This window comes from Streptomyces sp. NPDC003635, from assembly GCF_053587635.1.
In genome coordinates, this window is sequence record NZ_JBSFOK010000030.1 from 56,512 (window position 1) to 106,488 (window position 49,977).

Here is a 49,977-nt window from a genome sequence, read left to right on the forward strand (position 1 = left end):
GGCCGCATCGCAGTCGGCGATGTCGAGCAACTGACCCGCTTCGTGCATCGAGTGGGCGACCGCGGCGAGTTCAACGTGCGCGTCGCAGTGGACTCGCCGGGGCCAGACGCCGGCGCCATCGACATCGCTGTCACCCGCCCCAGCAAGTGATCTGCGGAGACGGCCACCTCAGCGTCTATAGGCCTCTCACAGCGGTCCCATTCGCGAGCAAGATCATGATCTACAGCTGAAGTATTAGCCTTCCCCTTCCTCGATCAGGCCGCAGGCGAAGGGTAACGACTGCAAGAACTCCCGTCGCGCAGGATGGGGCTCTGCTTCAGCCAGGTCGGTGAGCACCTGCAAGAGACGGTCGCGCTGGTCCAGAGGCAGCCGCAGCAGTTCTCCGCCCACGCTTTCCATCATCTTCACCGCGGAGTCGGGATTGACCTCGGGTCATGTCCCGCGGGGTGGTGTAGTCAGGGCAGCTGTTTCGGTTCCGGTTGTGGGGTGACCTGCGGTTCGGGTTCGGGTTCGGTTGGCTTGGTGGTGGAGAGCTCGGCCATGGAGGCTTCCGACAGGTAGCGGCGGTCAAAGACCTGCCACTCGTCGTGGAGTTCGGCCAGCACCGCGGCGGCGAGCCGGTCCAGGGCGGCCGGGTTGGGAAAGACCTGGACGACGTCGGCCCGTCGTTTGATCTCCCGGTTCAGCCGCTCCAGCGGGTTGGTCGACCAGATCTTCTTCCAGTGCGCCGGCGGGAAGTCGGCGAACGCCGTGATGTCCGTCGCCGCCTCCAGCAGCATCTTCTTGACCTGCGGGAACTGCCGTCCGAGCATGTCGGCGACCACGTTCAGCTGGACGCGGACGGCCTCGCCGGTGGTCTGCGCGAAGATAGTGCGGATGGTGGCAGCGACCATCTCCCCGGAGCCCCTCTCGATCACCGAGAACACGTCCCGGACGAAGTGAACCCGGCACCTTTGCCAAGCCGCGCCGAGGAAAACGGTGCGGATCGCGGCCACCAGACCGCTGTGGCTGTCGGAGATGACCAGCTGGACGTTCTCCAGGCCACGGGCCCGCAGCGAGCGCAGGAACTTCGTCCAGAACGGCTTCGACTCACTGTCGCCGACCATCAGCCCGAGGATCTCCCGGTGACCGGTGGCGGAGATCCCGGTCGCGATGACCACGGCCTGCGAGGCGATCCGGTGATTCACCCGCGCCTTGCAGTAGGTGGCGTCCAGGAAGACGTAGGGGAAGACGGTGTGATCCAGCGGCCGTTCCTTGAACGCGGTCAGTTCCTCGTCCAGTTCGCCGCAGATGCGGGAGACCTCGGACTTGGAGATCCCGCTGTCCGCACCGAGTGCTTTGACCAGGTCATCGACCGAGCGGGTCGAGACCCCGTGCACGTATGCCTCCATCACCACGGCGAACAGTGCCCGGTCGATCCGCCGCCGACGTTCCAGCAGCGAGGGGAAGAACGACCCGCTCCGCACCTTCGGGATCTTCAGATCCAGGTCACCGGCCTGCGTGGTCAGCAGCCTCTCTCGGTGGCCGTTGCGCCAGGTCGTGCGCGTCTCGGTGTGCTCGCGCGGCGCGGCACCGATCACCTCGGCGGCTTCGGCCTCGATCAGCTCCTGCAGGATGCGCTCGCACACCACCCTGATTGCTTCAACTCCATCGGCCCGACGTAGTGACTCCAGCAGCCGCATCAGCTCAGACTGGGACAAGGCCATCGCGTGCTCCTCCGGTTGAACTGCCCGTTCACCAGGGAGACTTGCGCGATGGCCTGCCCTTGTTCAGGGAGCACGCACCGTCAGCGGATGCACGCCCCGGGCAGACACCCGCGCGTTCCGGGACCCTGCCCGACTACACCACTTCATGGGACGCGATCTGACCTCGTCGTCACCGCAGCTGTCGAGGAACCAGAGCGCGTCGGCAACCAGCCCGGCAAGAGCCGGCACGAGCGGATCCATCGCAGTCATCCCCGCAACCTAGCCGACCCCTACGACAGCAAGGGCGCCGCCCCCCAAGGTACGAGGATGCATCGAGCGTCCCAGCTGGTGCTTGTCCATCTGCGTGCCAACGTGTCGACGTCACGGCCCTGACCGCCAGACACGGACTCGGTCGGCACGAACTCACCGATTCATGGCAGGACTGGTTAATAGCCCCACTGTCGTGAGAGGTCGAACTGCTGTGGACCGTCTCAGTTTCCGTCTCATTCATCGGCGTTGGTTCCCGATTCAGCACGGGCGTAAGAGGGGAAGTACAGCGCACGAGACTGAGCGTCGCTGACGTGGAGGCGGAGCGGTGGAAGATGGTACGGAAGGCTGCTTGCCTGGTGCCGAAGACCGAGTGATCCAGCTGCTCCTGGAGGAATACAGGGCGCTACGCGCGGAGGTCACGCAGCGAGTAGCTGAGCGTTGGCAGATCGCCGCCATCGTGGGCGTTGTTGCGGCGATCATGACCGCCGCTGACGGCCTCTCCTTCAGCAAGCCCCTGCCGTACGCCGCCTTACTCGTGGCAGTTGCGGCACTGGGGTGGTGGCGCCAGGGGAACCTCGCTATGCGTTCGCTAGGCGATCAGCTACACAGCCTTGAGTGTCGGATAAATGAGCTCGCTGCTCGGGCATATGGAACGCCGGCTGTGCTTACCTGGGGACACCAGCTGGCTCAGGTGCGAACACACAGGACGAGAAGCTGGCGGTGGCGGTACCAGAGGCCAGACCCCTACAGACCTGTCAGCGCCGGCCCTTTACAGCAATGCAGTTCAGCAAGCTCACCATCCGCCCATGAGCCATCTGAATCCTGAAGAACGGCGGAGCCGCAGGTTGTGCCTATGGAGTCCAGCGCGGCCGCATTACAAGTGCACCGGATTTTGCGGGACCAATGGGGAATCGCGGTGAATTCAGGCGGGCACGGGCAGGCCGCCCCGAGCCGTTCACCCAGGTCAGCGTCCAAGCGGCCCTCAAGTGCCCGCGGCTTCCCAAGCAAGGGTCCGGAGGTCAGAAGCTCGTGCGGGCAGGCGTGTGTCTGTTTCGCGTGCCCACCTGAACCCAGCGGATCGCAGGACACATACCGGGATACGCTCGCAGCCTTGGTTTGAGCACCGAACCGCCGGCACTGTCTCGGTCTCCGTCTCGCTGCCTGCCTGTTGACGCCGCGCACGCTTTCCAGGCCACTTGGTGGCGGGTGCCGTCGACCAGGATGCTCCAGCTTCGATGGTGGTCGGGTCGGGCGTCCGCCTGGGCGAAGACATCGGCAATGACCTTCTCGGGTGGGTGAACGAGGCATGCAGTGCGTTCGCTTTCGCGTCGCCGTGGGTCCCCGGCGGACCTGGCGGCGGGTTCTGCGGCCGCCGGGCGAGTAGCTCACGCCGTGCGGGCGCCGGGGTGCCGCGGGGGCGGGGAGGCGGAGAGGCGGAGAGGCATCGAAGTCGCAGGCCACAGTGGCCATTCGCCTCCCGTTCGGTTTCTCGCCCGGGGCGAGTCTGCTGCGATGCCCCCTCTGCGGTGTCAGGAGGCCGGTGCAGCCGTACGGGCGGTACATGTGCCCGAGCACAGGCAGCAGGACTTCAAGGCCGCTGAACTTCTTCAAAGCTGACGGTCATTCACCTCTGGACGGGCATCCCTGCCCGGCACTTCGTCCCGCCAGAACCGCTCTTTGTACTGCATGTGTACAAAGATATGGACGCCGCAGAAGAAGTCTCCTAACGTGTCCCGCGCGCCACGGCATTCGCTCCACCCCCGCTGCCCCCGACACCCGCAGCCCGGCTCCGTACGCGGTACGAGCCGTGAGGAGAACGCATGAGCACACGGCCCCGGCGAAGACGCGGTCTGCGCCGTACCCTGACAGCCACCCTGGTCTGCTGCACCGCAGCGCTGGGCCTGACCACCGGACCGGCGAGCGCGGATCCGGGGCAGGTCGCCGCCGAACTCCCCCCGCAGGAACCAGGGGTCACCCTGCGCGTCTTCGACGTGCAGGTCCCGCTCGACGAACTCTGCACGCTCAAACCGGGCCAGACCCCGAACGTCGACAAGCTGAAGCCGACCATCGATTTCTCCACGGCCGAGGACTTCGGCTTCGAGTCCAACTTCGTCAGCCAGGTGACCGCCAACATCAACGTGCCGCAGGACGGCACGTACACCTTCCGGCTCACCAGCGACGACGGCTCACAACTGCTGATCGACGACCGGCTCGTCATCGACCACGACGGGCTGCACGGCGCGGAGCCCAAGGACGGGACGGTCGAGTTGACCACCGGCTACCACTCGCTGCGCATCGACCACTTCGAGCGCGGCGGCGGGCAGCAGGTCACCCTGGCCTGGCAGCCGCCCGGTGCCTCCGACTTCGCCCTGGTGCCCAACTCGGTGCTCAGCACGGAGGCGGACGTGGTACGGGTGACGGCGCCCGGCCGCAAGGAGTGCGAGGGCGCCTTCGACACCCCGGGGGACGGTCTGCCCCTGACCGAGGTCCACCCCGACTACGACCTGACAAACCTGCGCCCAGCGGGCTTCGAGCCGCAGGTCACCGCGATGGACTGGCTGCCCGACCAGCGCCTCGCGGTGACCACGTGGGGCGGCTCGCAGACCACGGCGGGCGAGGTGTACCTGCTGGACAACGTCACCGGCACCACCGGCCCCGACAAGGTGACCGCGAAGAAGATCGCCTCCGGGCTCAAGGAACCCATGGGGATCAAGTACGTCGGCGGTAAGCTCTACGTCTCGCAGAAGCACGAGTTGACCGAGCTGACGGACACCGACGGCGACGACGTCATCGACGACACGCGCACGGTGGCCACCTGGCCGTACGGCGGCAACTTCCACGAGTTCGCGTTCGGACTGCTCTACAGGGACGGCTTCTTCTACCTCAACCTGTCCGTGGCCATCAACTACGGCGGCGCCACCACCGATCCGCAGCCGGCGGCCAACCGGGGCACCACCATCAAGGTCAACCGCAAGACCGGCAAGGTCTCCTACATCGCCGGCGGTCTGCGCACCCCCAACGGCATCGGCTTCGGCCCCGGGGGCGACCTCTTCGCCACCGACAACCAGGGCGGCTGGCTGCCGGCCTCCAAGCTGGTGCACATCAAGCAGGACCGCTTCTTCAACCACTACACCAACCCTGACGGCCCGTTCGACGCGAACCCCGTCACCCAGCCCGTCCTGTGGCTTCCGCAGAACGAGATCGCCAACTCCCCCAGCACCCCGCTCTACGTCACCAAGGGCCGCTACGCGGGCCAGATGCTCTTCGGCGACGTCACCTACGGCGGACTCCAGCGGGCGTATCTGGAGAAGGTCAAGGGCCAGTACCAAGGTGCCGTGTTCCGCCACACCCAGGGCCTGGAGGCCGGCGTCACCCGCATCAGCCGCGGACCGGACGGCGCCATCTACGCCGGTGGTCTCGGCGCGGGCGGCAACTGGGGGCAGGAGGGCAAGCTGACGTACGGCCTGCAGAAGCTCACACCCAACGACGGGAAGGCGTTCGACATCCTGTCCATGCGGGCCGTCGAGGGCGGATTCGAGCTGGAGTACACCCAGCCGCTGTCCCAGGAGACCGCCGACAAACTGGCGGAACGCTACCGGGTCAAGCAGTGGCGCTACGTCCCCACCCCGGCCTACGGCGGACCCAAGGTGGACGAGGAGCCCCTGACGGTCCGCTCCGCTTCACTCTCCCGCAACGGTAAGAAGGTGCGGCTCGCCCTCGCCGGCCTCAAGCCCGGACACGTCGTTCATGTCCGCTCGCCGCGCCCCTTCAGCTCGGCCTCGGGCGAGTCGCTGTGGAGCACCGAGGCCTGGTACACCCTCAACAACCTCACCAGCGCCCACCCACCGAAGACGCTGTACGAGGCGGAGGAGGCCGCGCTCAGCGGCGGGGCAGGCACCAACACCGACCACGGCGGCTTCTCGGGCGCGTCGTTCGTCGACGGCTACGGCACGCAAGGCGCGACGACGAACTTCACCGTCAAGGTCCCCAGGAGCGGCTCGTACGACGTGGGCCTGCGCTACTCCAACGGCCCCAACCCCTTCGCCGGAACCAAGGCGATCAGCGTCGCGGTCAACGGCGAGAAGGTGAAACAGACCCGACTGCTCAGCACGGGCGACTGTGAGACCTGGTCCACCCAGACGGAGAAGCTCACCCTGCGAGCCGGGACCAACACCATCGCCTACCGCCACGACCCCGGCGACGACGGGCACGTCAACCTGGACCTCATCACGGTCCACAAGTCCGGTGAGCGCGTCACCCTGTTCGACGGCGAGGACCGCTCGCTGTGGCAGCACACCTCGGGCCGGGCGGCCCAGTGGCCGCTGCTGGCGGACGGCGGCATGGAGGTCTGCTGCGGCGATCTGCGCACCAAGACCGCCTACCGCGACTTCCGGCTGCACGTGGAGTTCCGGCTGCCGAACCTGCCGCCGGACGTGACGGGCCAGGACCGCGCCAACAGTGGCGTCTACCTCCAGGACCGCTATGAGATCCAGATCCTGGACTCGTACGGCGTCACGAACCTGGCGAACAACGAGGCCGCGTCGATCTACAGCCGCAAGGCGGCGGACGTCAACGCGGCGCTGCCACCGGAGACCTGGCAGTCGTACGACATCGTCTTCCGCGCGGCCCGCTACGACGAGGCGGGCGACAAGACCGCCGACGCCCGGGTCAGCCTGGTGTGGAACGGCAAGACCGTGCACGACGATGTCGCCATCACCTCCCCCACGGGCGGCGGCGCGCCGGAGACGGCGACGACGGGGGCGATCCGCCTGCAGGACCACGGCAGCAAGGTCCGCTACCGCAACATCTGGATCCAACCGCTGGATTGACCGGACCCGAACGCCACCCGCTGCCCCCGCGGTGCACACCGCGGGGGCAGTTTCCAACTCCCGCTCCTGCTCGCTGAGGTGGGGCAGGTCAGACCGGTTGCGGCTCGGCGGGCCGGGCGTCCTCGTGCTCCGGGTCGCGCAGGGGCGGGATGAACAGGGACAGCAGCAGGGCCGCCACGGTGACCAGGGCTCCGAGCCAGAAGATCCAGGTGTAGCCGGTGTCGAGGTAGAAGGCGGTGCCGTCGACGATCGTGCTGTCCGCGGCGAGGATGGCGTAGGCGCCGGCGGTGACGAGCGCTCCGAACAGGCTGATGAGCATGTTGAGCATGCCGCTGCCCAGACCCTGCTCGTCGCGGGAGACCACGCCGACCACGAGTGCCGGGGCTCCGGCGACGACGATGCCCGCGCCGACGTTGGCGATGCAGGAGGTCACCATGAGCTGGAGTTCGTTGCCGTGGAAGGCGCCGACAAGGCCGTAGCCGACGGCCATCACCGTCAGGCCGACGCACCAGATTCTGCGCACGTCGAACCGGCGCAGGAAGCGGCTGATGAGTAGGCCGGTGCCGAACATCACGAGGTTCCAGCTGACGCTGACGACGGCGTTGTGGTGTGCCGTCCAGCCCAGGCCGGCCGAGACGCCGGGGATGTGGGGATACAGGGCGAGCAGGATGGCCAGACCGGGCATCGTGAAAGCGACGGTCTGGGCGAGGCCGCCCGCGGTGAGGGCGAGGGCGACCGGGCGACGACGCAGCACGGCGAGGTCGAGGATGGGATGGTCGCTGGCGCGCTCCACGAAGAAGAAGGCGGTCAGGGCGATCGCGCCGGCCAGGAGCCAGCCGAGGGTCCGCAGGTCCGTCCAGCCCCAGCTCTGCGCCTGGCCGACGGCGTACACCACGGAGGTCAGGCCGCCGCCGAGGACGAGACCGCCCAGCCAGTCGAAGCCGGAGCCGGCGGCGTACCGCGGTGTCTCCGGGACCAGGAACGCGATGAGGGCGAAGGCGAGTGCGGTGGCGGCGGCGAGGAACCACAGCACGCCGCGGTAGCCCCAGTGGTCGACGAGCCAGCCTGCGAGGAAGGGTGAGAAGAGGGCGACCAGTCCCACGCTGCTGCCCATGATGCCGCTGGCCGGCTTGACCAGCCGGGGCGGGAAGACGTCGCGTATCGCCGCGAACGACAGGGCGCCGAACGGTCCGTAGCACCCGGCCACGGCCCGGCCCGCGAGCACGAGCCAGAAGCTGCCGGCGAGGGCCGCGAGGGCTTCGCCGAGTGCGCCCAGGGCGGTCATGGCGAGCATGACGCGCTTCTTGCCGTAGAGGTCTCCCAGCTTGATCACGAAGGGGGTGAGCAGGGTGGACACCAGCGTGAGGGTCAGTCCGAACCAAACCACCTGGGTGGTGTGGAAGGCCTGGGCGACGCCGGCGGTGGCGTTGGCGCCGAGGATGCCGCCTGCGGCCAGCAACTGGGTCGGCCAGGCGAGTGCGATCAGCAGCAGCACGAGGCGGGGAGTCCACCGCCCGTCCACGGGGGCCTTGGCTGCGCGGTCGACTGAGGGGCTTGATGACAGCGGCGTCATGCCAGCCCTCCTTTCACGGAGGTGCCGAGGGAGGAGAGAGAAGCGCGGGGGGTGTACGCGGGAGGGGGTTTTTCGTCACACGCATCTCATGTGGAGGTGACCGCGCGGCAACCCGTCGTCGCGTGACGTCGATGATGACCCGAACACCTAGCGCTCGCTAGGTATCCGGGTAGTGACCCACGTCACACAGCACAACCACGGGCAGTCCGCGGACGACCACCGCCACGCCCGCCACCGGTACTGTTCTGGCATGGCGACACCCAGGGGGCCGCGCGGCCACTACACGGCGGGCCGGGCGCGGCGGACGCAGATCCTGGAGGCGGCCCTGCTCCGCTTCGGCCAGGACGGCTACCGGAAGACCTCGCTGGCCCGCATCGCGCGCGACGCCGGTGTCACCGACGCCGGGCTCCTGCACTACTTCCGCGACAAGCAGCAGCTGCTGCTCGCGGTGGTCGAGTTCTGGCACGAGCGCATGGACATCAGGTGGGAGCGCGTCTCGGACTCGGTACGGGACGCCTTCCGCTGCCACCTGGAGGACACCACCGAGACGCTGACCATGCCCGGCATGGTCGAACTCGCCGTCGTCCTCACCGCCGAGGCCACCGCGCCCGACCACCCGGCCCACGCGCACTTCTCCACCTGGCAGGAGAAGGGCGTGGCGGAGCTCGCCGACCGGCTGCGGACCGGCAGCCGCAGCGGCGAGCTACTGCCGGAGCTGGACCACGAGAGCATCGCCCGGGAGTGCGCCGCCCTGGATGCCGGGCTGATGCAGCAGTGGCTGGCCGGGGGGCGTTCCTTCGACCTGGTCGCCGTCATGCGCGGCCACCTCGACCGCCTCCTGCGGGCCATTTCCACGGACGGGCAGGGACTGTAGTCAGAATCTTCGCCGGGACTTCCGGTGAGCAGCGGAAACATTCTTGTCATGCTCGCGCCATACATCGCAAAGGCTGTGGCGCGGGTCACATGCTCTAATGCCTAGTAATCACTAAGCATTCGCCGCATGATCGTGCCTGCTCACCTCCGGCGCTGAGAAAGGCCGCCATGCATCACCACTGGACCGCGCACGTCGTCAGCCCCCGCCTCGACACCCCCGCCGAAGGACCCCGCCCGGCCGCGCTGCTGCGCGGGGAATTCACGGCTCGGGCTCCCGTGCGGTCGGCCCGGCTCCTGGTCACCGCGCTCGGCGTCTACGAACTGGAGCTCAACGGCACCCTCGTCGGCGACCACGTCCTGGCCCCCGGCTGGACGAGTTACCGCCACCGCCACCGCTACCAGTCCTTCGACGTCACCCCCCTGATCCGCGAGGGCGCCAACGCCTGGGGCGCCCACCTGGCCGACGGCTGGTACCGGGGGCTGCTCGGATTCAACGGCGGCACCCGGGACATCTACGGCGATCGCACCGGGCTGCTTGCCGAACTGCGCATCGTGTACGCCGACGGCACCGCCGAGACCGCGACCACGGGGGACGGCTGGCGCTGGAGCCCGGGCCCGATCCTCGCCACCGGCCTGTACGAGGGCGAGGAGTACGACGCCCGCCTCGAACAGCCAGGCTTCAGCGAGGCCGGCTTCGACGACTCGGCCTGGCAGCCGGTCGACATCCTCGCCTTCGACACCGCCGCCCTCTTCCCGGCGGACAGCCCGCCGGTACGCCGCGCCGAACGCGTCACACCTCTCGCCGTGACCACCTCCCCCACCGGCCGCACGATCCTCGACTTCGGCCAGAACCTCGTCGGACGGCTGCGCATCCGGGTCCGCGGCGCGGCCGGCCGTACCGTCACCCTGCGCCACGCCGAGGTTCTCCAGGACGGCGACCTCTGCACGCGTCCCCTGCGGCACGCCACCGCCACCGACCGCTACGTCCTGCGCGGCGATCCGGCGGGCGAACAGTGGGAGCCCCGCTTCACCTTCCACGGTTTTCGCTACGCCGACATCGAGGGCTGGCCCGGCGACCTCGATCCCGCCGATGTCACCGCCGAGGTCCTCCACAGCGACCTGCGGCGCACCGGCTGGTTCTCCTGCTCCGACACCTCCTTGAACCGCCTGCACGAGAACGTGGTGTGGGGCATGCGCGGCAACTTCGTCGACGTGCCCACCGACTGCCCGCAACGCGACGAACGGCTCGGCTGGACCGGCGATGTCCAGGTCTTCGCCCCCACCGCGGCCTTCCTCCACGACGTCCGCGACTTCCTGCGCTCCTGGCTGCGCGACCTCGCCGCCGACCAGCAGGCGGACGAGTGTGGCGTCCCGCCGGTGTTCAGCCCCGACATCCCGGTCATCACCCCGGTGCCACTGCCACCCGGCAACCCGCCGATGGCCGGCTGGTGCGACGCGGCCGTCATCGTTCCCTGGGTGCTGTACGAGCGCTACGGCGACACCGAGGTGCTGCGCGCCCAGTACCCCTCCATGCGGGCCTGGGTGGACGCCGTCGAGCGCCTCGCCGGACCGGCGCGGATCTGGGGCGAGGGCTTCCAGTTCGGTGACTGGCTGGACCCGGCCGCCCCGGCGGACGCCCCCGGGCGCGCGATGACCTCGTCCGCCCTGGTCGCCACCGCGTACTTCGCGCACACCGCCCGGCTGCTGGCCCGCACCGCCGAGGTCCTGGACGACGAGAGCGAGGCCGTGCGCCGCCACGCCCTGGCCGACGCCGTCCGCGACGCCTTCCGCGCCCGCTTCCACTGCGGCGGTGGACGCCTGACGGAGAACACGCAGACCGCCTACGCCCTGGCCCTGTGCTTCCGGCTCCTGGAGGACGACGCGGAGCGCGCGGCGGCCGGACGCCGGCTGGCGGACCTGGTGGCCGAGGGCGGGCATCGCATCGGCACGGGTTTCCTCGGCACTCCTGTGGTGTGCGACGCGCTGACCGAGACCGGACACGTGGGCACCGCCTACCGCCTGCTCACCCAGCGGTCCTGCCCGTCGTGGCTCTACCAGGTCGACATGGGCGCCACCACCGTGTGGGAACGCTGGGACAGCATGCTGGCCGACGGCAGCGTCAACCCCGGCGAGATGACTTCCTTCAACCACTACGCCCTCGGCGCGATCGCCGACTGGATCCACCGCACCGTCGCCGGGCTGGCACCCGCCGAGCCCGGCTACCGCCGCCTCCTCGTCCGCCCCCGCCCCGGCGGCGGCCTCAGCTGGGCCAAGGCCCAGCACGACACCCCCCACGGCCGGGCCGAGACAGCCTGGCGCATCGTCGGGAACACGCTCCACGTCGACCTCCTCGTGCCGCCCCACGTCACCGCCCTGGTCGACCTGCCGGGTGCGGAGCACGTGGAAGTCGGCCCCGGCCGTCACGCCTTCCACACCCCGTTGCCCGCAGCCACCGGACAACACCCGCCCGGCTCGGCGGCACACCCCCTGCACCGCACACCTGTTCAGCGCAAGGAACACGTATGACACACATCGACCTGCCCGACACCTTCCTGTGGGGCGTCGCCACCGCGGGACACCAGAACGAGGGCGACAACCGCGCCAGTGACACCTGGTTCCTGGAGCACACCGTCCCCTCCCTGTTCCGCGAGCCGAGCGGAGAGGCCTGCCGCGGCTACGAGAACTGGGCCGGCGACCTCGACCTGGCCGCCGGGCTCGGTCTCAACGCCTTCCGGTTCTCGGTCGAATGGGCCCGCGTCGAACCCGAGCGCGGCCTCGTCGACCAGGACGCCCTCGACCACTACGAACGCCGGGTCGACGGCTGCCTCGAACGCGGTCTCGCGCCCATCGTGACGTTCAACCACTTCACCGCACCGCACTGGTTCGCCGCCGACGGCTCCTGGACCGCGGCCGATGCCCCGGCCCGCTTCGCCGACCAGTGCGACCGCGTCATGGCGCGCTTCGGCGACCGCATCGCGTACGGCGTCACCCTCAACGAACCCAACCTCGAGCAGCTGCTCCAGGCCGGTGCGAAGCTTCCGGCCGCGGCCGAGGCGCTCAAGAACGAGATGCTGGCCGCCGCCGCACGCGCCGCCGGCAGCGACACCTACGCCAGCGCGAACGTCATCCCGGCCGACCTCCAAGGCGACTTCCAGGCGGCGTTCACCCGTGCCCACCGCGCGGCCCGTGAGGCGATCAAGGCGCGCCGCGCCGATCTTCCCGTCGGCGTCTCGATCGCCATCTCCGACGAAGTGGCCCTGCCCGGCGGCGAGGACCGTCGGGACGCCAGGCGTGCCGCCGTGTACGACCACTGGCTGCGCGAGGCACGCCAGGACGACTTCATCGGCGTGCAGAACTACGAGCGGATCGTCCACGGTCCCGACGGCGAGGTAGCCGTCGACGGACCGCGCAACGGCATGGGCACCGTCATCGCGCCCGGCTCGCTCGCCGGCGCGGTGCGCTACGCCCACGAGGTCTCCCGGGTGCCGGTCCTCGTCACCGAGCACGGCATCCAGACACCGGACGACACCCAGCGGGCCGACTTCATCCCCGCCGCCGTCCGGGAACTCTCGCGCGAGGTGAGCGCGGGCACGCCCGTCCTGGGCTACTGCCACTGGACACTCATGGACAACTTCGAGTGGATCTTCGGGTACGGCGCCCAGCTCGGCCTGCACACGGTCGACCGCGTGACCTTCCAGCGCCGACCGAAGCCGAGCGCGAAGGCGTACGCGGCACTGGTCCGCAGCCACCGAGAGGCGATGGCAGGGCGCGGGAACTGAGCCGCCCGGGCAAGACCGCCGCCTCCCGACTCGGTGGCGGGTGCGTCCGAACCGGGCCGGCGCCGCCCGAGAGGAGCAGCGGTGCGTGTCAGGCAGGAGGCGTCGCTGTGGTCTGGGCGATGAGGAGGGCGACGTCGTCGTGGTCGTCCGGATGCCGCAGGGCGCGCAGCAGCCACTGGCAGGTGGTCTCCAGGGGGTGGCGTTCTTGGCCGAGGGTGCGCAGCAGGGTGTCCAGGCGCTCGTCGATGGGGTGATGGCGGGTTTCGACGAGCCCGTCGGTGTAGAGGAGGAGCCGGTCGCCCGGGTAGAGGGTGAAGGAGGTGGTGCGGAAGGTGACGCCGCCGACGCCGAGGGGGGCGCCGGTAGGCAGGTCGAGCAGTTCGGCGGGCCGTCCGGTGGGGTCGAGGACGGGCGGGAGGTGTCCGGCGTTGGCTATGTGGCACTGGCGCCGGTGGGGGTCGTAGACCGCGTAGAGGCAGGTGGCGATGTAGTGCTCGAGCCCCTGTGTGATCTTGTCGAGGTGGAGGAGGACCTCCTCAGGGGGGAGGTTGAGGTCGGCGTAGGCGCAGGTGGCGGTGCGCAGGCGCCCCATGGTGGCGGCGGCGTCGATGCCGTTGCCCATGACGTCACCGACGACGAGGGCGGTCTTGTCGTCCCCGAGGGGGATGACGTCGTACCAGTCGCCGCCGATCTCCTGCGAGGCCTGGGCGGGCTGGTAGTACGACGCGACCTCAAGCCCGATGAGGTCGGGCGGGCGGCCTGGCAGGAGACTGCGTTGCAGGGTCTCGGCGGTGTTGCGCACGCTCTGGTGCCAGCGGGCGTTGTCGATGGCCACGGCAGCGCGGGCGGCCAGTTCGACGGCGAGGACGACGTCGTGGTCGTCGAAGGGAAGCGGGTTGCCCGCGCGCATCAGGTCGAATGCGCCGAGAACCTCGTTGCGGGCGATCAGCGGCACCGCGAGATAGGAGTGCACGCCGGCTCGGGCGAAGGCCGCGGCGGACTCGGGGTTGCGGGCGACGCGCTGTAGATCGTCCTGTCCGGCGTGGGCCACGACGACGGGCCGCCCCGTGTGAACGCACTGGGTGATCAGCCGGTCCCCCGCGTACATGGCGAGGTCGCCGACCTTGTCAGCGGCGGAGAGTGCCTCCCCGGTGGAGTCGGCGGAGGCGACGGCCATGGCACGGAACAGTTCCGGGCCCTCATGGGAGTCACCGGCGCGGCGGAAGGCGAGCACCGCGTCGAGGACGTCGACGGTGGCCATGTCCGCAAGGACGGGCACGGACACCTCGACCAGTTCCTTGGCCGTCTGCTCGACCTCCAGGGTGGTGCCGATCCGGGCGGACGCGTCCGCTATCAGCGCGACACGGCGACGGGCACGATCGGCTTCGAGCGCTGCCTCGTGGCGTTCGGTGACATCGATGACCGTGATGGCCGCGCCGATCACCCGTCCGCTGGGGCTTTCGAGCCGGTAGCACGACACCGACCAGGCGTGGTCGTGGTCCGGGTCGGCCGGGGTGCGGCCGACGGTGTACTGATCGATCAGCGGGGTGCCGGTGAGAAGCACCTGCCGAAGGGCGGACTCGATGGTGTCCATGTCGATGTGCGGCAGGATGTCGCGGGGGTGGCGGCCGAGGTGATCGGCGGCGGGCAGACCGTTGATGTGTTCCAGGGCGGCGTTGATCAGGAGGTAGCGCAGGCTGGTGTCCAGCAGAGCGATGCCGATGGGCGCCTGGGACACCAGCCGCTCGGACAGGGCCACGTCCGTCTCGACTCGCTGCAGCCTGGACTGGTCGGCGGCGATACCGAGGGCGTAGACGTCGCCGAGGTCGTCCAGGAGCCGCATGTTGCGGAACTCCACCAGGCGCGTGCTGCCGTCCTTGTGCCGGATCGGGAAGGCCCCGGCCCAGCTTGCCCCGCTTTCCATCACCTCGGCGAACAGCCTGATCACCAGATCGCGGTGCTCTTCGTGCACCATCAGCCGCCCGGCGTACTGGCCCAGCGCCTCCTGCGCGCTGTAGCCGAACACCTCGTCGGCCTGCGGGCTCCAGAAGACGATCCGCCCGCGGGTGTCCACCACCACCGCGGCCACTCCGAGCAGGTCGAGCAGCCCGCCGGGCGGCAGCACCCTTGCCGGGCGATCCGCGTCCGGGATCGGTTTGTCCGCACCCATGCCGAAGCTCCCTTCCCAGCACGCCCGTGGGACGCCTGTTGGGGGCCGTCTCTTCCATGCTGCGCGCAAACCGACCACGGCACGAATCCCGGGGCCGGCGCCTCCCCCGGCTCTCCGCACTCAGCCCCGGCGGCGGCCCGGTCGGTGGAAGGGGTCCGGCGGCCTCCATGGCCCGCCCGGAACGGACACGCGCCCGAAATCGATGCAGTGCGGCAGCTCCCGTGCCAGGCGTGCCGCAGCCACCCGACCGCCCCGTTCGAGCAGCTCAGCGCGGCGCAGATCACGGCGGCAGTGCCTGTTCGATCATCGGACGAATTTTCCCGTCCTACTGGTGCCAGGCCCCCGTCAGCTGCTCAGAGGCCGCCGCTGTCGGTCAGGATCGAGCGGGCGATGCGGTCGGCGTGGGTGCGGACGGCTTCGACCAGGTCCAGGGTGCCGCCGGAGATGACCCATTGGAGCTGCAGGCCGTCGCTGACGGCGATGCACTCGCGGGCGACGGCCTGGCGGTCGGTGTCTTCCCGCAGTGTGCCGTTGTCCACGGCGCGGTCCAGCAGCTGGGAGAGTTCGTCGACGGCGCGCTGGTAGCGCTCGGCGAAGAGGGCGTGTGCAGCGCTGGAGGGGTCGGCGGCCTCGGCCGAGGTGAGAACGAACAGCTCGATGAGGCCGGGCTCGGCTAGGTGGCGTTCGGTGGCAGCGACCATGGCCCGGAGGATGTCCCGGCCGCCCGCGTCGGCGGGCAGAGCCTCCCACCACTCCGCCTCGGCGGTGAACCGGTGCTCCATGACGGCCAGCAGCAGATGCTTCTTGCTGCGGAAGTGATGCAGCAGCCCGCCCTCGGTGATGCCCACGTCCTCCGCGACGCGGGTGAGCGCGGTGCGGTGGTAGCCCTCCTGCGCGAACCGTTGGGCGGCCGCCTCCACGATCTTCTGCCGTCGGGCGATGCCGACCGAGTAGCTGCCACGGCGGCCTCGGGTGCTGCTGGTCATACGGCTCACCGTAACCACCGGACCCGGACGGGGAGGTGGCGGGGACCGGCACACCCAGGGCTTTGTGGCGTGGATCACTTTCCAAAAACCTAGCGCACTAGGTTTTTGGCTCGCATCATCGGTCGAAACCTCGGCGTAACGACGCGCCGACCTCTCCCCGGAGCGACCATGAACCCTCCGCTCAACCCGGCGCGGCTGCCCGCCCCCGGCTCCGCCCCCGCGGCCGGCCCCCCGCGTGCCGCCGCCGGCACGACCCGTTGGAGCGCCGCGGAACTGGGCCGGCTGGCAGCCCTCGTCTGGCCCGGTCAGCTGCTCGTCGTGGCCGGCATCATCGCCGCGAACGCCCAGCCGCAGATCGCGCAGCACTTCCACACCACGCAGATCGCCTGGTTCAGCGTGTCGTTCACCCTGGCCACGATCGTGGCCACGCCGTTCGCGGTGCGGCTCGGTGAGATGTACGGCAAGCGGCGGGTGATGCTCGTCCTGGCCGCGGCGGGACTGGTGGGCGACCTGATCACCGTGGTGGCGCCCACGTATCCGGTGATGGTCCTCGGACGGGTCGTCGGCGGCCTATACGGCCCGGTCGCGGTGCTGGTCCTGGCGGCGGTCCGTGACCTGTTCCCGCCGCGCAAGGTCGCCATGGCCCTTGGCACCGTCGCCGGATCGGTCGGCGTCCTCAGCCTGCTGGCGCCCCTGCTGTCGGGCTGGCTGCTGGACGTCTTCGGCTGGCGCGGCGCTCTGTGGTTCCTGGTCGTCTCCACTGTCCTCGCCCTCGGGGCGCTACTGGCCGTCCCCGAGACCCCGCGGCGTGCCGCCTCCGGGCGCCTGGACTGGGCAGGTGCCCTGTTGCTCGGCGGTGGACTGGCCCTGGTGGTCTTCGGCATCGGCCAGGGCGGCGACTGGGGATGGGGTTCACCGGAGGTCCTCGCCGCCTGCCTCGCCGGTACGGCCGCTCTGGCCGCGTTCGTCGCCGTCGAACTGCGGGTCGCCGAACCGGTTCTGGACCTGCGCATGCTGCGGCGCCGCTCTCTTGCCACGGTGCTGCTCGGCTCTTCCGTGCCGCAGGCGGCCTTCTTCGCCTCGCAGGCGATCCTGATCTTCCTCGCGCTGTTCCCGCCCATCCCGCATGTCTCCGACGGACTGGGCTGGTCCACCACGCACACCGCCGTCGTCGGCATCCCTGCCGGACTGGTCACCTTCGCCGCCGGGATCGGCGTGGGCCGCGCCGTACGAACCGTGAGTCCACGCGCTGTCTGGTACGTCGGCCTCACCGTCCTCGCCGCGGGGCTCGTCCTCGCCGCCTACTACCACCGGGACGCCGCGCAGATCATCATCACCGGCGTCGTCATGGGACTCGGCGGCGGCATCCTCATGGCCGGACAGCAAGCCATGATCGTGTCGGTGGTCTCCGCCGAGGAGCAGGCGGCCGCCAACGGCATGTCCGCGCTGCTCACCCAGGTCTTCCTCGCCCTCACCAACCAGATGCTCTACACGGTCCTGGCGGCGGACTCCACCGTGCTCGACGGCACCGCCTTCTATCACGACCGGGCCTTCACCCACGCCTATCTGGTCATGGCCGCGATCGTCGCCGTGGGGCTGCTGATCTCCTTCGCCATTCCGCGGCTGCCCCGCCCCGCCGACGCCACGGCAGGCAACGTTCGCCCCACCAACTCCCCCGCACTCACAACTGACTGAGCGCCCCGACGCCCACCGACGGTCCCAGCCCCGAGAGGAAACCCGTTGCCCAGCGCCCGCCCCCACCACCTCCGTGTCGAACACCTCGACCGGCCCCTGGGCATCGACGTCGCCCGACCCCGCCTGTCCTGGAAACCGCCGCACGCGTCCCGCACCCAGCTCGCGTACCGGATCCAGGCCGGTGACTGGGACACCGGCCGGCTGGACTCCACGGCCAACACCTACATCCGCTACGCCGGTCCCCCACCGGCGTCGGCCACCCGCGTCGCATGGCGGGTCAAGGTGTGGACCGACCTCGGCGAGAGCGACTGGTCGGAGCCCTCCTGGTGGGAGACCGGCCTGCTGGAGCCGCGCGATTGGCAGGCCCGCTGGATCGAACCGGCCGAGGCGGACCGCGCCCCGGCCGGTCAGCGCCCCGCCCACTTGCTGCGCCACGGCTTCACCTTGGACAAGGCCGTCCGCACGGCACGCCTGTACGTCACCGCCCACGGCGTCTACGAAGCATTCCTCAACGGCCACCGCGTCGGGGACGCCGAACTCACTCCCGGCTTCACCGCCTACCGCTCCCGCCTGCAGGTGCAGACCTACGACGTCACCGACCTGCTGGTCCGAGGCGACAACGCCATAGCTGCCGTACTCTCCGACGGCTGGTTCCGCGGGCGCCACGGTTTCGCGCGCGAGGCGGACGGCTTCGGCGTGCGGACCGCCCTCCTCGCCCAGCTCGCCGTCACCCACGAGGACGGCACCCTCAGCGTGCTGGCCACCGGTCCCGGCTGGCGCAGCACTCCCGGTGCCATCCGGGCGGCGGACCTGATGGACGGCCAGCACACCGAGCTGGGTGCCCATGACCCACGCTGGTCGACGGCACGCTTCGACGACGCGCTCTGGGAGAGGGCTCGTGTCGCCTCCGGCGGCCTCTACGACGACTTCACCCGGCTGACCGGCCCGCTGGCCCCGCCCGTGCGCCGCGTCGCGGAGATCCGCCCGGTCTCGGTGACCTTGCTGGAGTCCGGGCGCCATCTGGTGGACCTCGGACAGAACATCAACGGTTGGCTCCGACTGAGCAATACAGGCCCGGCCGGCACCCGGCTCACCCTGGTCCACGGCGAGGCCCTCGACGTTCGCGGCGACGTCACCACCGACAACATCCGGGCCTTCGACTGGGCCACGCACGAGCCCCTGCCTGCGGGCCAGATCGACACGGTCACCTCCGCGGGCCGCCCCGCCGAGGCGTTCGAGCCGCGCCACACCACCCACGGTTTCCGCTACGTGCGGGTTGAGGGCCATCCCGGTCCGCTGACCACCGACGACGTCACCGGCATCGTCGTCCATACGGATCTCCCCCGCACCGGATGGTTCACCAGCAGCGACGACCGGCTCAACCGCCTTCACGAGGCGGCCCTGTGGAGCCTGCGCGGCAACGTGTGCGACGTACCCACCGACTGCCCCCAGCGGGAGCGAGCGGCGTGGACCGGCGACTGGCAGGTCTTCGCCCCGACCGCCGCCTTCCTCTACGACGTCTCCGGCTTCACCGCCAAGTGGCTGCGCGACCTGGCCGCCGACCAGTGGGCCGACGGCCGGGTGCCCAACTTCGTGCCTGATCCCGCCGACGAGGCCACCCGCCGGGCGTCGGCGGAGGGCGGCATGATCGGCTCAGCGGGCTGGGGTGACGCCGCCGTGATCGTCCCCTGGGAAATGTGGCGCGCCTACGGTGACCTGGACCTGCTGCGCGATCAGTTCCCGTCCATGTGCGCCTGGGTCGACTTCGCCGCACGCCAGGCCCGCACCCGCCGCCACCCGGACCGCGCCGCCGCCCGCCCCACCGCCGCACCGCACGAGGAGTTCTTGTGGGACACCGGCTTCCACTTCGGCGAGTGGCTCGAACCCGGCGTCGCCCCCGACCTCGCCCCCGGCCGGGACCGCGGTGACGTCGCCACCGCCTACCTGCACCGTTCGGCCGACCTGCTCGCCCGGACCGCGGCTCTCCTCGAGCGGCGCGAGGACGCGTTGCGCTACCGCCGCATCGCCGACGGCGCCCGTACGGCATGGCAGACCGAGTACCTCCTCGCCGGGCAGCACGCCGACGCGGCCGTCAGCGTCCCCGACACCCAGGCCACGCTCGTCCGCGCCCTCGCCTTCGGACTCGTCCCGGACGACATGCGCGCCCGCGCCGCGGACCGGCTCGCCTCCCTCGTACGCGCGGCCGGGACGCACCTGAGCACCGGCTTCCTGAGCACCGGCCTTCTGCTCCCCGTGCTGGCCGACCACGGTCACCACGACCTCGCCGACGCCCTGCTCCGGCAGTCCACCCCGCCCTCCTGGCTCGGCATGATCGACCGGGGCGCGACGACCATCTGGGAGGACTGGCAGGGTGTTGACGACCGGGGTCGTCCCAAGATGTCGTACAACCACTACAGCAAGGGCGCGGTCGTCTCCTTCCTCCACCAGTACATCGCCGGGATCCGCCTCCCCGCGGCACCGGGCCCGGCGGAGGCCGGATACCGGCGCTTCGTCATCGCTCCGCATCCCGGCGGCCTGACCTCCGCGTCGGCGCGCCATGACTCACCCCATGGGCTGATCAGCAGCGAGTGGCACATTCACGGCACCGTCTTCTCCCTGACGGTCGAGATCCCACCGGGCACGGAGGCCGACATTCACCTGCCCGGAGCGGACTCCACACGTGTGGGTGCGGGGACTCACACCTACAGCGTTCCCTGGCCGGCGCAGAACCGGTGAGCGGCCGCGGGAGGCGGTGCGGTTCGGCGCAGGCCCCGCCCGTCAGGGAGCCTCCACCAACGGGGGCTCCCCCCACGGCTCGGTCAGGGCCTCCCGCAGCGCTGTGACGGCGGCCCTGCCGAGGCGTTCGGCCAGGACTTGCTCGATCACGGCGAGCGCCGCCTGGGCGCGTCGGTGGACGCGTGCGCCTTCAGCGGTGGGGCGGATCAGGCGACTGCGGGCGGAAGCGGGATCGGGGAACTGTTCCAGCAGCCCCATGCCGATGAGGCCGTGGACGGCCTGGTGGACGGTCTGCCGGGTGACGCCGATCCGGCGGGCGAGTTCGGAGATCGTGGTGCCCTGCTCGTCCAGGGTGGCGAAGACGGCTGCCTGCGCGACCGTCACCGGCTGCTCTCCCGCAGCCTCCATGCTGGCGAACAACGCGTCGTCGAACCACCGCTTGGCCTCGGTGAGCAGCTGGGGCAGGTTCGGCGCGGGCGTGGTCATGGCTCCTCGGTGGGACGGGATGCCGAGCATAGCGACAGCCAGCCCACGACCCCGATCCCGGCGGCCCTGCTCCATCTCGGAAAGCCCCACCAACCCTGAACGTCAGGTAGCCTGACATTCACGTTTATCGTCGTGCCGGAGGTTTCCCATGACCATGGAGTTCGCCACCCGCTACCGGTCCCGCTCACGCATCCCCGCCGAGCCGGGCAAGCCGTACTTCATCGAGAAGGGCATGGGCGACCGCGCCCACCTGTTCACCGACCTGGTCACCGTCTACGCCGGCGGCGAGCAGACCGAGAACGCCTTCAACTTCTTCACCGTCGAAGGCCCCCAGGGCGACCTCATCCCCGCCCACTCCCACGCCGACACCCACGAGGTCTTCTACGTCACCGACGGCGCCGTCCGCCTCTTCGTCGAGGACCTCCAGGGCGAGCAGTACGAAAAGCTGCTCACCGCGGGCGACTTCGGATTCGTACCCAAGAACTGCCCGCACGCCTACCGCATCGAGCGCCACCACAGCCGGATCGTCGGTGTCGCCGCGGGCCCGGGCGGGACCTTCGAGCGGTTCTTCGAGAACCTCGGCACCCCCACCGAGGAACTCGGCCTGCCGGCCCGGCCGTACGTGCCCGAGCCGCACAAGTTCGGCACCGTCCCGCAGCAGTACGACGTACGCTTCCTGCCCGATCACCAGTGGCGCACCGAAGGCTGACCAGGGTGGCGTACGTGCAAGCGCTGGTGGCCGGAACCCTGGCCGGCGTCCTGTACGCGGCGCTGCGGGTCAAAGCCCCGGCTCCCCCGCCCGTCGCGCTGGCCGGCCTGCTCGGCCTGCTGCTCGGGCAGAACCTTCTGGAGATGCTGTGACGGCCGCACACCGGGCGCGGTCGGCCGCGTACGGCCGCCGCCTCGTGATCTCCCTCGCCGCAGGGCTGGCGATGGGCACCCTCTACCGGGCCTTCGGCATCACCGCCCCCGCTCCGGCCCTGCTCGGGCTGACCGGCTTGCTGGGCATCGGCCTCGGGGAACGAGCGGCCACCGCACTCGGCGCACGGATGGCCCGCCGACGCGCCCGGCCGACCGCTCCCCAACCCCCGCACGCGGCCGCCCCGGAGCACGCACCCCGCTGCACCTGCCTGCCGCCAGCACCCCATTGACCCGCACCCCGGCACCGACCGCACCTCACCTTGCGGTGGGCCCTCACCTCCGCCCGTCTCGTTCGGAAAGAACCTCCATGCCGCTGCCGCCCGAGCTCGCCGCCCTGCTCGCCTCCCCCGCCCCCGCCCAACTGCCGCTGCCGCCCGCCGCGCACCCCGCCCCGGGAGTACGCCTGCTGCGCGGCGCCGTCTACTCCGCCCCGGCCGGCGGCATCCGCCCGCTGGAACTCGACCTGTGGCTGCCCGACGAGCGGCACGGCCCGTTGCCGGTCATCGTCTACCTTCACGGCGGCGGCTGGCGCACGGGCACCCGTACCGAGATGGGACCGCGCTTCCGGCACTGGAGTCCCAGCCCGTTCGCCCGCCTGGCCCGGGCCGGGTTCGCCGTCGCCAGCCTCGACTACCGGCTCACCGGCGAAGCCGTCCACCCCGCTCAGCTGGAGGACGTCACGGCCGCCCTGGCCTGGCTGAACGCCCGCGCCGACGAACTCGGCCTGGACCCCGCCAGGACTGTGACCTGGGGCGAGTCCGCCGGAGCCCACCTGGCCGCCCTGCTGGCCCTGACCACTCCGGTGAGCGGCTGCGTCGCCTGGTACGGGCCCACCGACCTGACCACACTGCCCGACCAGTCCCGCCCCGGCGCCTACGATCCCGCCGACCCCACCACCCGCGAGGCCCTGCTGATCGGCGCGGCCATCGCCACGGCCCCCGAGCGAGCCCGTGCGGCCAGCCCGGTCAGCCATGTCACCGCCGACGCGCCGCCGTTCCTCATCCTCCACGGCACCGACGACGTCCTCATCCCCCTCGCCCAGGGCGAGCAGCTCGCCGCGGCCCTGCGCGAGGCGGGCGCGCACGTCGACTTCCGTCCCGTCCCCGGCGCCGACCACGTCTGGGCGGGCCTGCCGGACGAAGATGTCGAGCACTGCTTCACCACCTCCGTGGACTTCGCCCGCGCGTGCCTGAGTTGATCGCGTCTCCGGCGGGCCTGGACGTGCGAGGGACCAGCGTCTGCCGTGAAGGCAGGCGCTGGTCCCGGTGGTGGTGTGTCAGCAGGGGTTGATGTTGAGCTTGAAGGTGGTGGTGGTGTTGCGGATGTTCTCGTCGTTGTCGCTCATCCGCAGGCAGTTGATGGTCGCCTCGCCGACGGCCGGGCCCTGACCCGGTTCGGGCATCTCGTTGGCCCAGATGCCCATGCCGGACTTGGCGTCCCAGGCGTCACCGCTGCGCTTGGCACCGGTGATGGAGATGTCGGAGAGGATCGTGTCCTTGACGGGGTTCTCCGGCTGGCTGCCGTTGTACTTCGTCTGGAACATGATGCCGCTGTACGTGGGCGAGACGATGTCCACGTTGTTGATGCGGATTCCCTGGAAGACCTTCGATGCCGAGAACAGCCAGATGCCGGGGAAGGTCTGGTTGCCCCAGAAGTGGCCGCCCGCCCGGACGATCGAGATGTTCTCGAAGGTCGTGGGGTCGGTGCCGAAGCCGTTCATCGGGTAGCCGAAGTCCAGCGACGAGATGGTGATCCCGGAGTAGACGAGCGTGTCGGCGATGTGGATGTTGCGGAAGGTGTTGTGGTAGCCGCCGTACACGGCGATGCCCGCGGCCCGCCAGGTCAGCGTGGTGGTCAGGTTCTCGTAGACGTTGTTCTTCATGTCCGCGCCGCCCGCGTCGATCGCCGAGAACAGCGCGAAGCTGTCGTCTCCGGTGGCCCGGGCGTCGTTGTTGGCGACCAGGTTGTCCGTGGAGCCGTTGGTCATGTTGACGCCGTCGGCGAACATGTTCCGGATCCGGGAGTTGCGGATCGTCATCCGGTCGGTGTTGGCGCCCCAGTACAGGCACACCATGTGTTCGTTCCAGATGTCGTCGATGACGATGTCGGACACGTTGGAGAAGTCGAACACCTTGCCCGGCCCGTCGATGCGCGAGGTGTAGTTGCCGAAGTAGGCGAAGCCCTTGAACAGGGAGCCCTTGGCGCTCGCCTCGGCACGGAAGCCCACGTCGGTGTTGTCCTGCGTGGAGGGGGCGTGGAACGTGGTGTACCAGGGCCCGGCGCCGACGACCTTGACGGCCTTGCCGTACACCTGGAACTTGCTCGACGTCTGGTAGTCGCCGGGCGGCAGGTAGACGCCGACGAGCCGGCCGGTGGTGTCCATCCGGACCCGGTCGAGCGCGTTCTGCACGTCCTGGTGGGTGAAGCCCGCCGGGACCGCGTAGGCCGCGGGATCCGGGTTGGCGACCGGGGCGACCTTCTCCAGGTCGATGAAGTCGAAGGCGTAGTGGGCGGCGCCGTTGGTGGCGTCCTTCTGCAGGCGGATCTTGCTGCCGGCCGGGACGGTCTCGCCCAGCAACAGGTGCGCCTCGTCGTAGATGTGCCGGGGCGCGCCCGAGCCGGGGTCGTTGCCGGGAGAGGCCTCCGCACCGTACAGCCAGGCGTACTTCGACGTCAGCGGGAGGGCCTTCTTGAAGACGCCGTCGACGTAGACGTTGATGGTGGAGTTGATGCCGCCGCCGCCCGCAGCGTCCGGGATGGAGAAGCGGGTGACGAGGGTGTTCGTCTCGGCGCGGGTGGTGAACTCGACGTACTCTCCGGTCGCGTCGAGGGTCACGGCCTTGCGGCCGGAGGCCTCACCGGCGATGTCGCCGATGGTCCGGTTGGGGCCGACCACCTTCGCGCCGCCGCCGACGGTGGCGTCCTCCGCCTCGTAGGTGGTGTAGGGCATGTTGGCGCCGCGGCCGACGAAGAGCGACTGGGTGGAGGTGTTGTTCTCCCGCTTGACGGGGACTTCGTTGGCGTCGTCGGCGATGACGGTCTTCACCGTGTAGGAGCCGTTGGCCGCGGTCCAGGGGCCGAGGCTCACCTCGGCGGTGGCACCGGCGGCGATGGTGCCGGTGTGGGCGCCCGTCAGGGTCTTGACCGTGGCCCCGCTGTCGTCGGTGAGGGTGAGGGTGACGGCGTGGCTGCCGGAGGCGCTGGCCTCGGTCCCCTGGTTCTTCACCGGCACCTTGAAGGTGACGGTGTCGCCGGCGCTGGGGCTGGAGGGGTTGGTGGTCACGGTGCCGGCAACCAGGTCCGAGCTGGCGACCGGCTTGACCACCAGTGCGGTGGGCCTGGTGTAGGTGTTGTTGGTCTCGTTCTGCTCGATGACGTCGTTCGGCTCGTCCGCGACCGCGCTGAGCTCGTAGGAGCCCGCGTCCCGGGCGCCGATGGAGGCCTGGACCGTGCTCTGGGCACCGGGTGCGAGGGTGCCGACCTCGGCGGTGGCGACCTTGGTGCCGCCCAGGCGCACCGCGACCTTGCTGGCGGGAGCGGTCGCCGGGCCGTCGTTGCGGACGGTGGCGGCCACCGTGATGGAGTCCGACTCCACGGGTGCGGCCGGTGACGTGGTCAGTCCCGTGACGACGAGGTCCGGGTTGGGGGCGGGCACGCCGACGACCTGGAACTCGGCGAGCTGGCCTGCGGGTGCGCCGGTGTTGGCGGTGAACTTCAGCCGTACGTCGGCCACCCGGTCCGTGACGGGAATGGTGACGGTGTTGGCGCTGCCGGGGCTGAAGTCGTAGTTCTTCGCGGCCACCAGGGTGGTGAAGGCGGTGGCCTTCTGTTCCCGGCCGAGGACCTCGATCGTCTGGGATCGGGCGGACCAGGCGGTGTCCGGGTTCAGCTTGAGCACGAGCCGTTCCAGGTCGGCGTTGGCGCCCAGCTTGACGGTGAGGGTCTGGGGGTAGCTGCCGCCGGCGCCCTCCCAGTAGGTGGAGGTGCTGTTGTCGTTGGCGTTGGCGGCGACGAAGGTGTGCACCGTGGAGGACGCCTCGATCGGCTTGCCCACGGCGAGGTTGGAGCCGGTGCCGCCGCTGCCGGTGCGGGTCACGCTGTTGCTGTCACCGGACTTGTTGCCGGCCGCGTCCTTGGCCCGCACGACATAGGTGACGGTGCTGGTCGTCGGCTGGGTGTCGGTGTACGTGGTGACGTTGCCGGCCACGCTCTCGCGCAGGACGTTGTTGGCGTAGATGTCGTAGCCGCTCACACCGACGTTGTCGGTCGAGGCGGTCCAGGTCAGCTTGACCCTGCCCGGCTCGGCCTCGGTGAACGCGAGGTTCGACGGGGCGGTCGGGGCCTGGCTGTCACCGGCGTCGCCGACCCGGGTGACGGTGTTGGAGTCGCCGGACTGGTTGCCGGCCGCGTCCCTGGCTCGTACGCGGTAGGACACGGTCTGGTTGGCCGGGCGGTTGTCGGTGAAGACGGTGACGTTTCCGGCGACGCTGGTCAGCAGGTCGCCGTTGGCGTAGATGTCGTACGCGGTGACGCCCGTGTTGTCGCTGGCGGCCTTCCAGGTCAGGCGGATCTGGCCGGTGGTGGGCTGGGTGTAGGCCAGTTCCGAGGGCGCGGTGGGGGCTTCGGTGTCGCCGGTCGCCGGGCCGTAGATCTCCAGCTCGGATATCTGGGCGGCGGGCTGGACGGTGTTGGCGGTGACCAGGACGCGGACGTAGCGGGTCGTGGCCGCGTCGAGGGTGAGGGTGGCGGTGTTGTCGTTGGCGGCGTTGAAGGCATGGGCCTGCGAGGACGTCAGGTCGGTGAAGGTGGTGCCGTTGGTGCTGCCCTGGATCTTCAGGGTCTGGCTGCGGCTCCCCCACCCGGCCGGGATTTTCAGCACGACGCGGTTGACGGCCCGGGAGCTGCCGAGGTCGGCCTGGAGCCACTGCGGGAACGCGTTGTTGGCGCTCTCCCAGTAGCTGGCCCGGTTTCCGTCGTTGGCGTTGCCCACCGCGTACACCTCGGTGTGGCTGCTGGCGGTCAGGGTGCGTCCGGCGGCGAGGTTGGCGGAGCCGCCGTCGGCCGCGTGCACCTCGAGTTCGGAGAGCTGGGCCGCCTGCCAGCCGGTGTTGGCGGTGATGTCGACGCGGACGAACCGCGTCTGGGTGGCCGGGAAGGACACGGTGACGGTGTTGGCCGACCCGGGGCTGAAGGTGTAGGTGGCGGAGCTCTTGAGGGTGCTGAAACTGGTGCCGTCGGCGCTGCCCTGGACGGAGAGGGTCTGGTTGCGGCTCTCCCAGCCCGCGGGCAGCTTGAGGACGACCTCGTCCACACGGGTGGCGGTACCGAGGTCGGCCTGCACCCACTGGGGCAGGTTCGATCCGGAACTCTGCCAGTACGTCCCCTGGTTGCCGTCGGTGATGTTGGCGGCGCCGTACTCGGCGTGGGAGCTGCTCGCCGACGCGGTGTCGCCGAGCGCGATGTTCGGTCCGCCGGCGGCCTGGGCGGACATCACAGGTCCGCCCAGCGCCAGCAGGCTGGTCACGATCACGGCGCTCAGGCACCGGGATCTTCTGGTGGGGGTCTTCATCGGTTCTCTCTCTTCCGTCGCGTGCCGCGCGGCGCGCGAGGCGACTCGGGGAAGGGTGCGGATCCGTCGCTTGCCGGTCGCTGCGGTGGTGCGGCGGCCCGGGAGAGCGGGCCGCCGCACCGGTTCCGGTCGGGTGGGTCAGGTGCGGTTGATGACGAACTGCGAGCCGGGCTCGACGCAGACGTCGTCCTCGGCCGAGTTGGTGATGGTGACGTCGGTGAGGGTGGCGCTGCCGCGGGCGCCGCTCATGGCCAGGACGCCGCAGCCGTTGACCGACTTGTCGATGCGGACGTTGCTGACCTTCACGTCCGGCATCGCGCCGCCACCCGTCTTGAACTGGATGCCGTCATAGGTCGAGTCGTGGATGTCGGTGTCGCGGATGGTGACCCCGGGGATGTTGGGTCCCTGCGCGAAGAGCGTGATCGCGCCGAACTCCTGGTCCTCGTTCCAGAACGCCCCGCCCGTGCGGTACAGGCCGTTGTTGGCGATGAGGGTCTGTCCGGAGAAGGGCAGTGGATCGTGGTCGGTGGCGAGCATGATCCCCGGGTAGTTCATGGTGTCGGAGACCAGGTTGTTCTCGATGGTGTTGCCGTAACCGCCGTACACGGCGATGCCGTTGGCGCGCCAGGGCAGCTGGATGGTGTTGTTACGGAAGTGGTTGTCGTGGCCGATGTCGACCGAGGTGTCCTTGACGTACTTGCTGGCCCATACGGCCAGGGCGTCGTCGCCGGTGTTGCGGAACGAGGAGTTGTAGACGGTGGAGTTGCGGGTGCCGTTAGCGAAGTTGACGCCGTCGGCGTAGGTGTTGCGGATGCGGACGCCGCTGAACTCGACCCGGTCTCCGGGCCCCCACAGCTCGGGGATGTTGGAGTAGTCACGGCCGACCCAGGCACCCACGTTGGCGTGCTCGATCCACACGTTCGTGATCTTGGTGTCCTTGCCGAAGCGGCCGTTGAGCGCGACACCGCCCTCCGCTCCCCCGTCGCCCCCGCGGATGGTGCCGGAGCCGAAGATGGCGATGTCGGAGATCTTGGTGTTGTCGTCGATGTCGAAGCCGAAGTTGCCCTCGTGCGGGTGGTTGATGCCGCCGGCCTGGTGCGGCGGGGTCAGCGAGTACAGCTGCGAGTGCCACATGCCGGCGCCGCGGACGGTGACGTCCCGGATGCCGACCTGGTTGTACTGGCCCCGGTTCTGCGGGTCGTCGGTCAGGATCTTCTTCTCCTGCCGCCACTGGCCTGCCGGGATCCAGACGCAGTCGATCTCGCCCTTCTGGTCGGCGGTGACGGCACGCTGGATGGCGTCGGCGTCGTCGATGCCGTCGTTGGGCACGGCCCCGTACTCGGTGATGGAGGTGCACGAGGCGGGCTTGGGGGCCGGGGCGGCGACCTGCTCCAGGTCGATCAGGTCGACGATGTAGAAGGCGGCGGAGTCGCCCGCGTCCCGCTGCAGACGGAACTTCGTGCCCGCCGGGTAGGTCTCGGTCAGCAGCGCGTGGGACTCGTCGAAGAGCCTGCGTGCGTCACCACCCGGGTTGTTGGTCAGGCCCTCGGGGTCGTCGGTGCTGCCGTACAGCCAGCTGTGCTTGGACGAGAGCGTCAGCTTGCGGACGAACTCGCCGTCGGCGTACAGGCTGAGCGTGGCCTCGCGTCCGCCGCCGCCGGCCGCGTCCGGGATCGAGTTGCGCACGACGATGGAGTTGGCGGCGCTGGTGGAGGTGAACTCCACGTGGTCGCCGGTGGAGTCAAGCCGTACCGACTTGCGGCCGGAGGACTCGGTGGCGAAGTTGGTGTGCCCGAAGGTGCGCTGCTTGTCGGCACTGAGGAGGGTTCCGTCGTAGGTGCCGTCCTCGGCCTCGTACGCGGTGTAGGGGACGGCGGCGCCGCGTCCTACGACGAGGGAGCGGGCGAAGACGTTGTTGTTCTCGTCGGTCTCGGTGACCGTCTGGGTGGCGTCGGCCGTGGCGGTCAGGGTGGCGCCGCCGCTGGTGGCCTTCCAGGTGCCGTCGAGGGTGACGGTGACCGTGTCGCCGGCGGCGATGGTGCCGGCCGTGCCCTGGAGGGTGGTGTCGCCGACGGTGAGCCGGGTGACGGTGCCGGCCGGGACGGACGTGGTGCCGCGGTTGTTGACGGCCACGGTGAAGGAGACGTTCGAACCGACCGCGGGCGAGGCGGGGTTGCTGGTGATGCCGGTGACCCTCAGGTCCGGGCCCGGCGCCTGGGAGACGGTCAGCTTCCTGTCGGCCGTCCGGCTGTTGTTGGTGTTGTCCAGCTCGGCGACGGTGTCGGTCGGGTCGACGGCCGCGGAGACGGTGTAGGAACCAGTCGGGCGTTTGCCGACGGGGACGGAGACGGTGGCGGACGATCCGGCTGGGAGGGCGGCAACCGGAGCGGAGCCCGCGACGGCACCCTCGACGCTGACGTTCACCGTCGTCGCGGGGGCGTTCGCGGTCCCGGCGTTGCGGACGGTGGCGTCGACCGTCACCTCGTCCTTCTCGGACGGGGAGGCCGGGGACCAGGTCAGGTCGGTGACGACGAAGTCGGGGTGCGGTGCCGCCGCGCCGATCACCTGGAACTCCGCCACCTGCGCGCCGGGAGCGCCGGTGTTGGAGTGGAAGGCCAGTCGCACGTCCGCGACGCGACCCGTCACCGGGATCACGACGGAGTTCTGGCCCGAGGACGGGCTGAAGGTGTACTCGGCGCGGGCTTTGAGTGTGGTGAAGGCGGAGGCCCCCTGCGCGCGTCCGAGGACCTCCAGGGACTGCTTGCGCGCCGCCCATATCTGATCCGGGTTCAGCTTGACGGCCACGGCCTCGATGTCCGCGTCGGCGCCGAGCTTCACGGTCAGGTTCGCGGGGAAGCCCGCCGACTCCCAGTAGGTGGTGAGGCTGTCGTCGTTGGCGTTGGTCGCCACGTAGTTCTGCGTCGAGGAGGTCGCCTCGATCGGCTTGTTCCGCGCCAGGTTGGTGCCCTGCGGGGGCGGGTCGACGGCGCCGCCTTCGCCGTAGATCTCCAGCTCGGACAACTGGGCCGCGTTCCAGCCCGAGTTGGAGGCCACCTGCACCCGGACGTAGCGGGCGGTGGCGGAGGGCAGGTCGATGGTGACGGTGTTCGCCTGCGACGGGGCGAAGGTGCGGGCCTGGGCTGCGGCGAGCGTGGTGAAGGAGTCGCCGTTGGCGCTGCCGAGGACGGACAGGGACTGGGAGCGCTGCTCCCAGCCGGTGGGAAGTTTCAGTGCGACGCGGTCCAGGTGGACCTGGGCGCCCAGGTCCACCTGCACCCACTGGGGGAAGGAGCCCACCGGGCCCTCCCAGTACGACTGCTGGCTGCCGTCGGTGACGTTCGTGGCCGGGTAGCCGCCGTGCGCTCCGCCGGCCGTCGCCGCTCTGCCGAGCGCGAGGTTGGGATCTTCGTCCGCCGCGTGTGCGGGGACGGGCAGCAGTCCGACGGAGAGCAGGCCCGCTGCCAGCAGACCGACCCCCCATCGCCTGCCCGTGCGTGTGCCTCTCATGGTGGCCCTTCCGCGATGTGGGCGCGGCACGTCCCCAGCTCTGCCTGCCGGTCCGCCTGGACGTGGACATCCGTGATGGGCCCGGTGAGCGAGCTGACAAGGTCATGCGCCGGGAGCCCAGCATGACTCCGACAAGGAACTGCGACGCAAAGCCAAATTCTTGAGCAACTTTGTGACTTGTTTGCATCGCTGGAGTGAGAGGTTTCTACTGTGTGACGAGTTTGTCAACGGTTCCGTCCGGGTCATGACAGTCAGCAAGCCCGGAAACGCCAACGGCACCGGTGTCGAAGCCGCGTTGAGCGGCTGTGACACCGGTGCCGTTGGCTGGAGCCGGGGTCCGTCAGGCGGGCACGATCACCGCGCCGGAGGCGGCGCGGTCGACCCGCGGACGACGAGTTCGGGCTCGAACAGAAGCTCCCCCGGGTGGGAGTGGGAGCCCTGGATCTGCGCGCACAGCAGGTCCACCGCCGCGCGGCCCATCGCCTCGATGGGCTGGCGCACGGTCGACAGCGGCGGCTCGGTGCACGTCATGAACGCCGAGTCGTCGAAGCCCACGACCGACACGTCCGCCGGGACGGCGAGCCCGCGTCGGCGGGCAGCCCTGATGGCGCCGAGTGCGAGCGGGTCGCTTCCGCACACGATGCCGGTGACGCCCTGCTCCAGCAGCCGCGCGGTCGCGGCCTGTCCGCCTTCCAGCGAGAAGATCGACCGCTGCACGAACTCCTCGGGCAGCGCCATGCCCATGGCCTTCGCGGCCACCCGGGCGGCGTCCAGCTTGCGGCGCGAGGGGACGTGGTCGGCCGGGCCGACGACCAGGCCGATCCGCTCATGGCCGAGCGAGGCCAGGTGGCGCCAGGCCTGCTCGACGGCGACCGCGTCGTCGCAGGCGACACACGGGAAGTCCAGACCCTCGATCGACGCGTTGACCAGGACGACCGGCACCTTCCGCTCCGCCAGCAGGTGATAGTGCTCGTGCGGCGCGTCGGCCTGCGCGAACAGACCACCGGCGAAGACCACACCGGAGACCTGCTGCTGGAGCAGCAGGTCGACGTAATCGGCCTCGGCCACCCCGCCCTTGGTCTGCGTGCAGAGCACCGGGGTGAGCCCCTGCTGCGCGAGCGCGCCCCCGATGATCTCCGCGAACGCCGGGAAGATCGGGTTCTGCAGTTCCGGCAGCACCAGGCCGACGAGCCGGGCGCGCTCACCGCGCAGCTGCGTCGGGCGCTCGTATCCGAGCACGTCCAGCGCCGTGAGCACGGACTGCCGTGTCGCTTCGGAGACACCGGGCTTGCCATTGAGAACACGGCTGACCGTGGCCTCGCTGACCCCCACCTTCTTCGCCACCTGGGCCAGTCGTCGCGTCATGTATGCAAGCGTAACGCAAAACCCGCAAGTTGTTGCGGCCGCCTCTCCTCCTTTCTCGGTGCCCGAAGGCCCCCAGATGGACCTCACCTGGCCCCAGGACGCCGTTCCTCGTTGTCCGCCCCGCGTAAACGGGCGCAAGCCAGTACGCGGGGCGAGAGCCCTCCAGCGTCCCTGTCACCAGGGCGACGGAGCCGGCGGCGCCACCACCGGTGGCCGGTCGTCACAGGTGATCGTGTTGGGCAGCAGCCGCTCGGTGAGCCAGCCGCCGTCGTTGCCGCCACGGTCGCTGAGGCTGAACTCCGACCCGGTCGGCGGGAAGTTGAACGACCCGCAGTTGTTCACCCCGACCGCACCGACATTGCGGGCGTCCACGTTCTCGAACGTCGCGGAACCCTGCACCCGGGCACTGACCACCGACGTGCCGGTGCCGTCGACCCGGATGTCCTTGAAGTGGACCGCCGGGATGCCGTACCGGTCCTTCACCCCGTACTCGCTGACCAGCATGATCGCGTTGTAGGTGGAATCGAGATAGTGGTCGCCGGTGACCCGTACGTCGGCGTCGATGCTCCCGTCCAGGGCGTACAGCCACAGGGCGCCGAGCCCGATTCTCCAGTTCAGCTCGAAGGTGCCGGCCCGCACCGTGGTGTTGTCGGTGAAGCGGAGGGTGCCGGAGAACGGCTCGGCGCCGAAGCGGGCGCCCGCGTGCAGGGCGCTGCCCTCGCGGACGGGGTCGGCCACCAGGTTGCCGCTGACGGTGTTGTCCCGGCCGCCGTATACGGCGATGCCGTTGGCGAGGGTCGGGGACTGGACGGTGTTGCGGGAGATGACGTTGTCCGCGTCGGCGGTCGCCTGCGACCACATGGCCAGTGCGTCGTCGCCGGTGTTGCGGACGAAGTTGTTGTGGACGCGGGAAGCGGTGACGCCGGTATGGAAGTTCAGCCCGTCGGCGATCTGGTCGGTGATGACGTTGTCGGTGACCTCGACGTTCGACATCGGGCCGTCGAACCACAGCCCCACCTTGGTGCGGTGCAGATACAGGCCGCGGACGGTGGAGTCGCTCATCGCGCCACCGATGGCGTTGACCTGGTCGTCGTCGATCCGTTCGCGGACATCACCCTCGATGGCGAAGCCGGACAGGTGCACATCGCGGCTGCCGCCGCTCGCCGCGCTCTTGCCGTACAGGCCGACTCCGGTATGGCGTGAGCCGTCGGGCGCGGGCTGCTCCAGGGTGACCTGGCGGCCCTTGAGGATCGTGTGCCAGCTTCCCGCCCCGGTGATCGTCACGTCGTCGACGACGATGTGCCGGTTGACCTGATAGGTGCCGGGTGCCAGGTAGACCGGGCGATCGGTGCGGCGGGCGACGGCGATGGCGCGCTCGATGGCGGGCGCGGCATCACGGCGGCCGGTGGGATCGGCCCCGAAGGCGCGGACGTCGACGCCGCCGCGAACGGCACGCGGGGGCGCGACCAGTTCGGAGTCGAGCAGATCGATCACCGTCCAGGCCGCCCGGCTGCCCGCCGGAACCGTCAGCCGTACGCGCTCGCCCGCGCCGTAGGTACGGCCGAGCAGAAGGCGTTGCTCGTCGTAGAAGTGGGTCGGGCGGAAGGGCTTGGTGATCTGAGGTGCCGGTGAGGTGTCGGCCGGGACGCAGGCGCACTCGGTGAGCCACCAGTCCGGGTGCAGGAGGTCGGCCTGCGGGTCGTTGGTGAACGGGTACTGGTTGTACAGCCAGGAGTACTGCGAGGTGAGGGTCATCGTCTTGCGATGCCGGCCGTCGACGCTGACGTCGAGGGGCGCCGTGATGCCGCCGCCCTGCGGGGCGTCGGGGATGCTGTAGCGCACCGTGAGGGCGTTCGCGGCGCGCGGGAGCACGAACTCGACGTGCTGACCGGGCGTGAGCCGGACCGCCGTGCGCCCCGATGCCTCGGAGGCCAGGGTGTATGCGGTGCGGTCCGGGCCGATGATGCGGCCGTTCGTCGTGGCGTTCTCCGCTTCCTGTTCGTCGAAGGGCACCTCGGCGCCGCGTCCGGATACGAGCCCGGGATCGAGTGCGGCGCGGGTGACGGCGGGCCGGGTCCGCGCGGAGGGCGGCTCGGCTGCGGCCGTGGCGTCGAACGCGGTGCCCAGAAGGAGAAGGGCGCCGGCGAGGGCGCCGGTTCTCGCGGTGGTGCGGGCGCGACGTGGGGACATCGGGGCTCGCTTCTGTCGGGGAGGGAAGGAGGACGTGGCGCAGGGAGGGCGGGCGGTGCCGGGTGCGGTGCCCTGCCCGCGCGGCGCGGACAGGGCGGTCGGCGGGTCAGGCGCGCAGCCACACCGCGGTGTCCTTCGGCAGCGTGTGGTCGGCGTGCAGCGGGCCGCTGGCCAGGAGGAGCCGTTCGTGCGGCGGGAGGACGGCGGGCGCCTCGGAGAGGTTGACGACGCAGACGAGGCCCTCCGTTCGGCCGAAGGCGAGGACCTCCTCGGGGGCGCTCAGCCAGGTCATCGGCCCGTCGCCGAAGCCGGGCTCGGTGCGGCGCAGGTGCAGTGCCTGGCGGTAGAGGGTCAGCATCGAGTCGGGGTCGCCGCTCTGCCGGTCGACCGCGTAGCGGGCCCAGTCGGCGGGCTGGGGCAGCCAGGGCTCGGCGTCCTGCGTCCCGAACCCGAAGAACGGTGCCTCGGCCTGCCAGGGCAGGGGGACGCGGCAGCCGTCGCGGCCGGGATCCGTGCCGCCGGAGCGGAAGTGCATCGGGTCCTCGATGCGGTCCAGCGGGATGTCCGCCTCGGGCAGGCCCAGTTCCTCGCCCTGGTAGAGGTAGACGGAGCCGGGCAGGGCGAGGGTGAGCAGGGCCGCCGCGCGGGCGCGCCGGGTGCCGAGGTCCAGGTCGGTGGGGGTGCCGAAGCGTTTGTCGGCGAAGTCGAAGGCGGTGGCCGCGCGGCCGTAGCGGGTCACGGTGCGGGTCACGTCGTGGTTGCACAGAACCCAGGTGGCCGGAGCTCCGACGGGGGCGTGCTCGGCGAGGGTGTCGTCGATGGAGCGGCGCAGCCGCTGTGCGTCCCAGGGGCAGGCCAGGAAGTTGAAGTTGAACGCCGTGTGCAGTTCGTCGGGGCGCAGGTAGCGGGCGAAGCGTTCGGCGTCGGGCAGCCACACCTCCCCGACGAAGACGCCGCCGTACTCGTCGGCGACGGCGCGCCAGGACCGGTAGATGTCGTGGATGTCGTCCTGGTCGATGAACGGGGACGGGTCCACGCCCTCGACGTAGTCGGGCAGGGCGGGGTCCTTGGTGAGCAGGGCGGCGGAGTCGATGCGTACGCCCGCCACGCCGCGTTCGAACCAGAAGCGCAGGACGTCCTCGTGCTCCTGACGGACGGCCGGGTGGGCCCAGTTGAGGTCGGGCTGCTCGGGGGTGAACAGGTGCAGGTACCACTCGCCGTCGGGGACGCGGGTCCATGTGGAGCCGGCGAATTGCGACGGCCAGTCGTTGGGCGGCAGTTCACCGTTCGTCCCGCGTCCGGGACGGAAGTGGAAGAGCTCCCGTTCCGGGCTGCCGGGGCCGGCGGCGAGCGCTGCCTGGAACCAGGGGTGCTGGTCGGAGACGTGGTTGGGGACGATGTCGACGATCGTCCGGATGCCGAGTTCGCGTGCCTCGGAGATCAGCTTCTCGGCCTCAGCCAGGGTGCCGAAGGCGGGGTCGATGGTGCGGTAGTCGGCCACGTCGTAGCCGCCGTCGACCAGGGGCGAGAGGTACCAGGGGGTGAACCAGACGGCGTCGACGCCGAGTTGGGCGAGGTAGGGCAGTCGGGCGCGCACGCCCGCGAGGTCCCCGGTGCCGTCGCCGTCGCCGTCGGCGAAACTGCGCGGGTACACCTGGTAGATGACGGCGTCGCGCCACCAGTCGTCGGTGCGGTGCGGGGTGGGGGCTGCCACGGGGCGGTCCTTTCGGGCAGGGTGGATCTTCGCCGCCGGCCCGGATGGCGGGGCGTCGGACGGGCCGGCGGCGAAGGCTGAAGGGGTGGAGAGGTCGAGCGCGGGAGCCTCGGGCGGGGCGGTCGGGCGGGGCGATCGGGCAGGGGCGATCGGCGGGGCGGTCAGCCCTTGAGGCCGCCCGCGGTAAGGCCGCTCATGATGTTCCGCTGGAACAGCAGGAAGATCAGCAGGGTGGGCAGGGAGGCGATCGTCAGCGCGGCGATCAGCACGTTCACCGGTACGCCGTTGGACAGGGAGTAGATCCCGACGTTCAAGGTCTGCTTGGCCGGGTCGGGCAGGGTGAGCATGGGCCACAGGAAGTCTTTCCAGACCCCGACCACCGCGAAGATCGACACCACGCCGAGGATGGGCCGGGAGATGGGCAGCACGATCGACCACAGGGTGCGCATCGGGCTGGCTCCGTCCATCGCGGCGGCGTCCAGCAGTTCCTTGGGGATCGAGTCGAAGAACCGCTTCAGCAGGAAGATGTTGAAGGCGTTGGTCACCGAGGGCAGCCAGATCGCCCACGGGGTGTTCAGCAGGTTCCGCTCGACGATCGGGACGTCCAGCACGGTCAGGTACTGCGGTACGACGAGCACCGTCGCCGGGATCATCAGCGTCGCCAGCATCATGCCCAGGATCGCCTTGCCGAAGATCGGGCGGAGCTTGGACAGCGAGTAGGCGGCCGCCACGTCCAGGACGAGTTGGAAGGCGAGTGCGCCGAACGCGTAGTAGAGGGTGTTGCCCAGCAGTCCGGCGAGGTCCATGACGTCCCAGGCCTGCTGGTAGTTCTCGGGCTCGAAGGAATCGGGCACCAGCGTCGGCGGGGTCTGGATCACTTCCTGAGCGTCCTTGAAGCCGCTGGAGATCAGCCAGTACAGCGGCCCGAGGAAGACCAGCGTGAAGCCGCCGACGACCACCGTGAACACGGTCCAGTACAGGGCTTTGCCGCGGGGCCGGGCGAGTTGGGCCGGCGAGATGAGCGTACGCGTGGACATGTCTCTCTCCTGGCCTACTCGTTCTCGGCGCGGCTGAGCTTGACGTACGCCGCCGAGAATCCGGCGAGGAGTACGAGCAGGAGCAGGCCGAGGGCCGCCGCGGCACCGTAGTTGTTGAAGTTGAAGGCGTACTGGTAGATCAGGTAGACGACCGTCGTGGTGGAGCCCTCCGGTCCGGCACCGCCGGTCAGCAGGAAGGGTTCGACGAAGACCTGCATCGTCGCGATGATCTGCATGAGCAGCATCAGCGACAGGATCAGCCGGGTCTGCGGGATGGTGACGTACCAGATCTTGCGGAACAGGCCGGCCCCGTCGAGTTCGGCGGCCTCGTACAGCTCGCCGGGGATGCCCTGGAGCGCGGCGAGGTAGATGAGCGCCGCGCCGCCCATGTTCATCCAGGTGGAGGCGATGACGACGGAGAGCATGGACAGGTCCGCGTCCTGCAGCCACTGCTGTTCCGGCAGGCCGACAAAGCCGAGCATTTCGTTTAGGAGCCCGTAGCCGGGGTCGTAAAGGTACTTGAACAGCAGCACGGAGGCGACCGGCGGCAGCATCACCGGCAGGTAGACGAGCAGCCGGAGGTAGCCCTTGCCGTGGTGGAACTCGTTGATGACGATCGCGACGACGAACGGCACCGCGAACCCGAGGACGAGTGCCAGGACGGTGAACAGCAGCGTGTTGCGCCATGCCTGCCAGAAGGCGGGGTCGTTGAAGACCGTCTGCAGGTTGTCCAGGCCGACCCACGTGACCTCGCCTCCTTCCGTTTTCTGGAAGGCCAGGAGGAACTCCCTGACCATGGGATACCAGGAGAAGAAGGCGAAGCAGAGGACCGCGCCGATGAGGAAGCCGTGAGCCGTCAGGTTCCGCCGCAGGTTCTTGGCGAAGGATCCGCCGGAGGCCGCGCGGGAGGTCTCGCGCGGCTGGGTGGGGCGGGGAGGTCCCGCCGTGCTCTGGGTCAGGCTGGGGGCCGACATCGATGCTCCTCGGTACTGATCTGCCGTGTCTGTTGCCGGGGCCGGGCCGCGGGGCGGGGCGGCACCTCACGCCGCCCCGCCCGTCCGGTCACTGGTTGGCCAGGATCTGGTTGACCTGCGACTCCGCGGTGCTGAGGAGCTTGTCGATGTCGGCGTCCTCGTTGGTGAGGATGCCGGACATGACGTTGTCGAGGACCTTGTAGATCTCCTGCGCCTTGGGCGGCTCGGCCTTGCCCGCGACGGGGTTGTCCATGAACGTCTTGAAGTTCTCCACCGGCATCGTCGCGTGCTCGGCGCGGGCCGCGTCGTCCTGCGTCTTGGACTCGTTCAGCCAGAAGTTGGGCTGCGGGACACCGACCGGCAGCCCGTCCGCCTTGGTGCGCGCCCAGTCGAACTGGCCCTTGCCCACGGTGAGGTTCTTGAAGTTCAGCCAGGCGATCGCGGCCTTGACCTTGTCGGACGAGATGCCCTTCTTGATCATGTAGCTGTTGCCGCCGGCCAGCGTGGCCTTCTCGCCGGGTATCGGCCCCATGCCGAAGTTCTCGTACTTCGCGCCCAGTTGCTGGGCCATGTAGGCGATGTCGTCGGGTGCGGCGAGGAACATGCCGAGCTTGTCGGTGGCGATCTGCTTCTGCAGGTCGCCCCACTTCAGCAGCTGGGTCTTGCCCATGCTGTCGTCCTGCCAGCGCATGGCGTGCAGGTTCTCGGCGACCTGCTTGCCCAACTCGTCGTTGAACGCGGCCTTCTTGCCGCTCGCGTCCACGATCTCGCCGCCGATGCTGTACATCTGCGCGGTGAAGTGCCAGCCGCCGGTGTTGCCCGCGCTGTACTCGCCGAATCCGGCGATGCCGTCGCCGAGGCCGGCGATCTTCTTCGCGGCGGTGCGGACCTCCGCCCAGGTGCGCGGCGGGGCGTCGGGGTCGAGGCCGGCCTCCTTGAAGAGCTTGCGGTTGATCAGCAGGCCCATCGTGTAGTTGCTGGTGGGCAGGCCGTAGAGCTTGCCGTCCTGCTTGAGCGTGCCCAGCACGTTCGGGTCGATGTCCTTCAGCGCCGGGACGGTCTTGTCGTTGACGTACGCGGTGATGTCCTCGGCGCCGTCGTGGTCGAGCACCTGGGGCAGGTCGGTGAAGTACGTGTAGAAGACGTCCGGTTGGGACTTGGCCTTCAGCATCGCGGTGAAGCGTGGTGGCTCCAGGCACTGGCCCGGCGTGGAGCGGCCCTCGATGGTGACGTTCGGGTAGGTCTTGTTGAACTCCTTGACGTCCTCCTTCCACTCCTTGAGCTCGGCCGCCTTCGCCGTGGGCGGCATGCAGTCGATGGTGATCGTCACCTTCGTCTTCGGATCCAGCGGCGCGGACGGATCCGACGAGCCGCCTCCCTCGGAAGCACCACCGTCGTTGTCGCTGCTGCTCGTGCCGCAGGCGGCGAGCGCGGTCAGCGTGAGCGCGGAGACGAGGGCGACCGCGCTGGCGCGGCGAGTACGGCGGAACCTGGCACTTCTCATGGGTGGTCCCCTTCGGGCATGAACGTGGAAGGTCACCCCACCACCGGACGGCGGATGCGTTGTGGGGTGCGGCACACTCAACCACCCACCTCAAGTGAACGCAAGATCTCGCGTCGATTTCGTAATTCCCTGACAAGACAGGGTCAGTTAGCTGTCGATCACTCGCGAGAAGGGAGCTGGACCGCACGCGCGATCCGTCGCGAACACCTGGTTCGCGGTGCTGAGCTGGTCATACGTGCTACGGATGGCGGCGGCAGGGCCAGCTAGGTCCGTGGACTGCGGTGCACCCGAGACCGCCGGGCAAGCGGAACTACTTGCATAACTGTCTCCGGCCAGGCCCTGTGGTCGCACTTGGAGAGCACCGACTGTCGGATTTCTTGCTGCTGATTGCGCTGCGCTTCCAGTCAACACACCGGGGCGGCGACGTGTGCGGAGCGGGGCAACAAGCTCGCTCGAGCCCGCGACCGACCGGTCAGGAAGCGCCCGGACCCTCTGCGAGGCCCAAGGAGGAAAGCGGGGCTTTCTGCGGCACGCCAGCAGCGCTTCTACGTCGTCGGCGACGGGCGCCCCCTGCGCGCCCACCGCTCAGATCGCGCGATCCGCTCCGCCGTCCCGGTGGTGGATGCGCGGGCCGGCCGGTGTTCGAGCCTCCCTCGCTCACCTTGCCGCGGTGCAGCCTCAGCCGTCAGATCTGCGCGGTCACCTCTTGCGCCATGGCAGGAGAGACGGTGAACAGCGCCCGAACCGCGGAACGGACCTGGCCGTCGACCAGCTCGGGAGTGGAGGCGTCGAGCTTTCCGTCGAGGTGAAGGAAGGCCAGGCCGTGGACGAGGGCCCACACCGTTGTCGACAGCGCGTCCGGGTCTGCCTGGGGGAAGGCTGTGCGGACGATGGTGCGGACGTATTCCGAGATGGCGGCGGTGGCGCTGACACGTTCGGAACTGCTCGGATCGCACGGCTCGGCGAACATCGCCCGGAACAGTGCCGGGTGATCAAGCGCGAAGCGCACGTAGGCGACTGCCACCGTCGCGAGTTCGTCGGGAGTCGCGGGCGAAGGGTGTGCGGCGGCCAGCGACCCGGCGAGCTCGCGGTAGCCCTCCGCGGCGACCGCCGACACGAGCGCGTCACGGTCCTCGTAGTGGCGGTAGGGGGCTGTCGGCGAGACTCCCGCACGCCGCGCCACGGCCCGCATCGACAGGGCGGCGCTGCCGTTCTCCTCGAGCAGTTCCTGCGCGGCGCGCAGGCAGGCGGCACGCAGATCGCCGTGATGATACGAACCGCTTGCCTGTGCCATACGACACACCCTCTCATGTTTACGGCGCTTACATCCTTGACCTAATGTAGGCGATGCACACATTCTACGGGATTGAGATTTGGAAGGGGAACTCGGATGACCAGCGGGCTGTTCTCGCCGTTGTCCCTGCGCTCCCGGCAGGTACTGCGCAATCGGATCGCCAAGGCGGCCATGGAGGAGAACATGGCTGGCGACGGCCAGCTTCCGGACCAGGAGCTCTTCGGGCTGTACCGGCGCTGGGGCGCCGGCGGCACCGGGCTGCTGATCACCGGCAACGTCATGGTGCACGCCGAGGCGCTGACGGGGCCCGCCGGCGTCGTACTCGATGAGAGCGCTCCTCTCGAACCGTTCGTCGAGTGGGCCAAGGCTGGCAAATCCGGCGGTGGGGCGATCTGGATGCAGATCAACCATCCCGGCCGGCAGATCGCGTCCGACATGCCCGGCGTCGTCTGGGGTCCCTCCGACGTCGGTGTCGACCTGGGCAGGCACAGCAGCCGCTTCGGCCGCCCCGTCGCCATGACCGCCGAACAGATCCACGCCACCGTGACCCGGTACGCGGTGACGGCCCAGCGCGCCGAGCAGGCGGGCTTCGACGGTGTGGAGGTCCACGCCGCCCACGGATATCTGCTGTCACAGTTCCTCTCGCCGCTCGTCAACAAGCGCACCGACCAGTGGGGCGGGTCACTGGACAACCGGGCTCAGATGCTGCTGGACGTCGTCCGGGCCGTCCGGGCGGCAGTCTCGCCGTCCTTCGCGGTCGCGGTGAAACTCAACTCCGCCGACTTCCAGCGCGGCGGCTTCGACGCCGACGACGCCCGGCAGGTGATCGACATGCTCGCACCGCTCGGCGTCGACCTGGTCGAGCTGTCCGGCGGAAGCTACGAGAGCCCGGCGATGACCGGCCGCCGACCCGACTCCCGCACCCAGGCCCGCGAGGCCTACTTCCTGGACCTGGCCAAGGACCTGGTCAGGACCAGCCCGCTGCCGCTGATGCTGACCGGCGGCATCAGCCGCCGCGAGACCGCCGAACGGGTCCTCGACAACGGCGTGGCGGTCATCGGGATGGGCACCGCTCTCGCCGTCACCCCCGACCTGCCCGACCGCTGGCGCCAGGGCCGCGAGGCAGACCGGCAGATGCGGGCCGTGAACTGGTCCGACAAGGCCCTCGCCTCCGCCGCCGGCATGGCCCAGGTCCGCCACCAGATGCGACGCATCGCCCGCGGCAGCAAACCCCGCCCCGGCACGCACCCGGTCGTGGCCCTGATCTCCGAGATGCGCAAGCAGCGCACAGCCCTGCGCCGCTACCGAGCCTGGCTGCCCGCCCGCAACACCGCGTAAGCGCGTCACCGTTACTGCCCTCTCACGGCCGCGTACGCCGCTGTTCCGGCATGATGTTCGCCGACCGCACGGCTACGACCAGGACAAATGCCGCCGAGTCCACTGCGGCGCTGTGATGAGCGGAGGAATGCCGGCGTGGGGGCCTCGGCGGGAACCTGCGGGTCGGGTGCGCCGCGAAAGGCGCCTGCGAACCCGGCGTGGCCGGTGCAGCGGAAGCGTCGGACTTGTACCTGTCAGCTGCCCTGAAGGGCCGTCCTGAGGAAGTCGACGGCGAGTTTGCGGGCGACGTTGGCGGCCCGGGTGTCGCGCAGGCTGTCCAGGAGCAGGAAGTCGTGAACCATGCCGGCGACCCGGACGGAGGTGACGTCGACGCCTGCCTCGCGCAGTTTGTTGGCGTACTGCTCACCCTCGTCGCGAAGCACGTCGGCCTCGTCGGTGATGACCAGGGTGGTGGGCAGGCCCTTTAGGTCGTCGAGGCCGGCCTGGAGCGGCGAGGCGTGGTGCTCGGCACGCTGCGAGGGGTCGGTGGTGTACGCGTCCCAGAACCACTTCATGCCATCGCGGGTGAGGTAGTAGCCCTCGGCGAACTGAAGGTACGACGGGGTGTCGAAGTCGGCGTTGGTGACGGGGTAGAGCAGGCACTGCGCCTTGAGATCGATGCCGCCGCGCTCCTTGTTCATCAGCGCGAACACCGCAGACATGCAGCCGCCGACCGACTCGCCCGTCACGGCGATGCGTGAGGTGTCCATACCGTGTTCGGCGCCGTGCTGCAGGACCCACTGGCCCACGGCGTAGTTCTGCTCGACCTGGGTCGGGTACTTCGCCTCCGGGGCCCGGTCGTAGACGGGAAACACGCCCACGGCCCCCGCGCCGACGGCGAGTTCGCGGAAGAGACGGTCGTGGGTCTTGTCGTCGCCGAACACCCAGCCCGCGCCGTGGATGTAGAACACCACCGGCAGCGGTCCCGTCGATCCCTTGGGCCGGATGATACGAGTGCGGACCGTGCCCCACTCGCCGGCGTCCACGTCGACCCACTCCTCGTCGACGTCCGGTCGGGGCACGCTGGGGTCGACCTGCAGGCTGAGCAGAATCTCCCGGCCCTTCTCCGGCGGCACCTCGTAAATGCGGGGGTGCGGGTCGGTCGCTTCGCAGAGTTCCTTCGCGGCAGGCTCGAGGTAGGGGGTGATGGGCGGAGGAAGCGCGGTCATGTTGGCTCCATGTCACGAGTAACGTGCGTGCCGTTGGTTGCTACGGCCATAGCCGACCCGCGGCTGCTGGCGTCCCACCCCTAGGCCGGAAATGCCCGGTATCCATCGTTCGCGCGCTGTCTGGAACGTGCAACTTGTAACGGCATGCCGACGAGCCGCGCGAATGGCTCGCCTGCACGATGTCAACGGATACCGACCGGCCAGATGCCCGGCCGGTCGGCGGGTCACCGTGCCGACTTGCTCAGGTCCTCCACGAGGCGTCGTGCGAGGGTCTCGGAGGACGACGGGTTCTGTCCGGTGTACAGGTTGCGGTCGACGACGACGAACGGGCGAAGCGGCAGGCGTGCCTTGGCGTAGTCGGCGCCGCTTTGGCGCAGCCGGTCCTCCAGCAGCCAGATGGCCTTGCGCCCGTGGCTGGTGAGCTTCTCCTCCAGATTCGACAGGCCCGTCATCCGGTAGCCGTCGAACGGCCAGGATCCGTCCTCGTTCTTCGCCGCGAACGCTGCGGCCGGGGCGTGACACAGCAGGGCCAGTGGCTTGCCGGAGCGAAGCACCCGGGTGAGCAGTGCGCCCGAGACGGGATCGGCGGCCAGGTCCTCCATGGGGCCGTGGCCGCCGGGGTAGAACACGACGTCGAACTCGTCCGGGTCGACCTCGTCCAGCGCCTTGGGACTGTTCAACTCGCTCTGGATGGAGTCCAGGTACTGGGCGACCTCACGCAGTTTCGACGGCCGTCCCGCGGTGCGGGACATGCTGAACTGATCCAGCGTCGGGGGCGTGCCACCCGGGGTGGCGATCGTGCTCTCCCACCCCGCCGCGGTGAAGATCTTGTGCGGCATCGCCAGTTCCTCACCCCAGAAGCCCGAGGGGTGCACCACTCCGTCCTTCAGCGTCCAGCGGTCGGCTGCGGACACCACGAAGAGAACCTTGGTCATCTCCGTCTTCCTTTCTGGGGCGTCGACGAGGTGGGTGTCAGTTGTTCAGCAGCAGGATCTTGCCGACGTGGCCGCCTGCCTCCATGAGGCGGTGGCCTTCGGCAGCAGCCGACATGGGGAGGGTCTGGTCGATGACCAGTTGCACGCTGCCGTTCTCGATCAAGGGCCAGACCTTGTCCTGCACTTCGGCGACGATGGCGGCCTTCTGCTCCTTGGAGCGGGTGCGCAGGGTCGTGCCGTGCACGGAGATGCGCTTGAACACGATCTCGGCGAGGTTGAGTTGCCCCTCGAGGCCGTTCTGCAGGCCGATGATGACCAGCCGTCCGTCGGAGGCGAGGGAGCTGATATTGCGCTCCAGGTAGGCGCCGCCGACGACATCGAGGATCACATCGTACGGGCCGTGCTCGGCGAAGTCCTCGGTGCGGTAGTCGATCGCCACGTCGGCGCCCAGTTCCAGGGCACGCGCGGCCTTCTCCAGACCGCCGACGGTGGTGACGACACGGGCCCCGAGCGCCTTGGCGATCTGGATCGCCATGGTGCCGACACCACCGACCCCGCCGTGGACGAGGAGCGTCTCGCCCTGACTGAGTCCGGCGGTCATCACGATGTTGGACCACACCGTGGCGGTGATCTCGGGCAGGCCCGCCGCCTCGACCAGGCCGATCCCCTTGGGCACCGTGAGCAGTTGGCCCGCGGGTACGGCAACCTTCTGTGCGTAGCCGCCGCCGGTCAGCAGCGCGCACACCTCGTCGCCCACTTGCCAGCCGGTCACGCCCTCGCCGAGGGCGCTGACGCGGCCCGAGACCTCCAGCCCCGGGTACGGCGACCAGCCGGGCGCCAGCGGATACAGCCCCCACCGTTGCATGACATCCGCCCGGTTCAGAGCGCTCGCCACTACATCGACGATCACTTCCCCGGCGGCGGGAACCGGGTCCTCGACCTCGATCCACTGCAGAACCTCGGGGTCACCGTGCTCCGTAATCGATACAGCCTTCATCGCGCGCTCCGTTCGTACGGCTGATGGGGAGGGCTTCTACGGACGTCCGGGCCGGGCGCTCGCGACGCACGGGGCCCCGAACCGGAACGCGGGGCGGCGCCGCAGCGATGCCAGGGCCACACTGTCGAGAATGTCCGGACACGCCCTTATTCACCCCACGCCTCCATGAGGCAAATGTTTACGCCGCACACATTACGGCTCAAGAGTATGCAGTGTCAACATGACCAGGTCATCTCGGGTCCCGTGGCGACGACGCGAAGGGGCGACTGCGCGTGTTGACGGTGCTTACATCGCGCCCCTATAGTCATGTGCACACCGCTTACATGAAAGTGAGGGCCCTCCATGCCTCCGACGCAGAAGGAATCCGTCAAGGTCGACCTGGGCGGCCACGCGGTCACGGTCCCCAAGGACGGTCTGTACGACATGTACCGCATGGACCCCGACCTCGACGCGATCGCCCGCGACCCCCGTGTCAGCAGCGTGGACTTCTTCCGGCGGCTGCCCAAGACCAGGGTCGACTCGCCCATAGGCTCCACGCTCACCCCGAACTTCTACTACAGCGTGTCCACCGCCCGGCTCACGATGCTCGCGCCGTCCCGCGCGATCCGCACCCGCTTGCCCGCGGAGCTCTCCCCGCTGGAGATCGCGCCGGGCCTCGGGCTGATCTCGGTCATGTTCTTCCGCTACGACGTGTGCGACATCGACTTCTACACCGAAGCCGCGGTCGGGATCGCGGTGAAGCCCGCTCGGCACGGGAAGCTCGGATTCTTCGACCTCGTCTCCGGCCTCAAGAACGAGCACCTCGACTCCTACGTGCTGTCCCTGCCGGTGAGCACGGAGATCGCCCAGGTCCGCGGCCACGACGGCTACGGCTTCCCCAAGTGGGTCACCGGCCTCGACGTCGACATCGACGCCACCCGCACTGCGGCACACGTCGCAAACGACGCCGGCGGCACGGACCTGTCGCTGCTGGCCGCCACCCCGAAGCAGACCTTCCACCCCACCGGCGAGCGCGTCAGCTCCCTCACCTCCTACACGACGATCAACGGCGCGTGGCACTCCACCCTGAGCCAGACCAACGTGCTCAGCGTCGGCACCACCCGCTCCACCCGTGGCATCAGCCTCGAAGTCGGTGAAGGCCGTATGGCCGACGACCTGCGCTCCCTCAAGCCGAAGAGGACCATCCAGTTCGACGTGATGACCCAGGGCCAGGTCGCCCTCCACATGCCGGTGCCCACCTCGGTCCCGAGCCCGAACAAGTAGCAAGGAGCCCCGCCATGGTCACCGACCACGTCCTCCGCCCCGCTGCCACCCGCCGCCCGGCCCTGCCCGCCTCCATCACGCCGGCTCTGCTCGAGCGGCTGACCGCGCAGGTCTCGGCAGCGCCGGACGCGGTGCGAGTGACCACCAGCGCCCCCTACACCGGCGCGCCCCTGGCCGACCTCCCCGTCTCCACACCCGAGGACGTCGAGGCCGCGTTCGCCCGCGCCCGGGTCGCGCAGAAGGCCTGGGCCGCCACACCGATCGCGGAGCGCAAGAAGATCCTGCTGCGCTACCACGACCTCGTCCTGGCCCGCCAGGACGAGGCTCTGGACCTGATGCAGGCCGAGAACGGCAAGACCCGCAGAGACGCCTTCCTCGAAGTCGTCGACATCGGCATCGTCTCCCGCTACTACGCGCGCAACGCCGCCAAGTACCTCCGGCCCCAGCGCCGCCGCGGCGCGATCCCCCTGCTCACACACACCACCGAACTGCGCCACCCCAAGGGCGTGGTGACGGTCATCTCGCCATGGAACTACCCGCTCAGCATGGCCGCCAGCGACACCATCGCGGCGCTCATGGCGGGCAACGCCGTCGTGCAGAAGCCCGACACCCAGACCGCGCTCACGGCGCTGTGGTCCATGGATCTGATGTACGAGGCGGGCCTCCCGACCGCTGTGTGGCAGATGGTGATCGGCCGGGGCGGCTCCATCGGCGGCGCCCTGATGGACAACGCCGACTCCATGATGTTCACCGGCTCCACCGCCACCGGACGCCAGATCGCGAGCGACGCGGGCCGCCGCCTCATCAGTGCCTCGCTCGAACTCGGCGGCAAGAACGCCATGATCGTCCTCGACGACGCCGACATCGACAAGGCCGCCGACGGCGCCGTCGCCGCCTGCTTCCCCTCCGCCGGTCAGCTCTGCGTCTCCATCGAGCGCCTGTACGTCGCGGACTCCGTTCGCGACGAATTCGTCGCGGCGTTCGCCGCCCGCACCAAAGCACTCAAGATCGGCGCCGCATACGACTACAGCGTCGACGTCGGCAGCCTCACCACCCCCTCCCAGCTCAGGACCGTCACCGAACACGTCGACGACGCCGTCGCCAAGGGCGCCACCCTCCTCGCCGGCGGCACGGCACGCCCCGACCTCGGCCCACTGTTCTACGAGCCGACCATCCTCACCGACGTCACCCCCGACATGACGCTGCACTCCCAGGAAACCTTCGGACCCGTCGTCTCCGTCTACACCTACCGTGACGTCGAGGAGGCCATCGCCCTGGCCAACTCCACGCAGTACGGGCTCAACGGCAGCGTCTGGACACGCAACGGCGCCCGGGGCCGGGCTGTGGCGGCCCGGGTGCACGCCGGAACCGTGAACGTCAACGAGGCCTTCGCCGCAGCGTGGGGAAGCATCGACGCGCCGATGGGCGGCATGGGCGACTCCGGCCTCGGCCGCCGCCACGGCGCCGACGGCATCCTCAAGTACACCGAGCCCCAGACCGTCGCCCACCAGCGCCTCCAGGGCTTCAACCCGCCGGCCGGCATCACCCCCGAGACCTGGGCGGGCCTGCTGACCGGCGCGCTGAAGGTCATGAAGGCGCTCGGCATGCGCTGACGGCTGCCGCCGTCAGCTCCCGCCCGAGTCATGGCGTGGCGGGTGGAACCGTGAACCGGAAGGCGCCCGCGCCACTGCCCAGTTGGAGCCAGAGGTAAGGCGGCTGGGTGACCACCCGCAGGGCGATGGCGGCGCAGCCGGGGCAGCGGGCGGTCAGGCCGGGCTCGGGACCATAGACGTGCAACTGGGCCAGGGACCCAGGCAGGCGGCACGAGGGGCACATCCACCAGGCCGTGGTCGGATCAATGGTGAAGATCTCGCCGAGCGGACCGGCCAGGGCGTTGCCATCGAGGTACAGGGGGTGGTGCTCGTTCATCGAGTCTCTCCTTCGTGGATACCCCCGGCTTCAGCCAGGGGAGGAAACCAAGCTCCTGCGGAGCAGGGCAGGGAAAGCCGGTTCGCCGCCAGGGCGGAGTGGCGTTCACCCCAACTGCCTGCGCTGTCACAAATGGTTGGGTTAGCGTGTGAAGAGTGAAGGCCACCCATGTGAAGCGGGCGTTCAAGTACCGCTTCTATCCGACAGATGGGCAGGCGGCGGAGCTGTCGCGCACGTTCGGTTGTGTGCGGAAGGTCTACAACCTGGCTCTTGCGGCGCGCACGGAGGCTTGGGCTCGGCAGGAGCGGGTGAACTACCACCAGACGTCGGCGATGCTGACGGCCTGGAAGAAGACCGGGGAACTCGCCTACCTCAACGACGTCTCCTGCGTCCCGCTCCAGCAGGCTCTGCGGCATCTTCAGACGGCGTTCGCGAACTTCTTCGGCAAGCGGGCGAAGTACCCGCGTTTCAAGTCGCGGAAGAAGTCGAGGAGGTCGGCGGAGTACACCACCAGTGCGTTCCGGTTCCGGGACGGCACGCTGACCCTGGCGAAGATGGCGGAGCCGCTCGACATCGTGTGGTCGCGTTCCCTCCCGGAGGGTGTGTCGCCGTCCACGGTGACGGTGTCGCAGGATGCGGCAGGCCGGTGGTTTGTGTCCCTGCTGTGCGAGGACCCTGCCGTCCAGCCGCTGTCCGCGACCGGCGCGGCCGTCGGTATCGACGTCGGGCTCGAGCACCTGCTGACCCTCTCGACGGGGGAGAAGGTGTCCAACCCCCGGCACGAGCGGCGTGAGCGTGCCCGTCTTGCCAGGGCCCAGCGGGAACTTGCCCGCAAGGCGAAGGGGGAGGGATCGAACCGGGTCAAGGCACGCCGCAGGGTTGCCAAGGTCTACGCCCGCATCAGTGACCGCAGGCGTGACCACCTGCACCAGCTCACTACTCGGCTCGTTCGTGAGAACCAAACGATCGTGATCGAGGACCTCGCTGTCCGGAACATGGTGAGGAACGGCCGTCTGGCCCGGGCCATCAGTGATGCGGCGTGGGCGGACTTGCGGAGCCTGCTGGAGTACAAGGCCCGCTGGTACGGCCGCGAAGTGATCGCGGTCGACCGCTGGTTCCCCTCCTCCAGGCTGTGCTCCGCATGCGGCGC

At 69.7% G+C, this 49,977-nt stretch carries 33 protein-coding genes and 2 pseudogenes (1 of these 35 only partly in view); 15 read left to right on the plus strand and 20 right to left on the minus strand.

Translation table 11 applies throughout. The annotated features are described in order from the left end of the window. Positions 1-150, plus strand: the 3' portion of a protein-coding gene (locus tag ACWDRW_RS25760; RefSeq protein ID WP_451726412.1) for a hypothetical protein. The gene continues 69 nt to the left of window position 1, outside the view; only the last 150 of its 219 coding nucleotides appear in the window; its start codon lies beyond the left edge, outside the window; it ends in the stop codon at positions 148-150. Positions 151-234: 84 nt separating this feature from the next. Here the strand turns inward: ACWDRW_RS25760 and ACWDRW_RS25765 are convergent, their stop codons facing one another. The 3 genes and pseudogenes from ACWDRW_RS25765 to ACWDRW_RS25775 form a co-directional block, all read right to left on the minus strand. Further along, positions 235-390, minus strand: a complete 156-nt coding sequence (locus ACWDRW_RS25765; protein ID WP_451726413.1) for a hypothetical protein — start codon at positions 388-390, stop codon at positions 235-237. Between the two features lie 42 nt (positions 391-432). Continuing rightward, positions 433-1,706, minus strand: a pseudogene (locus ACWDRW_RS25770) (IS256 family transposase). Positions 1,707-3,148: 1,442 nt separating this feature from the next. Continuing rightward, positions 3,149-3,485 (minus strand): annotated as a pseudogene (locus ACWDRW_RS25775) (ISKra4 family transposase); the annotation flags it as partial. Between the two features lie 290 nt (positions 3,486-3,775). Between ACWDRW_RS25775 and ACWDRW_RS25780 the strand changes: the two are divergent. Then, on the plus strand, positions 3,776-6,784 hold the full coding sequence (locus tag ACWDRW_RS25780; protein WP_451726414.1) for a family 16 glycoside hydrolase: 3,009 nt from the start codon (positions 3,776-3,778) through the stop codon (positions 6,782-6,784). Positions 6,785-6,872: 88 nt separating this feature from the next. On the opposite strand, the gene ACWDRW_RS25785 is transcribed toward ACWDRW_RS25780, so the two are convergent. After that, positions 6,873-8,357, minus strand: coding sequence for an MFS transporter (locus tag ACWDRW_RS25785; RefSeq protein WP_451726415.1), 1,485 nt, complete (start codon positions 8,355-8,357; stop codon positions 6,873-6,875). Between the two features lie 250 nt (positions 8,358-8,607). Between ACWDRW_RS25785 and ACWDRW_RS25790 the strand changes: the two genes are divergently transcribed. From ACWDRW_RS25790 to ACWDRW_RS25800, 3 genes are all read left to right on the plus strand, one after another. Further along, positions 8,608-9,231, plus strand: coding sequence for a TetR/AcrR family transcriptional regulator (locus ACWDRW_RS25790; protein ID WP_451726416.1), 624 nt, complete (start codon positions 8,608-8,610; stop codon positions 9,229-9,231). Positions 9,232-9,398: 167 nt separating this feature from the next. After that, the gene (locus ACWDRW_RS25795) at positions 9,399-11,756 is read left to right on the plus strand and encodes a family 78 glycoside hydrolase catalytic domain (protein ID WP_451726417.1); all 2,358 of its coding nucleotides are present in this window, start codon (positions 9,399-9,401) and stop codon (positions 11,754-11,756) included. Beyond that, complete coding sequence (locus tag ACWDRW_RS25800; protein ID WP_451726418.1) at positions 11,753-13,009, plus strand: family 1 glycosylhydrolase; 1,257 nt, start codon at positions 11,753-11,755, stop codon at positions 13,007-13,009. Before ACWDRW_RS25795 ends, ACWDRW_RS25800 begins: the two co-directional genes overlap by 4 nt. Before the next feature lie 88 nt (positions 13,010-13,097). On the opposite strand, the gene ACWDRW_RS25805 is transcribed toward ACWDRW_RS25800, so the two are convergent. Further along, a complete protein-coding gene (locus ACWDRW_RS25805; protein ID WP_451726419.1) occupies positions 13,098-15,179 on the minus strand; it encodes a SpoIIE family protein phosphatase in 2,082 nt (693 codons plus the stop codon). A 353-nt stretch (positions 15,180-15,532) separates the two neighbouring features. Further along, positions 15,533-16,165 (minus strand): TetR/AcrR family transcriptional regulator, encoded by a 633-nt coding sequence (locus tag ACWDRW_RS25810; protein ID WP_451726420.1) that lies wholly within the window; start codon positions 16,163-16,165, stop codon positions 15,533-15,535. Positions 16,166-16,333: 168 nt separating this feature from the next. Between ACWDRW_RS25810 and ACWDRW_RS25815 the strand changes: the two genes are divergently transcribed. Further along, positions 16,334-17,860, plus strand: a complete 1,527-nt coding sequence (locus ACWDRW_RS25815; protein WP_451726421.1) for an MFS transporter — start codon at positions 16,334-16,336, stop codon at positions 17,858-17,860. 45 nt (positions 17,861-17,905) lie between these two features. Next, complete coding sequence (locus ACWDRW_RS25820) at positions 17,906-20,596, plus strand: family 78 glycoside hydrolase catalytic domain (protein ID WP_451726422.1); 2,691 nt, start codon at positions 17,906-17,908, stop codon at positions 20,594-20,596. A 42-nt stretch (positions 20,597-20,638) separates the two neighbouring features. Here the strand turns inward: ACWDRW_RS25820 and ACWDRW_RS25825 are convergent, their stop codons facing one another. Next, positions 20,639-21,082 carry a MarR family winged helix-turn-helix transcriptional regulator gene (locus ACWDRW_RS25825; RefSeq protein ID WP_451726423.1) on the minus strand — a complete coding sequence of 148 codons (444 nt, stop codon included), beginning with the start codon at positions 21,080-21,082 and terminating at the stop codon, positions 20,639-20,641. A gap of 148 nt (positions 21,083-21,230) precedes the next feature. Here ACWDRW_RS25825 and ACWDRW_RS25830 point away from each other — a divergent pair, with 148 nt between their 5' ends. The 4 genes from ACWDRW_RS25830 to ACWDRW_RS25845 all read left to right on the plus strand — a co-directional run bounded on the left by ACWDRW_RS25830 (position 21,231) and on the right by ACWDRW_RS25845 (position 23,201). After that, complete coding sequence (locus tag ACWDRW_RS25830; RefSeq protein ID WP_451726424.1) at positions 21,231-21,791, plus strand: quercetin 2,3-dioxygenase; 561 nt, start codon at positions 21,231-21,233, stop codon at positions 21,789-21,791. 5 nt (positions 21,792-21,796) lie between these two features. Then, positions 21,797-21,943: a DUF1427 family protein gene (locus tag ACWDRW_RS25835; RefSeq protein WP_451726425.1), complete on the plus strand. Its 147-nt coding sequence runs from the start codon at positions 21,797-21,799 to the stop codon at positions 21,941-21,943. Further along, complete coding sequence (locus tag ACWDRW_RS25840) at positions 21,940-22,233, plus strand: DUF1427 family protein (RefSeq protein WP_451726426.1); 294 nt, start codon at positions 21,940-21,942, stop codon at positions 22,231-22,233. Before ACWDRW_RS25835 ends, ACWDRW_RS25840 begins: the two co-directional genes overlap by 4 nt. A gap of 77 nt (positions 22,234-22,310) precedes the next feature. Next, positions 22,311-23,201, plus strand: a complete 891-nt coding sequence (locus ACWDRW_RS25845; protein WP_451726427.1) for an alpha/beta hydrolase fold domain-containing protein — start codon at positions 22,311-22,313, stop codon at positions 23,199-23,201. Positions 23,202-23,279: 78 nt separating this feature from the next. On the opposite strand, the gene ACWDRW_RS25850 is transcribed toward ACWDRW_RS25845, so the two are convergent. From ACWDRW_RS25850 to ACWDRW_RS25890, 9 genes are all read right to left on the minus strand, one after another. Beyond that, positions 23,280-27,572, minus strand: a complete 4,293-nt coding sequence (locus ACWDRW_RS25850; RefSeq protein ID WP_451726428.1) for a discoidin domain-containing protein — start codon at positions 27,570-27,572, stop codon at positions 23,280-23,282. Positions 27,573-27,710: 138 nt separating this feature from the next. Then, positions 27,711-31,079 carry a CARDB domain-containing protein gene (locus tag ACWDRW_RS25855; RefSeq protein ID WP_451726429.1) on the minus strand — a complete coding sequence of 1,123 codons (3,369 nt, stop codon included), beginning with the start codon at positions 31,077-31,079 and terminating at the stop codon, positions 27,711-27,713. A gap of 354 nt (positions 31,080-31,433) precedes the next feature. Next, positions 31,434-32,444 carry a LacI family DNA-binding transcriptional regulator gene (locus ACWDRW_RS25860; RefSeq protein WP_451726430.1) on the minus strand — a complete coding sequence of 337 codons (1,011 nt, stop codon included), beginning with the start codon at positions 32,442-32,444 and terminating at the stop codon, positions 31,434-31,436. A 174-nt stretch (positions 32,445-32,618) separates the two neighbouring features. Further along, complete coding sequence (locus ACWDRW_RS25865) at positions 32,619-34,634, minus strand: glycosyl hydrolase family 28-related protein (protein ID WP_451726431.1); 2,016 nt, start codon at positions 34,632-34,634, stop codon at positions 32,619-32,621. 106 nt (positions 34,635-34,740) lie between these two features. Continuing rightward, a complete protein-coding gene (locus ACWDRW_RS25870) occupies positions 34,741-36,348 on the minus strand; it encodes a glycoside hydrolase family 13 protein (RefSeq protein WP_451726432.1) in 1,608 nt (535 codons plus the stop codon). 161 nt (positions 36,349-36,509) lie between these two features. After that, complete coding sequence (locus tag ACWDRW_RS25875; protein WP_451726433.1) at positions 36,510-37,385, minus strand: carbohydrate ABC transporter permease; 876 nt, start codon at positions 37,383-37,385, stop codon at positions 36,510-36,512. A gap of 14 nt (positions 37,386-37,399) precedes the next feature. Further along, positions 37,400-38,359 (minus strand): carbohydrate ABC transporter permease, encoded by a 960-nt coding sequence (locus ACWDRW_RS25880; RefSeq protein ID WP_451726434.1) that lies wholly within the window; start codon positions 38,357-38,359, stop codon positions 37,400-37,402. 88 nt (positions 38,360-38,447) lie between these two features. After that, positions 38,448-39,863 carry an extracellular solute-binding protein gene (locus ACWDRW_RS25885; RefSeq protein WP_451726435.1) on the minus strand — a complete coding sequence of 472 codons (1,416 nt, stop codon included), beginning with the start codon at positions 39,861-39,863 and terminating at the stop codon, positions 38,448-38,450. Between the two features lie 685 nt (positions 39,864-40,548). After that, a complete protein-coding gene (locus ACWDRW_RS25890; protein WP_451726436.1) occupies positions 40,549-41,157 on the minus strand; it encodes a TetR/AcrR family transcriptional regulator in 609 nt (202 codons plus the stop codon). Between the two features lie 96 nt (positions 41,158-41,253). On the opposite strand from ACWDRW_RS25890, the gene ACWDRW_RS25895 reads away from it, so the two are divergent. Beyond that, a complete protein-coding gene (locus ACWDRW_RS25895) occupies positions 41,254-42,495 on the plus strand; it encodes an NADH:flavin oxidoreductase/NADH oxidase family protein (RefSeq protein WP_451726437.1) in 1,242 nt (413 codons plus the stop codon). Positions 42,496-42,728: 233 nt separating this feature from the next. Here the strand turns inward: ACWDRW_RS25895 and ACWDRW_RS25900 are convergent, their stop codons facing one another. From ACWDRW_RS25900 to ACWDRW_RS25910, 3 genes are all read right to left on the minus strand, one after another. Then, positions 42,729-43,703: an alpha/beta hydrolase gene (locus ACWDRW_RS25900; protein WP_451726438.1), complete on the minus strand. Its 975-nt coding sequence runs from the start codon at positions 43,701-43,703 to the stop codon at positions 42,729-42,731. A 224-nt stretch (positions 43,704-43,927) separates the two neighbouring features. After that, positions 43,928-44,638 (minus strand): type 1 glutamine amidotransferase domain-containing protein, encoded by a 711-nt coding sequence (locus ACWDRW_RS25905; protein WP_451726439.1) that lies wholly within the window; start codon positions 44,636-44,638, stop codon positions 43,928-43,930. A gap of 37 nt (positions 44,639-44,675) precedes the next feature. Then, positions 44,676-45,635: an NAD(P)H-quinone oxidoreductase gene (locus tag ACWDRW_RS25910; RefSeq protein ID WP_451726440.1), complete on the minus strand. Its 960-nt coding sequence runs from the start codon at positions 45,633-45,635 to the stop codon at positions 44,676-44,678. Positions 45,636-45,977: 342 nt separating this feature from the next. Here ACWDRW_RS25910 and ACWDRW_RS25915 point away from each other — a divergent pair, with 342 nt between their 5' ends. Together ACWDRW_RS25915 and ACWDRW_RS25920 are read left to right on the plus strand one after the other, a co-directional pair. After that, positions 45,978-46,898 carry an acetoacetate decarboxylase family protein gene (locus ACWDRW_RS25915; protein WP_451726441.1) on the plus strand — a complete coding sequence of 307 codons (921 nt, stop codon included), beginning with the start codon at positions 45,978-45,980 and terminating at the stop codon, positions 46,896-46,898. Between the two features lie 14 nt (positions 46,899-46,912). Further along, positions 46,913-48,511 (plus strand): succinic semialdehyde dehydrogenase, encoded by a 1,599-nt coding sequence (locus ACWDRW_RS25920; RefSeq protein ID WP_451726442.1) that lies wholly within the window; start codon positions 46,913-46,915, stop codon positions 48,509-48,511. A gap of 28 nt (positions 48,512-48,539) precedes the next feature. Here the strand turns inward: ACWDRW_RS25920 and ACWDRW_RS25925 are convergent, their stop codons facing one another. Beyond that, positions 48,540-48,827, minus strand: a complete 288-nt coding sequence (locus ACWDRW_RS25925) for a DUF6510 family protein (RefSeq protein WP_451726443.1) — start codon at positions 48,825-48,827, stop codon at positions 48,540-48,542. A gap of 155 nt (positions 48,828-48,982) precedes the next feature. Here ACWDRW_RS25925 and ACWDRW_RS25930 point away from each other — a divergent pair. Continuing rightward, on the plus strand, positions 48,983-49,977 hold a 995-nt coding region (locus ACWDRW_RS25930), incomplete at its 3' end, for an RNA-guided endonuclease InsQ/TnpB family protein (RefSeq protein WP_451726444.1).

Bases quoted from the DNA above. Each gene is read 5' to 3' on its own strand.
- ACWDRW_RS25780 (WP_451726414.1), top strand. From the start codon at position 3,776: ATGAGCACACGGCCCCGGCGAAGACGCGGTCTGCGCCGTACCCTGACA.
- ACWDRW_RS25785 (WP_451726415.1), bottom strand. From the start codon at position 8,357: ATGACGCCGCTGTCATCAAGCCCCTCAGTCGACCGCGCAGCCAAGGCC.
- ACWDRW_RS25790 (WP_451726416.1), top strand. From the start codon at position 8,608: ATGGCGACACCCAGGGGGCCGCGCGGCCACTACACGGCGGGCCGGGCG.
- ACWDRW_RS25795 (WP_451726417.1), top strand. From the start codon at position 9,399: ATGCATCACCACTGGACCGCGCACGTCGTCAGCCCCCGCCTCGACACC.
- ACWDRW_RS25800 (WP_451726418.1), top strand. From the start codon at position 11,753: ATGACACACATCGACCTGCCCGACACCTTCCTGTGGGGCGTCGCCACC.
- ACWDRW_RS25805 (WP_451726419.1), bottom strand. From the start codon at position 15,179: ATGGGTGCGGACAAACCGATCCCGGACGCGGATCGCCCGGCAAGGGTG.
- ACWDRW_RS25810 (WP_451726420.1), bottom strand. From the start codon at position 16,165: ATGACCAGCAGCACCCGAGGCCGCCGTGGCAGCTACTCGGTCGGCATC.
- ACWDRW_RS25815 (WP_451726421.1), top strand. From the start codon at position 16,334: ATGAACCCTCCGCTCAACCCGGCGCGGCTGCCCGCCCCCGGCTCCGCC.
- ACWDRW_RS25825 (WP_451726423.1), bottom strand. From the start codon at position 21,082: ATGACCACGCCCGCGCCGAACCTGCCCCAGCTGCTCACCGAGGCCAAG.
- ACWDRW_RS25830 (WP_451726424.1), top strand. From the start codon at position 21,231: ATGACCATGGAGTTCGCCACCCGCTACCGGTCCCGCTCACGCATCCCC.
- ACWDRW_RS25845 (WP_451726427.1), top strand. From the start codon at position 22,311: ATGCCGCTGCCGCCCGAGCTCGCCGCCCTGCTCGCCTCCCCCGCCCCC.
- ACWDRW_RS25850 (WP_451726428.1), bottom strand. From the start codon at position 27,572: ATGAAGACCCCCACCAGAAGATCCCGGTGCCTGAGCGCCGTGATCGTG.
- ACWDRW_RS25855 (WP_451726429.1), bottom strand. From the start codon at position 31,079: ATGAGAGGCACACGCACGGGCAGGCGATGGGGGGTCGGTCTGCTGGCA.
- ACWDRW_RS25860 (WP_451726430.1), bottom strand. From the start codon at position 32,444: ATGACGCGACGACTGGCCCAGGTGGCGAAGAAGGTGGGGGTCAGCGAG.
- ACWDRW_RS25865 (WP_451726431.1), bottom strand. From the start codon at position 34,634: ATGTCCCCACGTCGCGCCCGCACCACCGCGAGAACCGGCGCCCTCGCC.
- ACWDRW_RS25875 (WP_451726433.1), bottom strand. From the start codon at position 37,385: ATGTCCACGCGTACGCTCATCTCGCCGGCCCAACTCGCCCGGCCCCGC.
- ACWDRW_RS25880 (WP_451726434.1), bottom strand. From the start codon at position 38,359: ATGTCGGCCCCCAGCCTGACCCAGAGCACGGCGGGACCTCCCCGCCCC.
- ACWDRW_RS25885 (WP_451726435.1), bottom strand. From the start codon at position 39,863: ATGAGAAGTGCCAGGTTCCGCCGTACTCGCCGCGCCAGCGCGGTCGCC.
- ACWDRW_RS25890 (WP_451726436.1), bottom strand. From the start codon at position 41,157: ATGGCACAGGCAAGCGGTTCGTATCATCACGGCGATCTGCGTGCCGCC.
- ACWDRW_RS25895 (WP_451726437.1), top strand. From the start codon at position 41,254: ATGACCAGCGGGCTGTTCTCGCCGTTGTCCCTGCGCTCCCGGCAGGTA.
- ACWDRW_RS25900 (WP_451726438.1), bottom strand. From the start codon at position 43,703: ATGACCGCGCTTCCTCCGCCCATCACCCCCTACCTCGAGCCTGCCGCG.
- ACWDRW_RS25905 (WP_451726439.1), bottom strand. From the start codon at position 44,638: ATGACCAAGGTTCTCTTCGTGGTGTCCGCAGCCGACCGCTGGACGCTG.
- ACWDRW_RS25910 (WP_451726440.1), bottom strand. From the start codon at position 45,635: ATGAAGGCTGTATCGATTACGGAGCACGGTGACCCCGAGGTTCTGCAG.
- ACWDRW_RS25915 (WP_451726441.1), top strand. From the start codon at position 45,978: ATGCCTCCGACGCAGAAGGAATCCGTCAAGGTCGACCTGGGCGGCCAC.
- ACWDRW_RS25920 (WP_451726442.1), top strand. From the start codon at position 46,913: ATGGTCACCGACCACGTCCTCCGCCCCGCTGCCACCCGCCGCCCGGCC.
- ACWDRW_RS25925 (WP_451726443.1), bottom strand. From the start codon at position 48,827: ATGAACGAGCACCACCCCCTGTACCTCGATGGCAACGCCCTGGCCGGT.